General features: G+C 69.8%; 41 protein-coding genes and 1 tRNA gene. 10 read left to right on the top strand and 32 right to left on the bottom strand.

The features are described 5' to 3' along the window. Positions 1–132 precede the first annotated feature (132 nt). Positions 133–831 carry a DUF1223 domain-containing protein gene (locus A7B20_RS18320; protein WP_102110036.1) on the bottom strand — a complete coding sequence of 233 codons (699 nt, stop codon included), beginning with the start codon at positions 829–831 and terminating at the stop codon, positions 133–135. Positions 832–1,065: 234 nt separating this feature from the next. On the opposite strand from A7B20_RS18320, the gene acnA reads away from it, so the two are divergent. Beyond that, positions 1,066–3,843 carry an aconitate hydratase AcnA gene (gene acnA / locus A7B20_RS18315; RefSeq protein ID WP_102110035.1) on the top strand — a complete coding sequence of 926 codons (2,778 nt, stop codon included), beginning with the start codon at positions 1,066–1,068 and terminating at the stop codon, positions 3,841–3,843. Positions 3,844–4,223: 380 nt separating this feature from the next. Here acnA and A7B20_RS18310 read toward each other — a convergent pair whose 3' ends face one another. The 12 genes from A7B20_RS18310 to A7B20_RS18255 form a co-directional block, all read right to left on the bottom strand. Beyond that, a complete protein-coding gene (locus A7B20_RS18310) occupies positions 4,224–4,751 on the bottom strand; it encodes a DsbE family thiol:disulfide interchange protein (RefSeq protein ID WP_102110034.1) in 528 nt (175 codons plus the stop codon). A gap of 13 nt (positions 4,752–4,764) precedes the next feature. Next, positions 4,765–4,926 carry a heme exporter protein CcmD gene (ccmD, locus tag A7B20_RS18305; protein WP_102110033.1) on the bottom strand — a complete coding sequence of 54 codons (162 nt, stop codon included), beginning with the start codon at positions 4,924–4,926 and terminating at the stop codon, positions 4,765–4,767. Further along, the gene (locus A7B20_RS18300; RefSeq protein WP_102110032.1) at positions 4,926–5,654 is read right to left on the bottom strand and encodes a heme ABC transporter permease; all 729 of its coding nucleotides are present in this window, start codon (positions 5,652–5,654) and stop codon (positions 4,926–4,928) included. Before A7B20_RS18300 ends, ccmD begins: the two co-directional genes overlap by 1 nt. 176 nt (positions 5,655–5,830) lie before the next feature. Further along, positions 5,831–6,487: a heme exporter protein CcmB gene (gene ccmB, locus A7B20_RS18295; protein ID WP_102110031.1), complete on the bottom strand. Its 657-nt coding sequence runs from the start codon at positions 6,485–6,487 to the stop codon at positions 5,831–5,833. Further along, positions 6,484–7,101, bottom strand: coding sequence for a heme ABC exporter ATP-binding protein CcmA (gene ccmA, locus A7B20_RS18290; RefSeq protein WP_102110030.1), 618 nt, complete (start codon positions 7,099–7,101; stop codon positions 6,484–6,486). Before ccmA ends, ccmB begins: the two co-directional genes overlap by 4 nt. A 12-nt stretch (positions 7,102–7,113) precedes the next feature. Continuing rightward, positions 7,114–7,467: an Mth938-like domain-containing protein gene (locus A7B20_RS18285; protein WP_102110029.1), complete on the bottom strand. Its 354-nt coding sequence runs from the start codon at positions 7,465–7,467 to the stop codon at positions 7,114–7,116. Positions 7,468–7,531: 64 nt separating this feature from the next. Then, positions 7,532–8,272: a TSUP family transporter gene (locus tag A7B20_RS18280; RefSeq protein WP_245867095.1), complete on the bottom strand. Its 741-nt coding sequence runs from the start codon at positions 8,270–8,272 to the stop codon at positions 7,532–7,534. Between the two features lie 36 nt (positions 8,273–8,308). After that, positions 8,309–9,271: a protein translocase subunit SecF gene (gene secF, locus A7B20_RS18275; RefSeq protein WP_102110027.1), complete on the bottom strand. Its 963-nt coding sequence runs from the start codon at positions 9,269–9,271 to the stop codon at positions 8,309–8,311. 1 nt (position 9,272) lies between these two features. Continuing rightward, the gene (secD, locus tag A7B20_RS18270) at positions 9,273–10,934 is read right to left on the bottom strand and encodes a protein translocase subunit SecD (RefSeq protein WP_102110026.1); all 1,662 of its coding nucleotides are present in this window, start codon (positions 10,932–10,934) and stop codon (positions 9,273–9,275) included. A gap of 37 nt (positions 10,935–10,971) precedes the next feature. Then, positions 10,972–11,298 (bottom strand): preprotein translocase subunit YajC, encoded by a 327-nt coding sequence (gene yajC / locus A7B20_RS18265; RefSeq protein ID WP_102110025.1) that lies wholly within the window; start codon positions 11,296–11,298, stop codon positions 10,972–10,974. Between the two features lie 143 nt (positions 11,299–11,441). Beyond that, positions 11,442–11,909, bottom strand: a complete 468-nt coding sequence (locus tag A7B20_RS18260; RefSeq protein ID WP_102110024.1) for an MmcB family DNA repair protein — start codon at positions 11,907–11,909, stop codon at positions 11,442–11,444. 367 nt (positions 11,910–12,276) lie between these two features. Then, on the bottom strand, positions 12,277–12,510 hold the full coding sequence (locus A7B20_RS18255) for a hypothetical protein (RefSeq protein ID WP_102110023.1): 234 nt from the start codon (positions 12,508–12,510) through the stop codon (positions 12,277–12,279). 176 nt (positions 12,511–12,686) lie between these two features. On the opposite strand from A7B20_RS18255, the gene A7B20_RS18250 reads away from it, so the two are divergent. Further along, positions 12,687–14,027: a hypothetical protein gene (locus tag A7B20_RS18250; RefSeq protein ID WP_102110022.1), complete on the top strand. Its 1,341-nt coding sequence runs from the start codon at positions 12,687–12,689 to the stop codon at positions 14,025–14,027. Between the two features lie 88 nt (positions 14,028–14,115). After that, positions 14,116–14,898 (top strand): COG3904 family protein, encoded by a 783-nt coding sequence (locus tag A7B20_RS18245; RefSeq protein ID WP_102110021.1) that lies wholly within the window; start codon positions 14,116–14,118, stop codon positions 14,896–14,898. A 168-nt stretch (positions 14,899–15,066) separates the two neighbouring features. On the opposite strand, the gene nusB is transcribed toward A7B20_RS18245, so the two are convergent. The 6 genes from nusB to A7B20_RS18215 form a co-directional block, all read right to left on the bottom strand. After that, the gene (gene nusB / locus A7B20_RS18240; protein ID WP_102110020.1) at positions 15,067–15,531 is read right to left on the bottom strand and encodes a transcription antitermination factor NusB; all 465 of its coding nucleotides are present in this window, start codon (positions 15,529–15,531) and stop codon (positions 15,067–15,069) included. Continuing rightward, on the bottom strand, positions 15,528–16,076 hold the full coding sequence (locus tag A7B20_RS18235; RefSeq protein WP_172961059.1) for a 6,7-dimethyl-8-ribityllumazine synthase: 549 nt from the start codon (positions 16,074–16,076) through the stop codon (positions 15,528–15,530). Before A7B20_RS18235 ends, nusB begins: the two co-directional genes overlap by 4 nt. Continuing rightward, complete coding sequence (ribB, locus tag A7B20_RS18230; RefSeq protein WP_102110018.1) at positions 16,073–17,185, bottom strand: 3,4-dihydroxy-2-butanone-4-phosphate synthase; 1,113 nt, start codon at positions 17,183–17,185, stop codon at positions 16,073–16,075. The genes A7B20_RS18235 and ribB overlap by 4 nt, the downstream gene beginning before the upstream one ends. A gap of 75 nt (positions 17,186–17,260) precedes the next feature. Continuing rightward, positions 17,261–17,842 (bottom strand): hypothetical protein, encoded by a 582-nt coding sequence (locus A7B20_RS18225; RefSeq protein ID WP_102110017.1) that lies wholly within the window; start codon positions 17,840–17,842, stop codon positions 17,261–17,263. Further along, positions 17,839–18,054, bottom strand: a complete 216-nt coding sequence (locus A7B20_RS18220; RefSeq protein ID WP_102110016.1) for a hypothetical protein — start codon at positions 18,052–18,054, stop codon at positions 17,839–17,841. Before A7B20_RS18220 ends, A7B20_RS18225 begins: the two co-directional genes overlap by 4 nt. Then, complete coding sequence (locus A7B20_RS18215; protein ID WP_102110015.1) at positions 18,051–18,653, bottom strand: riboflavin synthase; 603 nt, start codon at positions 18,651–18,653, stop codon at positions 18,051–18,053. The genes A7B20_RS18220 and A7B20_RS18215 overlap by 4 nt, the downstream gene beginning before the upstream one ends. Before the next feature lie 160 nt (positions 18,654–18,813). On the opposite strand from A7B20_RS18215, the gene A7B20_RS18210 reads away from it, so the two are divergent. From A7B20_RS18210 to A7B20_RS18200, 3 genes are all read left to right on the top strand, one after another. After that, positions 18,814–20,130, top strand: a complete 1,317-nt coding sequence (locus A7B20_RS18210; RefSeq protein ID WP_102110014.1) for a capsule biosynthesis protein — start codon at positions 18,814–18,816, stop codon at positions 20,128–20,130. A gap of 96 nt (positions 20,131–20,226) precedes the next feature. After that, positions 20,227–21,366, top strand: coding sequence for a polysaccharide biosynthesis/export family protein (locus tag A7B20_RS18205; RefSeq protein WP_172961057.1), 1,140 nt, complete (start codon positions 20,227–20,229; stop codon positions 21,364–21,366). A gap of 10 nt (positions 21,367–21,376) precedes the next feature. After that, complete coding sequence (locus tag A7B20_RS18200; protein ID WP_102110013.1) at positions 21,377–23,413, top strand: capsular polysaccharide biosynthesis protein; 2,037 nt, start codon at positions 21,377–21,379, stop codon at positions 23,411–23,413. Here the strand turns inward: A7B20_RS18200 and ribD are convergent. The 4 genes from ribD to A7B20_RS18180 form a co-directional block, all read right to left on the bottom strand. Then, complete coding sequence (gene ribD / locus A7B20_RS18195) at positions 23,402–24,502, bottom strand: bifunctional diaminohydroxyphosphoribosylaminopyrimidine deaminase/5-amino-6-(5-phosphoribosylamino)uracil reductase RibD (protein ID WP_245867092.1); 1,101 nt, start codon at positions 24,500–24,502, stop codon at positions 23,402–23,404. The two genes, A7B20_RS18200 and ribD, sit on opposite strands and share 12 nt — an antisense overlap. A gap of 2 nt (positions 24,503–24,504) precedes the next feature. Then, a complete protein-coding gene (gene nrdR / locus A7B20_RS18190) occupies positions 24,505–24,966 on the bottom strand; it encodes a transcriptional regulator NrdR (RefSeq protein WP_102110012.1) in 462 nt (153 codons plus the stop codon). A gap of 160 nt (positions 24,967–25,126) precedes the next feature. Then, positions 25,127–25,534 (bottom strand): hypothetical protein, encoded by a 408-nt coding sequence (locus tag A7B20_RS18185; protein WP_102110011.1) that lies wholly within the window; start codon positions 25,532–25,534, stop codon positions 25,127–25,129. Between the two features lie 95 nt (positions 25,535–25,629). After that, positions 25,630–26,046 carry a secondary thiamine-phosphate synthase enzyme YjbQ gene (locus tag A7B20_RS18180; protein WP_102110010.1) on the bottom strand — a complete coding sequence of 139 codons (417 nt, stop codon included), beginning with the start codon at positions 26,044–26,046 and terminating at the stop codon, positions 25,630–25,632. 79 nt (positions 26,047–26,125) lie between these two features. Between A7B20_RS18180 and A7B20_RS18175 the strand changes: the two genes are divergently transcribed. Beyond that, positions 26,126–26,800, top strand: a complete 675-nt coding sequence (locus A7B20_RS18175; RefSeq protein ID WP_102110009.1) for an SDR family oxidoreductase — start codon at positions 26,126–26,128, stop codon at positions 26,798–26,800. Positions 26,801–26,816: 16 nt separating this feature from the next. Here A7B20_RS18175 and A7B20_RS18170 read toward each other — a convergent pair whose 3' ends face one another. The 6 genes from A7B20_RS18170 to A7B20_RS18145 all read right to left on the bottom strand — a co-directional run bounded on the left by A7B20_RS18170 (position 26,817) and on the right by A7B20_RS18145 (position 34,827). Continuing rightward, the gene (locus A7B20_RS18170; RefSeq protein ID WP_102110008.1) at positions 26,817–27,101 is read right to left on the bottom strand and encodes an HlyU family transcriptional regulator; all 285 of its coding nucleotides are present in this window, start codon (positions 27,099–27,101) and stop codon (positions 26,817–26,819) included. An 80-nt stretch (positions 27,102–27,181) separates the two neighbouring features. After that, the gene (locus A7B20_RS18165) at positions 27,182–27,838 is read right to left on the bottom strand and encodes a hypothetical protein (protein ID WP_102110007.1); all 657 of its coding nucleotides are present in this window, start codon (positions 27,836–27,838) and stop codon (positions 27,182–27,184) included. Further along, complete coding sequence (rpoD, locus tag A7B20_RS18160) at positions 27,835–29,838, bottom strand: RNA polymerase sigma factor RpoD (protein ID WP_102110006.1); 2,004 nt, start codon at positions 29,836–29,838, stop codon at positions 27,835–27,837. The genes A7B20_RS18165 and rpoD overlap by 4 nt, the downstream gene beginning before the upstream one ends. Before the next feature lie 120 nt (positions 29,839–29,958). Continuing rightward, a complete protein-coding gene (gene dnaG, locus A7B20_RS18155) occupies positions 29,959–31,899 on the bottom strand; it encodes a DNA primase (RefSeq protein ID WP_102110005.1) in 1,941 nt (646 codons plus the stop codon). 93 nt (positions 31,900–31,992) lie between these two features. Next, a complete protein-coding gene (locus A7B20_RS18150) occupies positions 31,993–32,928 on the bottom strand; it encodes a YihY/virulence factor BrkB family protein (protein WP_102110004.1) in 936 nt (311 codons plus the stop codon). A gap of 216 nt (positions 32,929–33,144) precedes the next feature. Continuing rightward, positions 33,145–34,827 carry a chloride channel protein gene (locus A7B20_RS18145; protein ID WP_102110003.1) on the bottom strand — a complete coding sequence of 561 codons (1,683 nt, stop codon included), beginning with the start codon at positions 34,825–34,827 and terminating at the stop codon, positions 33,145–33,147. Positions 34,828–34,918: 91 nt separating this feature from the next. On the opposite strand from A7B20_RS18145, the gene A7B20_RS18140 reads away from it, so the two are divergent. Beyond that, the gene (locus A7B20_RS18140; RefSeq protein WP_102110002.1) at positions 34,919–36,289 is read left to right on the top strand and encodes an FAD-binding oxidoreductase; all 1,371 of its coding nucleotides are present in this window, start codon (positions 34,919–34,921) and stop codon (positions 36,287–36,289) included. A 295-nt stretch (positions 36,290–36,584) separates the two neighbouring features. Further along, positions 36,585–37,826, top strand: coding sequence for an Hsp70 family protein (locus A7B20_RS18135; RefSeq protein WP_102110001.1), 1,242 nt, complete (start codon positions 36,585–36,587; stop codon positions 37,824–37,826). A gap of 39 nt (positions 37,827–37,865) precedes the next feature. Here the strand turns inward: A7B20_RS18135 and A7B20_RS18130 are convergent, their stop codons facing one another. Together A7B20_RS18130 and A7B20_RS18120 are read right to left on the bottom strand one after the other, a co-directional pair. Then, positions 37,866–38,987, bottom strand: a complete 1,122-nt coding sequence (locus A7B20_RS18130; RefSeq protein ID WP_172961056.1) for a calcium-binding protein — start codon at positions 38,985–38,987, stop codon at positions 37,866–37,868. 810 nt (positions 38,988–39,797) lie between these two features. Beyond that, positions 39,798–39,873 (bottom strand) — tRNA-Val (locus A7B20_RS18120). 251 nt (positions 39,874–40,124) lie between these two features. Between A7B20_RS18120 and A7B20_RS18115 the strand changes: the two genes are divergently transcribed. Beyond that, on the top strand, positions 40,125–41,027 hold the full coding sequence (locus tag A7B20_RS18115) for a 5'-methylthioadenosine/S-adenosylhomocysteine nucleosidase (protein ID WP_102109998.1): 903 nt from the start codon (positions 40,125–40,127) through the stop codon (positions 41,025–41,027). Positions 41,028–41,030: 3 nt separating this feature from the next. Here the strand turns inward: A7B20_RS18115 and A7B20_RS18110 are convergent. Beyond that, positions 41,031–42,016: FAD-dependent monooxygenase (locus A7B20_RS18110; RefSeq protein WP_102109997.1), on the bottom strand; the 986-nt coding region annotated here is incomplete at its 5' end.

Genomic DNA, 42,016 nt, shown 5'->3' with positions numbered 1-42,016 from the left:
CCCCGCACCCCTCTCCCGTCAGCCCATCCGGCCGACCGACGCTCGGCAATTCGCCCGCGCCCTGCCGCCCGCTGCACAGCAAAAGGCCCGACGCTTCCGCCGGGCCATGGCACGCGCGGCGGAAAACCGCCTCTACTCGATCCGCGCCGCCGCCACCACGGGGCCGTAATCGGCCTCCTGGATGATCACCGCCGCGGGGTTGTCCGTCACCGGCTTCACCGCCATCGACAGCGGCGCCGCGCCGTCCCACTCGCCCACCGTCCGCCAGGAGCGCACGATGTTGGAATAGGCGATGGTCTTCCCGGCATTCTCGCCCCGCTTGATCTCGACCGTCTCCTGCGGCGTGAACTCGGCCAGCTGCACCCGCATCCGGTTGCCGACCTGCCCCACCACCTTCGCCTTGATCAGGATCACGCCACCGTCGCGGGTGGCGATCAGCTGTACCGCGTCCGGGTTGTCGCGGTGCTTCTGGATCAGGTCCATGACCTCCATCGGGCGGTAGCCGACGACGTGGTCCTTGCCCTCGACGATCAGCTGCGGCGTGTAGACCGTGTTCGAATGGGCCGCCCGCGCGTAGCCGCGCTGCCGCTTGGTGTGGACCGGATCGCCGAACACGTCCTTCCAGCCGATGTAGTCCCAGTAATCGACATGCAGCGCCAGCGCGATCACGTCGTCGCGCCCGGCCAGCTTGGTCAGCAGGTCGTCGGCGGGCGGACAGGAGGAACAGCCCTGCGAGGTGAAGAGCTCGATCACCACCGGCTGATCCTCGGCCTGGGCCATCGCCTGGGTCCCCGCCAGGGCCACCAGGGCCGCCGCCATCCATTTCAGCATCCACCATCCCCCTTGTTGCGCTCTCCGGCGTACCCAAGCGACCCTGTAATGACCAATCAAGGTTTTGCGAGAGCGCGTGACGGGACAAACGTCCACTCCCGGCGCGAAAGATGCATATTCGACACTGGCGCCGGATTGTGTACCGATGTATGCAACCGGCGACTCCCTTGAATGCTGCGCTGCAATGGGCGACACCAAGGGAAAGGCCGCACCCCATTTCCGAAGGGAGACCCCATGACCATCCAGGTTGGCAACGACACCTCGAAGACCCGCAAGGAGCTCTCCGCCGCCGGCAAGACCTTCGCCTACTACTCGATCCCTGCTGCCGAGGAGGCCGGGCTCGGCGACTTCTCGAAGCTGCCGATCGCGCTCAAGGTCGTGCTCGAGAACATGCTGCGGTTCGAGGACGGCAACACCGTCACCACCGACGACATCAAGGCCTTCTCGGACTGGGCGAGGGACGGCGGCAAGTCCACGCGCGAAATCGCCTATCGCCCGGCCCGCGTCCTGATGCAGGACTTCACCGGCGTTCCGGCCGTGGTCGACCTGGCCGCGATGCGCGACGGGATCGTGGCGCTGGGCGGCGACGCGCAGAAGATCAACCCGCTGAACCCCGTGGACCTCGTCATCGACCACTCGGTGATGATCGACGAGTTCGGCAACCCCCGCGCCTTCCAGATGAACGTCGACCGCGAATACGAGCGCAACATGGAGCGCTACGTCTTCCTCAAGTGGGGCCAGAAGGCGTTCAACAACTTCCGGGTGGTCCCGCCGGGCACCGGCATCTGCCACCAGGTGAACCTCGAATACCTCGCCCGCACCGTCTGGAGCGACAAGGACCAGAACGGCACCGAGGTCGCCTATCCCGACACCCTGGTCGGCACCGACAGCCACACCACCATGGTGAACGGCGCCGCGGTGCTCGGCTGGGGCGTCGGCGGGATCGAGGCCGAGGCGGCGATGCTGGGCCAGCCGATTTCCATGCTGATCCCCGAATGCGTCGGCTTCAAGCTGACCGGCGCCATGCCCGAGGGCACCACGGCGACCGATCTCGTGCTGAAGGTGGTCGAGATGCTGCGCCAGCACGGCGTGGTGAACAAGTTCGTCGAGTTCTACGGCGACGGGCTGGATAACGTGCCGCTGGCCGATCGTGCCACCATCGGCAACATGGCACCTGAATACGGCGCCACCTGCGGCTTCTTCCCGATCGACGCCGAAACCGTGCGCTACCTCACCCAGACGGGCCGCAGCGAAGAGACCATCGCGCTGGTCGAAGCCTATGCCAAGGCCAACGGCATGTGGCGCGAACCGGGGTACGAGCCGGTCTACACCTCGACGCTCGAGCTGGACATGACCACCATCGTTCCGGCCATCTCGGGGCCGAAGCGGCCGCAGGACTTCATCGCGCTCGACAGCGCGGCAAGCGAGTTCGGCAAGTACGTCAAGGGCATCCGCGACGGCAAGCAGCCCAGCGAGAACGCCGAGGTCCGCTGGGAAGGCGAAGGCGGCCAGCCCGAGCCGCGGAAGATCCCCGGCGACGAGGGGCACCACAAGCGCGGCTTCGTCAACGCCGACGCGGGCCCCTACCAGCTGCACGACGGCTCGATCGTGATCGCCTCGATCACCTCCTGCACCAACACCTCGAACCCCTACGTGATGATCGGCGCGGGGCTGGTGGCGCGGAAGGCCCGCGAACTGGGGCTGAACCGCAAGCCCTGGGTCAAGACCTCGCTCGCGCCCGGATCGCAGGTCGTCTCGGCCTATCTCGAGGCGGCGGGGCTCCAGGAGGATCTCGACGCCATCGGCTTCAACCTCGTCGGCTACGGCTGCACCACCTGCATCGGCAACTCCGGGCCGCTCGACCCGAAGATCAGCAAGGCGATCAACGACTACGACCTGATCGGCGTCTCGGTGCTCTCGGGCAACCGCAACTTCGAGGGCCGGATCTCGCCCGACGTGCGCGCCAACTACCTGGCCTCCCCGCCCCTCGTGGTGGCCTATGCGCTGGTCGGCGACATGAACGTCGACATCACCACCGCGTCCTTCGGCACGGACAAGGACGGCAACGAGGTCTACCTGAAGGACCTTTGGCCCTCGCAGAAGGAGATCGCCGAGCTGGTCGAGGCCACGGTGACGCGCGAGGCGTTCCAGCAGAAATACGCCGACGTGTTCAAGGGTGACGAGAAGTGGCGCGGGGTGGAAACCACCGACAGCCAGACCTACGACTGGCCGACCTCCTCGACCTACGTGCAGAATCCGCCCTACTTCAAGGACATGGCGAAGGAGCCGGGCAAGATCAGCAACGTGAAGGACGCCCGCGTCCTCGCCATCCTCGGCGACATGATCACCACCGACCACATCTCGCCCGCGGGCTCGTTCAAGGACACCACTCCGGCCGGGCAGTACCTGACCGAGCGGCAGGTGCCCTCGCGCGAGTTCAACTCCTACGGCTCGCGCCGCGGGAACCACGAGGTGATGATGCGCGGCACCTTCGCCAACATCCGCATCCGCAACGAGATGCTGGACGGGGTCGAGGGCGGCTATACCAAGGGCCCCGACGGCAAGCAGGCGTCGATCTACGACGCCGCCATGGCTTACCAGGAGCAGGGCACGCCGCTGGTGATCTTTGCGGGCGAACAGTACGGCGCGGGCTCGTCGCGCGACTGGGCGGCCAAGGGCACGGCGCTGCTCGGCGTCAAGGCGGTGATCGCCGAAAGCTTCGAGCGCATCCACCGCTCGAACCTCGTCGGCATGGGCGTCATCCCGTTCGAGTTCACGAACGGAGACACCCGCAAGTCGCTGAACCTGAAGGGCGACGAGACGGTAAGCATCGAGGGGCTGGAAGGCGACATCAAGCCCTCGGCCATCGTCCCCTGCACCATCACCTATGCCGACGGCACCGAGAAGAAGATCGAGCTTAAGAGCCGGATCGATACCGGGATCGAGATCGAGTACATCGAGAACGGCGGCGTCCTGCACTACGTCCTCAGGAGCCTCGCCAAGGCCGCCTGAGCCCTCCGACCCGCATCACGACGAAGAGCCACCCCGCGGGGTGGCTCTTTTCGCATGGGGGCACGGGACCTGGCGTAGGTGTGAAATGCGCGGCACGTTACGTGAACAATGGCCGCGCGAAGCACGGCGCGACAGTCCGCCCTGCACGGACGATCCATCGCCATGCAGCAAATTGTGTTAAGATTCAGATAAAATGCGGCGCTGATGTGCCGGGAAACAATCTGTTCGCTCGCCTTTCTTTCAGGCGGGGTTAAGGTGTCCTGCATACGCTTGGGGGCGATGAAAATGGCACACCGGATCCGTGCGGCGGCACGCCGACTTCGCTACCCGTTACCGCTCATGGAAACGGGACTGTTCATCGCGATCCTGCTGCTGGCGGCCTATCCGGGCTGATCCGCCGACGCTTCCTCGATGGCCGGGCGCAGGGTCTCGCGGATCACCCGCTGGGTGATCGGGCCAGGAAAGCGCAGCACCACCCTGCCCTCGCCGTCGATCACGAAGGTCTCGGGCACGCCGTAAAGCCCCCAGTCGATCCCCGTCCGCCCCTTGGCGTCCGCGCCGATGGCCGCGTAGGGATTGCCGAGCTCCTCGAGAAAGCCGAGCGCCTTCTCCGGCGCGTCCTTGTAGTTCACGCCGTAGATCGTGATCCCCTCGTCGGCCAGCGCCTCGAGGTTCGGATGCTCCACCCGGCAGGGCGCGCACCAGCTGGCGAAGAAGTTCACCAGCTTCACCCCCGGCGCCCGCAGCGCCGCCTCGTCGAGGGGCGGCAGGTCGCCCAGCGGTTCCACCGTCAGCGCGGGCGTCAGCTGCCCGACGCGGGACGAGGGCAGCGCATCGGGATCCTCGCGCATCATGCCGACGAGGAACATCGCCGCAAGCCCGGCGAAGATCAGCGGCGGCGCGACCATCAACGGTGAAATCCTAGCCACGGCGCATCTCCTTCGCTTCGGCTTCGGCCTCTTCCAGCCTGCGGCGCACCGCCCGGCCCCGGGCCCAGGTCAGCAGGACCAGCACGGCCAGCAGCAGCAGCGTCGCGGCGTAGGCCCCCAGCACGGTGCCCGCGTACTTCCCGAGGTCCGGCATCATGCCATCCGCGCCCGCATCTGGAGCGCATGGAGCCGCCGCGCCCGGATCTCGGTCCGGGTCCGCACAAGCACCAGCGTCACGAACAGCAGCACGAAGCCGGCGATGGCCAGGAGCAGCGGATAGTAGAACACGTCGGCCACATGCTCCTCCCGGTCCATCGACAGCGAGGCGCCTTGGTGCAGCCCCTGGTTCCAGAAGTTCACCGCATAGCGCGAGAGCATGGCGAAGACCGAGCCGACGATGCAGAGCACCGAGGTCAGGTCGGCGGCGATATCGGGATCCTCGATCGCGGACCAGAGGGCGACGTAGCCGAGGTAGAACAGGAACAGGATCAGGAACGAGGTCAGCCGCGGATCCCAGGCCCACCAGGTGCCCCACATTGGCTGCCCCCAGATCGCCCCGGTGATCAGCGCGATCAGCGTCATCACCGCGCCCACGGGCGCGGCCGCCCGCGCGGCCAGCGCGCTGACGTGGTGACGGCGGACGAGCCAGATCAGCGAGGCCACCAGCATCATCGCCCAGGCGTTGATCGCCATCATGGCCGAGGGGACGTGGATGTAGATGATCTTGACCGTGGAGCCCTGGCGATAGTCGTCGGGCGTGAAGAAGAACCCCCAGACCAGCCCGACCGCAAGGCACAGGGCCGAGAGCACCGCCACGACCGGCACGATGCGCCGGGTCGTCGCCATGAAGCGGGTCGGATTTGCGTATTCCCACAGTGACATGGCCGTCCTCTACTCTGCCCGCCCCGCCGACTCAAGGCGGCTTTTGGGCGCGCCCCGGCCGCACCCGCCGCCGCCTTCGCAAGCCCCGACAACCACTTGACCGCCCCGTTCCGCTCCGCTCACCCGCCCGTCACCACGAAGTGATCCCCGGGGCGACGCCCGCCTCTGCCTGCGCCTCACCGCAGGTTGATGCGCAGCGCCCCGGCACTGGCGAAGGGCAGGAGCGCCACCACCGCCCCCGTCACTCCGGCCAGCAGGGCCAGCGGCACGCCCAGGTCCAGGCGCTCGGCCCCGCGCCGCGCCACCTCGGCGCCGAAGATCAGCGTCGGGACATAGAGCGGCAGCACCAGCAGCGACAGGAGCAGCCCGCCACGCCGGATCCCCACCGTCAGCGCCGCACCGAAGGCCCCGATCATGCTGAGCGCGGGCGTGCCGAGCGCGAGCGACACGACAAGCCACCAGAACCCCGGCACCGGCAGGTTCAGGAGCACCCCCAGCACCGGCGCGGCCAGCGTCAGCGGCAACCCGGTGGTCAGCCAGTGCGCGCAGGCCTTGGCGATCACCACGCCCTCCAGCGGGATCGGCGCGCAGGCCAGTAGGTCCAGCGTGCCGTCCTCGTAGTCCAGCGCGAAGATCCGGTCGAGCGACAGCAGGCAGGACAGCAGCGCCCCCAGCCACAGCACCCCCGGCGCGATCCCCGACAGCACCGAGGTGTCGGGGCCAAGGGCGAAGGGCACCAGCACGACGACGATCAGGAAGAACGACAGGCCCAGCCCGAAACCGCCCCCGGCCCGGACCGCCAGCGCGAGGTCGCGCAGGATCAGCCGCCTCACGCGAAGGCCCCGTCGAGGCCGTCCACCGGCGCGGCCACGGCGCGGAAGCGCGACACGTCCAGCACCTCCGCCGGGAAGCCGAGGTCGATGTGCGTGGCGATCAGCGCCGCGCCGCCGCCCTCCAGGTGGCGGCCGAGCGCGCTTGCGAACAGCGCGACGCTCGCCGCATCGAGGGACACCGTGGGTTCGTCCAGCGCCCAGACGGGGCGTCCCGTCAGCAGCATCCGCGCCAGCCCCAGCCGCCGCTTCTGGCCGGCCGACAAGTTCTGCGCCGCGCGGCCGCGCAGGCGTTTCAGGTCGAAGGCCTCCAGCGCCCCCGCAATGGAGCCGGTGCCGAACACGCCCGCCCAGAAGGTCAGGTTCTCCTCGACCGACAGCGCCCCCTTCACGCCGTCGGCGTGGCCGCCATAGGCCAGAACCTCCGGCCCAGGCAGGATCCGCCCGGTCAACGGAGGCTGCAACCCGGCAAGCGTCCTCAGCAGCGTCGTCTTGCCTGCCCCGTTCGGCCCCCGCAGCACCAGCACCTGCCCCGGCGCAAGCGCGAAGCCCACCCCTTCCAGCACCGGCACCCCGCCCCGCGCGCAGGACAGGTCCTCGACCTCGAACAGCGCCATGTCAGGAACCCGTCAAACCGGCAGCAGGGCCACGCCCACGCGCCGCCCCTCGCTCAGGAGCACGTTGAAGGTGCGGCAGGCGGCGGGCGAGGCCATGCTCTCGACCCCGAACCCCGCTTCCTCCAGCGCGCGGCGGAAGGCGGCGGGCACATGGGCGATCTCCGCGCCGGTGCCCACGAACAGCACGTCCAGCGACTCCTTGGCCGCCAGCAGTGTCGCCAGGTCGTCGTAGCCGCCCCAGGACTTCACGCCGTCGGGCAGCACCAGCACCGCGCCCTGCACCACCTCTCCGCCGACCCGGAAGAAGCCGGGACCATAGCCGTCGATCGGCCGCGCATCGGTGAAGGCAATCTCGTTCAGACGCATGGCGTCCCTCCGTCTCTGGGTTGCCCCGACCATAGTGCCCGGGGCGGCAAGGTCCAAGACCCCCTCATCCCCAGAGCGGCAGGCCGGAGAGGGCAGACCCCGCGATGATGGTATAGGCCGCGCCGCGGTAGAGGCCCGCCCGCTCGGGCCGGAACGCCCGCGCCCCCGCCACGTTCGCCAGCAGATAGGGCGCCGCCAGCAGCGCCCCGAGCCCGAGCGCGCCGAAGACCAGCCGCCCGGCCCCGGCGAACATGCCAAGCATCGTGACATCGACCAGCACGAGGAAGACGAGGATCGTCGCCCGGATCGCCGCCACGGGCCGCGCCGAGGCCATGTAGACCAGGATCACCGGCGGCCCCGGCACCCCGGCCGCGCCGCCCAGAAGCCCGCTCGCGAAGCCGGTGCCGAAGGTCATGCCCCGTCCCATCGCCCCGCGATAGCGCCAGCCGAAGCCCAGCAGCACCAGCATCAGGAGGGAAACGCCCGAGACCGCCCAGCGGAACAACTCGGGGGCGCCCGCCGCAAGCACGGCGATCCCCGCGGGCAGCCCCACCAGCAGACCCAGCCCCAGCCACAGAAGATCCGCCCGCGTCGCCTGCCGCCAGGCGGCGGGCAGGTTCGGCAGCGGGCCGATCAGGTCCATCAAGATCAGGACGGTGATGGCCGAGAACGGGTCGAGGAAGCGCGCCGCCACCGGAAGGAAGACCAGCGCCGTGCCGAAGCCCGAGAAGCCGCGCACGATCCCCGCCAGGACGGCGGCGAGGAGCAGCCAGGCCAGCCCCTCCGTCATCATCAAAGATTCCATGCCCGTCGCCGGAAGGGCCGGAAGCCCGGTCACGGATCAGGCGTCGATGTTGGCGAACTGGTTGCCCTTGTCCGTCGGCTTCTCCTCGCGGTCGAGGCCGATGAACAGCACGATGTTCTTGGCGACGTAGACCGAGGAGTAGGTGCCGACGATGATGCCCCAGGTGATCGCGAAGACGAAGCCGCGGATCACGTCGCCGCCGAGGATCAGCAGCGCGATCAGCGCGATCAGCGTGGTGCCGGAGGTCATCAGGGTCCGGCTCAGCGTCTCGTTCACCGAGAGGTTCATCACCTCCCTGAGGTCGCGCTTGCGGTACTTGATCAGGTTCTCGCGCAGGCGGTCGAAGATCACCACCGTGTCGTTGATCGAATAGCCGATGATCGTCAGGATCGCCGCGATGGTCGCCAGGTCGAAGCGGATCTGGAGCACCGAGAAGATGCCGATGGTCAGGATCACGTCGTGGAACAGCGCCGCCACGGCGCCGACCGAGAACTGCCATTCGAACCTGAGCCAGATGTAGAACAGGATCGCCAGCAGCGACGCGCCGACGGCGATGAAGGCGGTCTGGATCAGCTCGCCCGACACCTTCGGCCCCACGGATTCGACGGACGGAAAGGTGATCGACGGGTCGACCGCCTTCAGCGCCTCCTCGACCGCGCCGATGGTCTCGGGCGTCACCGACTGTTCTCCGTCCTGCGCCTGGATGCGGATGCTGGCCACGTTGCGGTCCGGCCCGAAGGTCGGATCGAAGATCTGGGTGATGTTTACGTCGCCGAGGTTCAGCGGCTGGATCGCCGCTCGATAGGCCCCCACGTCGACGGCCTGCGTCGATTCTGAGCGGATCGTGGTGCCGCCTTGGAAGTCGATCCCGAAGTTCAGGCCGAAGAAGGCCCAGGCCACCAGCGACAGCACCATCGCCACGCAGGACGCGCCGAAGGTGACGGGCGCGAACTTGAAGAAGTCGATGTTGGTGACCTCGGGAACCAGTCTCAGACGCATGTCAGACCTCGATTGTCTTGGGGCGGCGGCGCTCGAACCAGGTCACGATCATCACCCGCGTGACGTAGATCGCGGTGAAGACCGAGGTGATGATCCCGAGCCCGAGGGTGATCGAGAAGCCCCGGACGGGCCCCGAGCCGAGCACGAACAGGATCACGGCGATGATGAAGGTGGTGATGTTGGCATCGACGATGGCCGACAGGGCGCGCTCGTAGCCCAGCTCGATCGCCCGCGCCGGACCCTTCGCCGTCTTCAGCTCCTCGCGGATGCGCTCGAAGATCAGCACGTTGGCGTCCACGGCCATGCCGATGGTCAGCACGATCCCGGCGATCCCCGGCAGCGTCAGCGTGCCGCCGATGATCGAGAGCAGCCCGAACATCAGCCCCACGTTGATCAGCAGGGCGAGGTTGGCGAAGAAGCCGAACAGGCCATAGGCCAGCTGCATGAAGGCCAGCACCGCGACGAAGGCGACGATGCAGGCGATCCGCCCGGCGTCGATGCTGTCCTGCCCGAGCTGCGGGCCGATGGTCCGCTCTTCCAGGAAGGTCATCTTCGCCGGCAGGGCCCCCGCGCGCAGCAGCACGGCGAGGTTCGTCGATTCCTCCACCGTGAAGCGGCCGGTGATGATGCCCGAGCCGCCGGGAATGTGGCTCTGGATCACCGGGGCCGAGATCACCTCGTTGTCGAGCACGATGGCGAAGGGGCTGCCGATATGCGCGGCGGTATAGTCGCCGAACTTCCGCGCGCCCGAGGGATTGAAGCGGAAGTTGACCGCGGGCCGCCCGTTCTGGTCGAAGGAGGGCTGCGCGTCGGTCAGCTCCTCGCCGCTGACGACGGGCGTGGTGTCGATCAGGTAGAAGGTGCCGGGCTCGTCCGCCGCGGGCAGCAGCGCCTCGCCGGGACCGGGCCGGGTGTTCGCATCCGTGGTGCGCCCCTCGACCGTGTTGAAGGTCAGCTGCGCCGTGGTGCCGATCAGCGCCTTCAGCTCGGCGGCCGAGCCGAGGCCGGGCACCTCGATCAGGATCCGGTCCTCGCCCTGGCGCTGGATCGTCGGCTCGCGCGTGCCCACCTCGTCGACCCGGCGGCGGATGATCTCGACCGACTGCTGCATGGTGCGGCTGTCCGTCGCGGTCCGCTCGGCCTCGGACAGGCCGACGGTGATCGTGTCGCCGTTGCCCGAGACGACCAGGTCCTCCGACCCCGCCCCGGTGAGGCTGACGACGGGCGAGGCCAGGCCGCGCACCAGTTCCAGCGCCCGCTGCATCCCCTCGGGCTTCGAGATCCGCACGGCAAGCGTGCCGGGCGCCGACTCGGTACGCCGGACGGTGCCCACCTGGTCGCGCACGTCCCGAAGGGCGTCGCGCACCTCGGGCCAGAGCGCGTCCATCCGGCTCTGGTACACGTCGGCGACCTGCACCTCGGCCAGGAGGTGCGCGCCGCCGCGCAGGTCCAGCCCGAGGTTCACCAGCGTGTTCGGCGCCCAGTCCGGCCAAGCGCCTTCCGCGGCGATCAGCTCGGGCGTGGCCCCGCTCTTCGCGATCTGCGCGACCGCGTCGTTGTGGGTCTCGACCCGCGAATAGAAGGCGTTCGGCATCGCGAACAGAAGCCCGCACGCGACGAGCCCCCAGATCAGGATCCGCTTCCAGAGTGCAATGTGCAGCATCAGCCTGCCCGATTACTAGAAAACCCCGCGACGGGGGTCAGGAGGCCGCAGCCGGCTCGGTCTTGTTCAGCACCTGCGCGATGGTCGAGCGCACGACGCGCACCTTCACGCCCTCGGCCAGCTCGACCTCGACCTCGCCGTCGTCCTTGACTTTGGAGACCTTGCCGATCAGGCCGCCCGCCGTCACCACCTGGTCGCCCCGCCGCAGCGCCGCCACCATCTTCTGATGCTCCTTCACCTTCTTCTGCTGGGGCCGGATCAGCAGGAAGTACATGATGGCGAAGATCAGGATCAGCGGGACAAAGCTGGTGAACGCCCCCGCGGCGCCTCCAGCCGCTTGCGCATAGGCAGGCGTGACAAACATGGATGTGGTCCTTCGGTTCTGGGTCGCACGACGCGCCAAGACGGGCCTCGGCCCGGTTCGGCGCGCACCCTATCTGTGGGTCGGTCGTTTTACAAGCAAGGGCAATGGGGCGAAATCGCCGCCGCTGCAACCCCGATCTGGCGTCAGAGCGGCCCCGCCGCGGCAAGCCCGGGATCGCGCGCCATCTGCCAGCGCAGCGCCGCGTGGCGCGCGAACTTCTGCACCATCGCCTTGCGCCGCGCCCCGGCAAGCCTGGTCTCGGGCCCCATCCTCAGGATCTCGGCGTCGTAGGCGTCGGCGATCATCAGTCCGGTATCGTCGGGCAGAAGCTCGGTCGGGAAGGCCTCGTCCACCGCCCAGAAATAGCGGTCGCACCATTCGAGATAGCCCTGCCACTTCCGGTCCGAGGTGAAATCCACCCGGCTCGACTTGCACTCGACGATCCAGACCTCGCCCTTCGGCCCGAGCGCCATGACGTCGACCCTCAGCCCCGCGACCGGCGTCAGCTCCTCAACGGTGACGAAATCGTGCGAGAGCAGATGCCGACAGACCCCCCGCGCCAGAAGCTGGCCGGGCCGGGGCGTCAGGGAAGGCTGAAGATCGTCGGGCATGGGGGAAGTGTGAACAAACCGTAAACGAAAATCAAGCCCCGTGGCCGGATCGACGATCCGCCGCCGGGAATTTCGCCCCGCACCCCCCTCTCTTTCCTGCCGGAAATGCTCCTGCGCGGCCAATGCCCGACATGGCGTCGCGGCGCGGCGCGAAGCCCCCTTGCCGTGGACCCGCCGCGCGCCTATCTCTCGGCGTGCGGCGGGTTCTGCGCTTCTCGTGCCGGGGTACTATTCCAGTGGCCTTAATCAATTCCGAGGGGGCTGGCTCTGTCCGGATCCTGGTCCGGTTACCTGGCGCCCACCTGTGTATACAGGCTCTCGGGAATGAAAACCCTGACGGTTGACCAGCGGTCCCGCCGCACCTTCCTCACCTGATCGACGTCACCGGCCCGGAATTGCCGTGCCAGGCGACATCGGCCGCGCCGGTCGCCGCCCAGTCGGACCCCGGTTCGCGGGCCAGCAGCGCCAGCCCGAGGGTCGCGTTCAGGAAGATCATCAGCAGCAGCGCCAGTCGCGTCAGATCGCCGCGGGCACCGGACCGGGCGCGCGGGATCGGGGAAAAGGCGGGGGTTGCAGTCGCGGTGTGCATCGTCGTCTCCATGGGAAAGTCTGTCTGCGCCTCACATAGGGAAGCGCCGCACAACAATGAAACGAATGTTTGCGCGCGCCTCCATCACGGAAATTGATGGGTCCGCTCCGCCGTCGTCACGATTGCATCAGGCACCTTCCCGCCCGCCCCGCGCCGCGTCATAGTCCGGCGAACGCAGGGGGGCGCCGATGACCGAGCGACGACATCTCAGCCGCAGCGAGGCGCAGGGCGTGCGCCACGCACAGGAGCTGGAAAACCATCTCGGCTGGCTCGACACCTTCTCGGGCAGCGCGCTCGGCGTCCTGGCCGTCGCCTCCGGCATCTACACCTATCTCGGCGTCTCGACGCTGCTCGACGACGAGGGGGCGCTGTCGGTCTTCGCCGCGCTCGCCTACTCCATCGCCGTCTCGGTCGGGATCTTCGTCTTCTGGTCCTACCTGATGCGCCTCCTGCCCGCCATGCGCAGCGCCCGCGCCCGGTTCGGGCTGTTCGGGGCCATGGCGCTCGGCTCCTGCGCGATCATCGCCATGTCGTCCTGGCTGAACGCCGCAGCACTGGCCGGGGCCGCCGCGGTGGAACAGCACCTCGCGCGCACCGTGCAGGACTATCAGGCGGCGCTGGAGCGGGCGAACACCATCGCCGTCTCCGCCCAGGGGCTGGAGCGCGACGTCGCCCGCGTGCGCCAGAGCTTCGAGGACCTGTCGCAGCAGGAGGCCACCGGCGATCTCTCGGGCACCGCGGGGCGCGGCGCCGTCTTCCGCGTGCTGCGCCAGAAGGCGGAAGAGCTTGCCGCCCTCGAGACCCAGATCGCCGCGCAGGAGGCGCAGGTCGCCCAGGCCTTCACCACCGGCAACGAGATCCTGAGCCGGATGCGCGCCCTCACGGTAGAGCCGGGGCCGGTCGAGGCGCGGTCCGTCGAGTTCTCCGAAGAGGCGGTGAACCTCGCCGGGATCATCACCCGCCTGCGCCAGCTTTCCGTCGCGCCGCTGGTGGCGCGCGCCGCCCAGGATCTCTCGGCCTCGGTCGTGCTGCCCCGGCTCGACGGCTCGACCCCGGACATCCAGGCCGGGCAGCAGGCCACCATCGATTCGGTTCTGACCGTTCTCGGCCAGCGCGCCGACACCCTGCGCGCGGCGGCCGAGGCGGTGGCGGCGATGGACCCGCCGCCCGACACGACCTACACCCCGATCTCGAGCGCCGATGCCGTGATCCGCTATGCCGGCAACTTCATCCCCTCCTGGGCCGGCGCCATCGCCATCGACCTGCTGCCGGCCGTGCTGGTGCTGATCCTCATGATCACCCAGGGCGCGATCCGCGCCGGGCGCGACGGCGTCGGCATGGAGGACACCCTGACGCTGGCCGAACTGCGCGCCGCCGTCGCCGCGCTGCGGGACATGGAGGGCGCCCTCGACCACGGGGCCGATCGCGGGGACTATCAGGGGGACTATCGCGGGGCCGATCAGGGGTCCGAGCGTTCCGTCCACCGGGCCGCCCCGGCCCCGACGCCGCTGCGCGGACCCGCCGAATGAGCCGGGGCACGGTCCCCGTCAAGCACACACCGCTCGGCGCGCGCTCCGGCAGTGCCGCGTGCCCTCGACTGGCGCGGGTGAAGCGCCCATGAGGCTCGCCCCGACCCCCGGCCCGATGATCAAGGGCATCCTCGGCCTGCAGCTTGGCCTTGCCGCGCTGATGTTCGGCGGCGACATCTCGCGCGGCCTCTCGACCCTCACCTTCGCCCCCGCCGCCCCCGGCCTCGACACCCCGACGAAGCCCGGCGACCAGACCCGCCGCTATCGCCCGGGCGACGTGCCGCAGGGCCCGCCGAACCGCCCCTTCCCGGCGCCCACGGAGATGCCCGAAAGGCTCATGTTCCAAGACGTCGAGCGGGAGGGCACGCGCGTCCTCCGCCTGACCGGCGAGATCGCCGAGGGCGACGCCGAGCGCTTCGCGGCGCACCTCGAAGCGTCCACCGACACGCCCGCGACGGTGATCCTGAACAGCTCCGGCGGCTCGGTCTCCGACGCGCTCGCCATCGGGCGGACGCTGCGCGAAGCGGGGCTGTCCACCGAGATGACCGCCGGCGACGTCTGCCTCTCGGCCTGCCCCTACATCCTGGCCTCCGGCGTGGAACGGCGGGTGGATAAGGAAGCCTATGTCGGCGTCCACCAGCACTATTTCGGCGAGAACACGGCCCTGCCCGCCTTCCTCGCCGTCGCCGACATCCAGGCCGGACAAGGGGAGGTCATGGCCTATCTCGACGAGATGGGCATCGACCCGATGGTGATGCGGCATGCCCTCGTCACGCCCCCCGACCGGATCTACATCCTGACGGAGGAGGAGCTTCGCACATACCGCCTGGTCCGGGTGGAGGGTGAGGGAGCCTCCGGCGGGGATATTTAGAAAGCAAAGATGACAGGAGGTTGCGCGCCAGTCCTCATGCAGCGCATGAAGCAGATGCGGCAGCCGCGCGTGAGTCTTGCCGCCCGGGCCCGAAGGCGCGGACAGCGAGATGAATAACGAGGAACCTGGCCGTCGAGACAATGACTTGCGGGACGGTCCTCACCTGTTTCAGGCGAAGGCGTCGGGTCTCGCCTCGCGCGCCATGTGGTCGAGGACGCCGTTGACGAAGCGCGGCTCCTTGCCGTCCGGGAAGAAGGCCTTGGCGACATCGACGTATTCGGTGATGACCACCTTCGGCGGCGCGTCCTTGCCGATCAGCTCGGCCCCCGCCGCGCGGAACAGCGCCCTGAGGGTCGGATCGATGCGGGCGATCGGCCATTTCGCCACCAGCGCGCGGTCGGTCATCTGGTCGATCCGCGCCTGGTTGTTTACCGCGTCGTCGAGCAGGCGGCGGAAGTGGTCGACGTCGCCTTCGATCATCTCTTCGCCGTCGTAGACGGCGCCGAAGCGGTGATCCTCGAACTCCGCGCGTACCTTGTCGATGGAGAGCGAGGAATGCTCCATCTGGAACAGGGCCTGCACCGCGTAGAGCCGCGAGGCCGATTTCATCTGGCGTTTCGTGGGGGATTTCATGCGCTTGCGGGCCCCTCGCCGTCCTCGGCCACGCGGTAGCTGCCGCCGGGCCGGAAGCCGAACCCCCCGGTTTCCTTCCGCCATTTCCGCGTCAGCGCGACGAGGTGCAGCGCCGCCGCCGCCGCGCCGCCGCCCTTGTCCTGCCGGTCGGGGTCGGCCCGAACCGCGGCCTGGTCGTGGTTCTCGACGGTCAGGATGCCGTTGCCGATGCAGCAGCCGTCGAGCCCCAGCAGGGTCAGCGCGTGGGAGCTGTCGTTGCAGACGGTGTCGTAATGCGTCGTCTCGCCCCGGATCACGCAGCCGAGCGCGACGTAGCCGTCGAAGTTGCTCTGCCGGTGGGCGATGCGGATGGCCGTCGGGATCTCGAGCGCGCCGGGCACCTCGACGATCTCGACCGTGGCGCCGACGCTGTCGAGCGTGGCGCGGGCGCCCGTGACGAGGTGGTCGGCGATGTCCCTGTAATAGGGCGCGACGACGATCAGGATCTTCACCGGATCCGTGAACTGCGGCATCGGCGGGGTGTAGTGGGAAACGCTGGCCATCAGCCGATCTCCGATATCTTGCGGGTGCCCATGATCTCGAGGCCGTAGGCTTCGAGCCCGACGACCTTGGGCCGGGGCGAATTGGTGAGCAGCACCAGCTTCGAGATCCCGAGGGTGCTGAGGATCTGCGCGCCGAGTCCGTAGTTCCTGAGCGTCTGGGGCGATGCCTCGTTCTCGGCGCTGATCTTCATGTGGAGGTCACGGAGCAGCACCAGCGCGCCGCGCCCCTCCTCGGCGATCAGCTTCATCGCGTCGCCGAACTCGGCCGCGCGGCCGCGGCCGCCGGTGCCGACGATGTCGAGCAGCGGGTCGAGGGCGTGCATCCGGACCAGCACCGGCTCGTCGCCCGAGATGTCGCCCTTGATCAGCGCGATGTGTTCGGAGCCCTGCGTCTCGTCGGCGAAGATCCGCATCGTCCACTCGCCTCCGAACTCGGAGGTGATGACCTGCTCGGTCCGCTGGCGCACCAGGTTGTCGTTGCGGCGGCGGTAGGCGATCAGGTCCGAGATGGTGCCGATCTTCAGGTTGTGCTTCTGGGCGAAGCTGACGAGATCGGGCAGCCGGGCCATGTGGCCATCGTCGTTCATGATCTCGCAGATGACGCCCGCGGGCTTCAGCCCGGCGAGCCGCGCGATGTCTGTCGCGGCCTCGGTATGGCCCGCCCGCACCAGCACGCCGCCGTCGCGGGCGCGCAGCGGGAAGACGTGGCCCGGCGTGGCGATGTCGGCGGCGGTGGTGGCGTCGTCGATGGCGACCTTCACCGTCAGCGCCCGGTCGTGGGCCGAGATGCCGGTGGTCACGCCCTCGCGCGCCTCGATGGAAATGGTGAACGCCGTCTCGTGGCGCGAGGAGTTCTGCGAGGCCATGAGCGGCAGGCCGAGGGCGTCGATCCGTTCGCCCGGCAGGGTCAGGCAGATCAGCCCGCGGCCGTGGGTGGCCATGAAGTTGATCGCCTCGGCGTTTGCCATCTCGGCCGGGATCACGAGGTCGCCCTCGTTCTCGCGGTCCTCGTGGTCGACGAGGATGAACATGCGGCCCTGGCGGGCGTCCTCGATGATCTCCTCGATCGACGACACGGCGTCGGAATAGTGGTCGTGCGGCGCGTCGGTCATGGAGGCTCCCCTTTCGGCAGGCAGCAGATAGCGCAGCCGCCGAAGAATGGCCAGAGGCCCGGACGGCGCGTCACGTCAGAGCGGCTGTGCGCCCCCTGCAGGGCTGAAAACCCGGTCGGCGGGCAGGTAGGCGGCCAGGCGGCCCGCGGCGACCCATTCCTTCTCGAACGGGGCGTCGCCGACCAGCACCATGCGGTCCGAGGGGATCTTGCCGGGCGCCAGCGCCGCCAGCACCGCCGCGCGCTGGTCGCGGAACAGGGCCATCGGTGCGGGGGCGGCGTGGGCGTCGTCCAGCGGCTCGCCCTCCAGCACGGCGCAGGCGTGGGGCGGCAGCATCAGCGCGATGCGGCTGCAGCGTTCCAGCGCCGCGAGGTGCCCGGCGCGGTCCCGCGGCAGCCGGTGTCCGGCGCGGGCGAGGCGGAGGGCGTTCGACGAGAAGAGGAAGCCGATGATGTCCTGCCCCGTGCTGGCGCGCACCGTGGCGTAGGTGCGGTAGTCGAGGCCAAGCGCCCTGGCCCGCGCCACCCGCCGCCTGATGACGTTCAGCGGCAGCTGCGGCAGCAGCGCGCTGCGCGCCTCGGCCCAGCAGTGCTTGCGCCAGCGGGCGCCGGGTTCCAGCGTGGGGCCGTTGTTGTGGCCGATGGGGGGCGGGGTCATGGCGTGCTCCATCCGGTGTGATCTGCGGCGGCGATGCGGGCGGCCTCGGGCGAGGCGAAGCCGCCCAGGGGCTCGGACAGCCTGCGCCAGCCGTGGCCGTCCTCGGGGTCGCGGCGGCATTCGACGAAGCCGAAGCCGCCCCCGAACTCCAGGATGTCGACGCAGCGCATGCCGGTGTCGTCGTTCAGCGAGGCGACGACGCGGGGCTTCATTCCCATTCCCTCAGCCGGGCGACATAGCGGGCCATGGTGTCGATCTCGATGTTCACGGGATCGCCCACCTGCGCCGCGCCCCAGGTCGTCGCCGCCTTGGTGTGGGGGATGAAGTTGATGCCGAAGCTCGCGCCCTCGACCTCGTTCACCGTCAGCGAGGTGCCGTTCAGCGCGACCGACCCCTTGGGCGCGATGAACTTCGCCAGCGCCTCGGGGGCCTTGAGGGTCACGCGGGTGCTGTCGCCCTCGTCGCGCATCGCCGTGATCTCGGCCACGCCGTCGACATGGCCCGAGACGATGTGCCCGCCCAGCTCGTCCCCGACCTTCAGCGCCCGTTCGAGGTTCAGCCGCCGCCCCGGATGCCAGCCGTTCCGCCCGATGTTCGTGGCCGAGACGGTTTCGGCCGAGATCTCGACGTCGAACCAGCCGCGCGGCGCGGTGCCGGTGGCGATCACGGTCAGGCACACGCCGTCGCAGGCGATCGAGGCGCCGATGTCGATGCCGTCGATGTCGTAGGCGGTGGCGATGCGCGCGCGCAGGTCGCCGCGCTGCTCGACCTCCAGCACCTCGCCGATATCGGTGATGATTCCGGTGAACATTGACCGCTCCCTGCACGCCTTCGCTCCGGAGGTACGCCGCCCGGCCCGCTCTGGCAAGGGTCGCGGCGAAAACCCCGCGCCTGCCGCGGTGCCGACATTCGGTTGCCAGATTTTCAACCAAACCTGATAGATGCAGGCAACCGAAGGCTTCGGAGCAGGAATGAAGGACGCCATACGCCAGGACGACCGGCGCGACGCCGTCGCGCCCCGGCGCTTCCTGTTCCTCCAGGGCCCCCACGGGCCGTTCTTCAGCCGCCTTGCCGCGATGCTGCGCGCCGCGGGGGCCGAGACCTGGCGCGTGGGCTTCAACCGCGGCGACGCCTTCTTCTGGAACGCCCACGCCCGCTACATCGCCTTCGACGACGCGCCCGAGGCCTGGCCGGACCGGCTGGCCGCGATCCTGTCCGACAAGGGCATCACCGACATCGTGCTTTACGGCGACACCCGGCCCATCCACGCCGCCGCCGTGGAACAGGCGCGGGCCCGCGGCCTTGGCATCCACGTGTTCGAGGAGGGCTACCTGCGTCCCTACTGGGTGACCTACGAACGCGGCGGGTCGAACGGCAACTCGCGGCTGATGCAGACCAGCATCGCCGACATGCAGCGGGCCCTCGCCAAGGCCGAGCTGGAGATGCCCGAGGCACCGGCGCGGTGGGGCGACATGCGCCAGCACATCTTCTACGGCGCGCTCTACCACGCCTTCGTGCTGCTGGCGAACCGCGCCTACAGCCGTTTCCGGCCGCACCGCAGCCTGACCGTGGCGCAGGAGTTCCGCCTCTATCTCAAGCGGCTGATGCTGATGCCCTGGCACTGGGCCGACCGGGTGCAGTCGACCTGGCGGATCACCCACGGCGGCTTTCCCTATCACCTGGTGCTGCTGCAACTCGAGCACGACTCGAACTTCCAGATGCACTCGCCCTTCTCGGCCACCGCCGACTTCCTGGCCCTGGTGATCGGGGGCTTCGCCACCGGCGCGCCGGGCCATCACCACCTGGTGCTGAAGGCCCATCCGCTGGAGGACGGGCGCACCCCCCAGCGGCGCGAGGTGCGCCGCCTCGCGCGCAAGTTCGGGGTGGCGGACCGGGTGCACTACGTGCGCGGCGGCAAGCTTGCGCATCTGCTCGACCATGCCCGCAGCGCGGTGACGGTCAATTCCACCGCCGCCCAGCAGGTCCTGTGGCGTGGCCTGCCGCTGAAGGTCTTCGGCAACGCGGTCTATGCCAAGCCCGAGTTCGTCAGCACCCAGAGCATCGAGGACTTCTTCACCCGGGCGAGCCGCCCCGACAGCCGCGCCTATCGCGACTATCGCCATTTCCTGCTGGAGACGAGCCAGGTTGCCGGGGGCTTCTACTCGTCCACCGGGCGGAGGCAGCTGCTGCGCCAGGTGGTCGACATGATGCTGGCCGAGGACGATCCCTACGAGGCGCTGATGCGCGGCACAGCGGCACCAAGGCAACAGTTGCGCGTCGTAAAATGATGCAGCGACGACACGGGAATGGCTTTTTCCGCGTCCTGCCCGTAGCTTGATCGAAAAAGTCCGAGGCAGAAACAAAAAGGTCGAGGAGACCGAGCAGTGAAACACCAGAGATCGCGCTGGGCGAAGTCCGTCGCCCTTGTCGCACTTGTGGCGATCGTCGCAGGCTGCGCCTTGCCCCGGTCCGGGCCCAACAAGCGGGAAATCTTCGAGGGTTCGGTCCAGAGATCGGGCGACGCCTTCGTCGTTTCCGTCAACAGCCGCGTGACGCGCGCCACCTCGGTCATCCCGGCGCTCGGGTTTTCCAGCACCCTGCTGAACGCGGGCGTCGTCGGCTCCGACACGATCAGCCCGGGCGACACCCTGGGACTCACGATCTACGAGAACGTCGACGACGGGCTGCTCGCCAACCAGGGCCTGAACTCCACAGTCCTCGACGAGGTGCAGGTGGACGGCGCGGGCTTCATCTTCGTTCCCTACGCCGGGCGGATCCGGGCGGCCGGCAACTCGCCCGAGGCGATCCGGCGGCTGATCACCGACAAGCTGGCCAGCCAGACCCCCGATCCGCAGGTGCAGGTGCGCCGCCTCGCGGGCGATGGCGCGACGGTGTCGGTCGTCGGCGGTGTCGGCGCCCAGGGCGTCTATCCGATCGAGCGGCCGACGCGGACGCTCGCGGCCATGCTGGCGCGCGCGGGCGGCATCGCGATCCCGACCGAGGTCGCCCAGGTCAAGCTGATCCGCGGCGGCCAGTCCGGCTCGATCTGGTTCGAGGATCTCTACAAGGATCCGAGCCTCGACATCGCGCTGCGGGGCGGCGACCGGGTGCTGGTCGAGCAGGACACCCGCGCCTTCACCGCCCTCGGTGCCACCGGCACGCAAAGCCGTGTGCCTTTCGAGACGCGCAGCATCTCGGCGATCGAGGCCATCGCACAGGTCGGCGGCCTCTCGACCTCGCTGGCCGATCCCACCGGCGTCTTCGTGTTCCGCAACGAGCCGGCCGAGATCGCCAACCAGGTGCTGGGCCGCAACGACCTCGTGGGGACGCAGCGCATGGTCTACGTGCTGGACCTGACCGCGCCGACCGGCATGTTCGAGGCGCGGGACTTCGTGATCCGCGACCAGGACACGGTCTATGTCACCGAGGCGCCCTATGTGCAGTGGACCAAGACGCTCGCCGCGCTGACCGGCGCGGTCAGCACCGTCGACTCGCTGAACAACATCGCGAACAACAACAACTGAGGAGCGGGCCATGGCGCCCGACGCAGATGACGCCGCCGGTGGGTCCGCCCCCCGGCGGCTTTTCGTCTACAACGGCGGCTTCCTGACCCAGCGGCGGCTGCGCCGTGCGCTGGCGCTGTCGGGCTGGCAGGTCCGCCTCGGCCGCCCCGGCCCCGCCGACACCGTCGCCGTCTGGGGCCGCAGCCCCACCGCCCACCGGGGCGAGCGGGTGGCGGCGAAGACCGGCGCGGGGCTGATGCGCGTCGAGGATGCCTTCCTGCGCGCGGTCCTGACGGGGCGCGACGGCGCGCCGCCCCTCGGCTTCCTGCTCGACCGGCGGGGCGTGCACTTCGACAGCGCGCAGCCTTCCCACCTCGAACACCTGCTCGCCACCCATCCGCTCGACGATGCCGCGCTGCTCGGGCGGGCGCGGGACGGGATCGCGCGGCTCAGGCGCGCGCAGCTGTCGAAGTACAACGCCTTCGATCCCGACGCGCCCCTGCCCGCCCCCGGCTACGTGCTGGTGATCGACCAGACCCGCGGCGATGCCTCCGTCACCCATGGCGGTGGCTCGCAGGCGCTGTTCGACGAGATGCTGGCCTTCGCGCAGATCGAGCATCCGGGCGCCGAGATCCTGGTCAAGGTCCACCCCGAAACCCGCGCCGGGCATCGTCCGGGGCATTTCGGTTCCGCCCACGAGGACGCGCGCACCCGGCTCTTCGCCGACCCCGTGTCACCCTGGGGGCTGCTGGAGGGGGCCGTCGCCGTCTATACCGTCAGCTCGCAGATGGGGTTCGAGGCGATCCTCGCGGGCCCCCGCCCCCGCGTCTTCGGCCAGCCCTTCTACGGCGGCTGGGGCCTGACGGCCGACGAGAACCCGGTGCCCCGCCGCGAACGCCGCCTGACGCGCGCGCAGCTCTTCGCCGCGGCGATGATCCTGGCGCCGACCTGGTACGATCCGTTCTGCGACCGGCTGTGCAGCTTCGAGGACGCGGTGGCGATCCTGGAGGCCGAGGTCTTCGCGTGGCGGAGCGACCGGCACGGCCATGTCGCCTCGGGCATGCGGCTCTGGAAGCGGCGGCCGTTGCAGCGGTTCTTCGGGCGCTGGAAGCCGCTCCGGTTCGAGGAGGATCCGCGGCGCGCCAGCGCGAAGGCCGCTGCGCTCGGCTGTCCCCTGCTGGTCTGGGCGGGGCGGGTCACGCCGGAGCACCGGGCCAAGCGGCTGCTGAGGATCGAGGACGGCTTCCTGCGCTCCCGCGGCCTGGGGGCCGAGCTGATCCCGCCGCTGTCGCTGGTGACGGACGACCTCGGGATCTACTACGATCCCACCCGGCCCTCGCGCCTCGAGCATCTGATCGCCGCCTCGCCGGAGCTGACGCCTTCGGATATCGAACGTTCCCGCCGGTTGATCCGCCTGATCCACGACCGCCGCCTGTCGAAATACAACATCGGCCGCGCCGACCTGCCCGATCTGCCCGATGGCCGCCGGATCCTCGTGCCCGGACAGGTGGAGGACGACGCCTCGATCCGCCTCGGCACCGGCGATGTCGCCACGAACCGCGACCTGCTGGCGCGCACGCGGGCGGAAAACCCCGGCGCCGTGATCCTCTACAAGCCGCATCCCGACGTCGAGGCCGGTCTGCGCACCGGCCGGATCGAGGATGCAAGCGCCCTGGCCGACGTGATCGTCGAGCGCACGGATCCCGCCGCGCTCCTGGCGCAGGTGGACGAGGTGTGGACGATGACGTCGCTCATGGGCTTCGAGGCGCTGCTGAGGGGCAAGCCCGTGACCTGCCTCGGCGCGCCGTTCTACGCGGGCTGGGGGCTGACGCGCGACCTGGGCCCCGTGCCCGACCGGCGCCGCGCCCGGCCGACGCTGGAGCAGCTCGCCCACGCGGTGCTGATCGGCTATCCCCGCTACCACGACCCGGTGAGGAACGCCCCCTCCCCGCCCGAGATCGCGGCGCTGCGGCTCGCCGAGGGGCGGCTGCCGCATCCCGGGCTGGGCAACCGGCTGCTGGCCAAGGCGCAGGGGCTGCTGGCCAGCCGCGCGCATCTATGGCGCTGAGACGGCCCAGACCTGCATCGTGTCGCCCCCGACCGGCGCCACCCGCTCCAGCGTGAAGCGCGGCGCATCGGCGAGACGGTCGAAGCTCAGCGCCCCGAGCGACGGACGCCCCTCCGCGCCGAGCGCGAGGCCCGCGCCGAACACCACAAGCCGGTCGACAAGTCCCGCCTGCAGAAGCGACGCCGCCAGCGCCCCGCCGCCTTCGCAAAGCACCCGCGTGAGCCCCGCCTCGCCGAGGGCGCGGAGCGCCGCGGACGGGTCCATCTCGCCGGCGCGCCCGACCGGCACGCCGATCGTCCGCGCCCCGAGCGCGTGCCACGCGCGCATCCGTTCGGGCGGCACCTGCGTCGTGCCGTGGAGCAGCCACAGCGGCTGCCACCGGGCCGAGAGCGCCAGCCGCCCGTCCCGCGGGATCGAGGCACGGCGCGACAGGACCACGCGCACCGGCTGCTCCACCTCTCCCATCCCGCGCACGTCGAGCATCGGGTCGTCCGCCCGCGCGGTGCCGCCGCCCACCAGAACCGCGTCGTGGGTCATCCGCATGGCATGGACCGCGCGCCGCGCCTCGGGCCCGGTGATCCAGCGGCTTTCGCCGCTGGCCGTGGCGATGCGCCCGTCGACGCTGGTGGCCAGCTTCAGCGTCACCATCGGCCGCCCGCGCGTCACCCGCGACAGGAACCCGGCGTGGTCGCGCGCCGCCTCGTCCCGCAGCACGCCCTCGGTCACCTCGACCCCCGCCGCCCTCAGCATGGCGAAGCCGCCGCCCGACACCCGCGGATCGGGATCGCCGAGCGCGGCGACGACACGGGCCACGCCCGCCTCGATCAGCGCCGAGGCGCAGGGCGGGGTGACGCCGACGTGGGCGCAGGGTTCCAGCGTGACGAAGGCGGTGGCGCCGCGCGCGGCGGCCCCGGCCTGGGCCAGCGCCATCGTCTCGCCATGGGGCCGCCCGCCCGCCTGGGTCCAGCCCCGGCCGACGATGCGTCCGTCCTTCACGATCACGCAGCCGACGGCGGGATTGGGCCAGCAGCGCCCCAGCCCGCGGCGCCCCAGCGTCAGGGCATGGGCCATGGGCCCGGCAAGGTTCATGGTCACTCGGGGACGGCGGGGCGAAGCTCGCTCACGAACTTATCGAAATCGTCGGCGGCCTGGAAGTTCTTGTAGACGCTGGCAAAGCGGACGTAGGCCACGGTGTCGATCCGCGCGAGGCTTTCCATCACGATCTCGCCGATCGCCTTCGAGGGGATGTCGGTCTCGCCCAGCGATTCCAGCCGCCGGACGATGCCGCTGATCATCTGGTCCATGCGCTCGGGCTCCACCGGGCGCTTCTGGAGCGCGATGCGGATCGAGCGTTCCAGCTTGTCGCGGTCGAACTCCTCGCGCCGGCCGCTGCTCTTGATGACGACGAGGTCGCGCAGCTGCACCCGTTCGTAGGTGGTGAACCGGCCGCCGCAGGCCGGGCAGAAGCGCCGCCGCCGAATCGCAACGTGATCCTCTGCCGGACGCGAATCCTTCACCTGGGTGTCGACGTTACCGCAAAACGGGCAGCGCATCGGCCTTGTCCCCCTCTTCTCGCTTCATCCTGTCCCAGACCGGGGGTTAACACACTATGTCACCCCCGAGTATAGAGGCTCGGGCAAAGTTTCGAGTAGCGCAATCTTGCCGCCACAGCATCTGGGGGACGGACTGTGGCGGCGACGACTCAGGCCCGGTCTACGGAAAGCCGAAGATCGGGTCCTGGTGGCAGAAGGACGACCGCGCCTGCCCGGCCGAGATCGTGCCGTCGGGGCTGCCGAAGACGGTGAGCCCGCTGTTCTTCGCCGCCCGTGCGGGATCGGTGGTGAAGACGATGCCCTGACCCCGCTTCCTTGGCGGTTCGCTGGCCCGGAACAGGCGCGTCCGGCCCGACCGGCCCTGCCGGATCACGACGTAATCGCCCGCCGCGCACCAGTAGGCGTTGTCGAGCGCGCGCGGCGCATAGGGCACGAAGATGTCCACGCCGTTGTCCGACTGGACGAGAAGCGAGTTCGAGGCCCGGAAGACATCGGCCTCTGCGGCCGGCGCGGCCAGCCCGAGGGCCAGCGCGGCAAGGGTGGCAAGGGCGGTGAAACGCGGTTTCATTGCGATCTCCTTGGATGCTTTGACCACAAGCTAGCACCCGCGCGCCGCCCTGCCCGCCCCCCTGGCTTCAAGATTGCGTCACCGTGTCGCGGCCCTCAGCCGAGATGGAGCGCGACCTGCCGGGTGTGCGGGGCCAGGCGATGCTCGAACAGGTAGATCCCCTGCCAGGTGCCAAGCTGCACCTTGCCGCCGATCACCGGGATCGACAGCGACACCGGGAGCAACGCCGCCTTGATGTGGCCCGGCATGTCGTCCGGCCCCTCGTAGGTATGGGTCAGGTAGGCCATCGAGGGATCGTCCGTGGGCGGCACGAGGCGGTGGAAGAAGGCGGCAAGGTCGGTCTGCACCTCGGGATCCGCGTTCTCCTGGATCAGCAGCGAACAGGAGGTGTGCTTCACGAACAGCGTCAGCAGGCCACTGTCGATGCCCTGCCGTTCGACCCACCGCAGCACCCGGTCGGTGAAGGCGTACAGTCCCTGGCCGCGGGTCTGGATCTCGAAGATGTCGGTCATGGCATTACCTTTCCTGCCGGGACCGGACCCGTCACGGGGTCCGGCGCATTGGTTTCGGACGAAAATGGAAGGACAGGCCATGAGCGGCAAGACGATATTCATCACCGGCGCCTCGTCGGGCATCGGCGCGGCGACGGCGCGGGCGGCGGCGCAGGCGGGCTGGAACGTCGGGCTGTTCGCGAGGAGCGCCGACAAGGTGGCCGCGCTGGCCGACGAGATCGGGGACAAGGCGCTGGCCCTGCCCGGCGATGCGACCGACCTTGCCTCGCAGACCGAGGCGCTGGCAAAGCTGGCCGACCGCTTCGGCGGCATCGACGCGGCCTATGCCAACGCGGGCACCGGCATCAGCAAGGCGGGGACCGAGAACGGCGATCCCGACGAATGGCAGGGCCTCGTCGCGCTGAACGTCATGGGGGTGCTGCTGACCGCGAAGGCGGCGATCCCGCACCTGAAGAGGACGAAGGGGCACATGGTGATGACCGGCTCGGCGGCCGGGCGCACCCACATCAAGGGCTCGATCTACGGTGCGACGAAGTGGTTCGTCCACGGCTATGCGGGCAACCTGGCCGAGGAGATGCGCGAATGGGGCGGGCGCTGCACCGTGGTCGCGCCGGGCATGGTAAACACCGCTTTCTTTAACGAGGGCAAGCCCGACAAGCTGCAGCCCGAGGACGTGGCCGACGCGGTGATGCTGGCCCTCGCCGCCGATCCGCGCTGCGCGGTGCGCGAAGTGTTCCTGATGCCGCAGAACTGAGCCTGCCGCGGGCGGCTCAGTCGAACAGCCGCTCGCCCCGCTCGTCGATCAGCTGCTTCGCCTTGCGGATCGAGGCAGCGACAGCCTCCTCCCGGCCCGGCAGGGTGTCGGAGCGGATCAGGGTATGGGACTTCGTCTCGCCGCCCACCTCCTTCTCGATCCGGGCGCAGACCCGGTAGGTGGCGCCTTCGTCCATCGGGGTGGGGACGATGCGGAACCCCTCGTAGGTCTCCGCGGCAGCCTCCTCGGCCGCTTTCGGCTTGCCACTGTTGCCCCCGAACAGGCGCGACAGGATCGACATGGGCTGGCTCCTTCGCTGGATAGCGATGTCGCGACCAATATAGGGTGGCGCGGCGGAATGCCCAATCCCCCGGGCGGCGCTCAGACGGGCGTGGTCAGCTGGGCGACGGGGGGAAAGACATGGTGGATGCGCGCGCTCAGAGCGTGCTCTTCCGTCAGGCCCAGTGCCGCCTCGGCCCGCGCATAGGCCGCGTTCCAGGCGACGGAGTCGTCCGGTCCGCCCATCTCGGCGTCGCCGGTGAAGCCGATCAGGACGAGGTGCGCGTCGAGCCCGAAGTTCCGCAGGAACCACAGGTGCGCGATCCGGTTGGCCAGCTGGTAATACCGCCCCGTCCAGGACACGTCCGGCCCGACCCCGAGCGCCGCCTTCACCTGCGCGAAGGCTGCCTCGATCTGCGCGAGAGAGGCTTCCGACGCCTGGGTCGCCGAGGACTCCAGTTCGCCCAGGTGCGCCTTCGCCTCGGCCAGCACGAAGCCGCCCTGGTACGTGCCGAGGGCGTCCCACTGCGGCCCGCCCCGGGGCCAGAACTGCTGGAGCATCGGCGCGAGGGAGGCGAGCCCCAGCTTCCAGACGAAATCGCTGTCGCGGTACTCGGCGAAGTCGTCGTCGGCCTTCGGCGACACCCAGTCGATCGGCGGCAGCGCCTCGGGTTGCAGCAGGTCCGGGCGATGCGCCACCGCCCGCTGCACCCATTTCAGGCTGCCCTTCTCGCCCTTCGGCTGCCTGACCCGGCTCACTGGTCGAGGAAGCTGCGCAGCTTGCGCGACCGGCTGGGATGCTTCAGCTTTCGCAGCGCCTTGGCCTCGATCTGGCGGATGCGCTCGCGAGTCACGCTGAACTGCTGGCCAACTTCTTCGAGCGTGTGGTCGGTGTTCATCCCGATCCCGAAGCGCATCCGCAGCACCCGCTCTTCCCGCGGGGTGAGCGAGGCCAGGACCCGCGTCGTGGTCTCCTTCAGGTTCTCCTGGATGGCGCTGTCGAGCGGCAGGATCGCGTTCTTGTCCTCGATGAAGTCGCCGAGCTGCGAATCCTCCTCGTCGCCGATGGGCGTCTCGAGGCTGATCGGCTCCTTGGCGATCTTCATCACCTTGCGGACCTTCTCGAGCGGCATCTGCAGCTTCTCGGCCAGTTCCTCGGGCGTCGGCTCGCGGCCGATCTCGTGCAGCATCTGGCGGCCGGTGCGGACCAGCTTGTTGATCGTCTCGATCATGTGGACCGGGATCCGGATGGTACGCGCCTGGTCGGCGATGGAGCGGGTGATCGCCTGCCGGATCCACCACGTCGCGTAGGTCGAGAACTTGTAGCCGCGGCGATACTCGAACTTGTCCACGGCCTTCATCAGGCCGATGTTGCCTTCCTGAATGAGATCAAGGAATTGCAGGCCGCGGTTCGTGTACTTCTTGGCGATGGAGATGACGAGGCGCAGGTTCGCCTCGACCATTTCCTTCTTCGCCTGCCGCGCTTCCTTCTCGCCCTTCTGGACCTGGGCGACGATGCGGCGGAACTCGGTGATGTCGACGCCGACGTACTGGCCGACCTGCGCCATCTCGCCGCGAAGCTCCTCGACCTTGTCGGCCGAGCGCTCGATGAACGCCTGCCAGCCGCGGCCGGGTTTCTCGGCCATCTTCTCCATCCAGGTCGGGTCCAGCTCGTAGCCGCGATAGGCGTCGATGAACTCGCGCCGGTTGATGCGGGCCTGGTCGGCCAGCTTCACCAGAGAAGAATCGATCGACATGATCTTGCGGTTGATCCCGTAGAGCTGGTCGATCAGCGCCTCGATCCGGTTGTTGTGCAGGTGCAGCTCGTTCACCAGCAGCACGATCTCGGACCGCAGCTTCTGGTACTTCGCCTCGGCCGCCTCGTTGAACGAGTCGTCCTCGTTCAGCGTGGCCGACATGCGCAGGTCCTGCATCTCGGACAGGGTGACGTAATCGCGGGCGATCACGTCGAGCATCTCCAGCACCTTGGGCTTCAGCGCGGCTTCCATGGCGGCCAGCGACATGTTCGCCTGCTCGTCCTCGTCCTCGTCGTCGTCGCCCTTGGCCAGCGGGTTGCCGTCGGCGTCGAGCTCGGGCTGGTCGTTGCCGCCGCTGTCGCGCGACGACGGAGTCGCCGAATCGACGTCGACGCCGGGCACCACCGGTTCGTCCTCGCCCTCCTCGCCCATGGACCGGCCGAAGGTGGTTTCAAGGTCGATCACGTCGCGCAGCAGGATGTCCTCGTTCAGGAGTTCCTCGCGCCAGATGGTGATGGCCTGGAAGGTCAGCGGGCTTTCGCAGAGGCCCGCGATCATCGTGTTGCGCCCGGCCTCGATCCGCTTGGCGATGGCGATCTCGCCCTCGCGGCTCAGCAGCTCGACCGAACCCATCTCGCGCAGGTACATGCGCACGGGGTCGTCGGTGCGGTCCAGCTTCTCGGACTCCGACGACGAGACGACGACGTCGCGCGCGCCGCCCGTGGTGACGAGGTCGGTGGAGCCCTTGTTGTCCTCCTCCTCGGCCTCCTCGTCCTCGATGACGTTGATGCCCATTTCCGAGAGCATCGACATCACGTCCTCGATCTGTTCGGAGGACACCTGTTCCGGCGGCAGGACCTGGTTCAGCTGGTCGTATGTGATGTAGCCCTTTTCACGCGCCTCGGCGATCATCTTCTTGACCGCGGCCTGGCTCATGTCGAGCATGCCGTCATTGTCCTGATCGTCCTGCTTGCGGTCGTCGGCGGTGTCTTTGGCGGCCATACGGCACTTCCTCCACAGCTTGGTCGGTTCGCCATCGTCAAACGAACCATGTATCGCGAATCGGTGATTCGAACAGAGGTAATCCTATTTGTTTACCGTTCTCTCACCAAGAGTCACAGCCTAGCCGCGCGTTTTCCCGCGGCTGATCTCGTCGAGAAGCGAATCGAGCCGCAGCCGTTCGTCCCGGTTGATTCGGGCCCCGTTGGCGCCGACCTCGAACTCGGTCCGGTCCTCGGTCTGGGCGCGCTCGGCGCGGTTCCTGGCCTCGGCGGCCTGTCCGAGCCGCCAGGTCATGCCCTCGTCGCCCAGGGCCTCGGCCTGGCGCACGGCTTCCTCGATCTCCTGCCGCGCGCCCCGGCGGGCATGCAGCTTGCTCAGTTCCTCGGCCACGCAGAGGGCCGCCATGTCCGGATCGCCCGGAGTCCTGACCGCCGGGCAGAGCGTCACATGGCGCGGTGCAAAGAGCTTTTCAAGGGGCCCGTCGCCCAGCTCGGCCGCGACGGCCTGCCGCGGATCCTCGGCTTCGACGTGACGCAGCAGCGCGGCGGCGATGCGGTCGTGATCCTCCTCGAGGAATTCCAGCCGCTCCAAAGCGTCCTCGAACTGGTGCAGGATCGCCGGGTTGCTGATCAGCGCGGCAAGGATCACCTGCTCGCGCAGGATCTCGTCCATCGTCGAATTGCCCTGCGCCAGCAGCGAGGCGCGGGTGGGCGCGCTGGCCGTGACCGGGGCGCGGGCGCCCTTCGGCTGCCACGCCCGCTGGGTCGCCGGACGGCGCGGGTTGAACAGGGTCCAGCGCTTCTGCTTGATCGCCTCGCCGTAATGGGCGCGGATGAACGGATCCTGGATCCGCGCGATGGCGGCCCTCAGCGACTTGTCGAGCGCGGCGCGCCGCTCGGGACTGTCGAAGGTGCCGCCTTCGGTCTCGCGCTCCCACAGGAGATCGACCATGGGCCGCGCCTGGGTCAGCAGCGCCTGCATCGCCTCGGCGCCCCGGGCCTTCAGGAAATCGTCGGGGTCCTGGCCCTCGGGCATCAGGCAGAAACGCAGGGATTTCCCCGCCTCCAGCAGCGGCAGCGCCACGTCGATCACCCGCATCGCGGCCTTCATGCCCGCCGAGTCACCGTCGAGCGCGATCACCGGCTCGTCCGCGATCCGCCACATCAGGCGCAGCTGGTCCGCGGTGACGGCGGTGCCAAGCGGGGCGACCGCGGCGGAGAAGCCGTGTTCGGACAGCGCTATGACATCCATGTAGCCTTCCGCGACGACAAGGGTCTTGCCCTTCCCCGCCGCCTCGCGCGCCGGCGCGAAGTTGTAGAGGCTGCGGCCCTTGTCGAAAAGCGGGGTCTCGGGCGAGTTCAGGTACTTGGCCTTGTCGTCCGGGTCCATCGCGCGGCCGCCGAAGGCGATGGCGGCGCCCCGGGAATCGCGGATCGGGAACAGGATGCGGTTGCGGAAGGTGTCGTAGGGCGGCTTGTCCCGGTTCGACCGCTTGGCCAGCCCCAGCTCGATCAGCAGGTCGTCGGAGATGCCCTTGCCGCTCAGGTGATCCCGCAGCGCCTGCCAGCCCGGGGGCGCGAAGCCCAGCTGCCAGCGCGCCTGCGCCTCGGCCGGGAGGCCCCGGCGGGCGAGATAGTCGCGCGCGGCCGTGGCGGCGGTGGTCTTCAGCTGAAGGCGGTAGAAGCTGACCGCCTGCTCCATCACCTCGACCAGCTGCGTGCGGCGGTCGGCCTTCTGCTTCGCCTGCGGATCGCGCTCGGGAATCGGCATCCCGGCTTCGCCTGCGAGGATCTCGATCGCCTCCATGAACGAGACGTTCTCGGTCTCCTGCACGAACTTGATCGCGTCGCCCGAGGCATGGCAGCCGAAGCAGTGGTAGAAGCCCTTGCGGTCGTCGACGTGGAACGACGGGCTCTTTTCCTGGTGGAAGGGGCACGGCGCCCACATGTCGCCCCGGCCCTGGTTCGATTTCCGGGTGTCCCAGATGACCTTGCGGCCCACCACCTGCACCAGCGAGATGCGGGTCTTCAGCTCGTCGAGGAATCCGGGGGGCAGGCTCATGACAGACGATATTGGCGCAATCGCCCCAACTGTCGAGTCACCTTCGGCCTGAATCCCGCGGCACGCCCCGCGCCTTGCGGCCGGGCCGCGGCGTCAGGCGGTCGCGGTGCGCCCTTCCGCCTGCCGCTCCTCCTCCTCGCGCGCACGCTCGGCCTTCGCGCGGGCATCGGCACGCACCTCGGCGTTCACCTCGGCGCCCAGCAGCACGACATAGGCCGAGAGCCAGAGCCACAGCAGCAGCACGATCACCCCGGCAAGGCTGCCGAAGCTTTCGTTGTAGGAGGCGAAGTTGCCGACGTAGAAGGCGAAGGCGCCGGAGGCGACGAGCCACAGCAGCGTCGCGGCCGGGGCGCCGGGCAGCTTCCAGTCGAAGTTGTGCGGATGCGAATGGTCGGGGCCGTAGCGGTAGATCAGCGACAGGCCCAGCCAGGTGGCGAACAGGAGCGTCCCCCAGACCGCGGCGAAGGTCACGATGTTGCCGAGAGGCCCGAGCGGGAACACGGTCAGCACCACCGGCACCGCCATGGTCGCCATCATCCCGAAGATCAGGCCCAGGATCCCGAGCACGGTCATCAGCAGGGTGAACAGCCTCAGCTTGACGATGCCGCGCGTCTCCTTCTCGTCATAGGCGACGTTCATGCCCTCGATCAGGCTGCCCATCCCCTTGGAGGCCGACCAGATCGAGAAGCTGATGCCGACGAGCGCCGCCAGCCCCAGCCCCCCTTCCCGGCTGCCCGCGATCGAGGTCGCCTGGCCGACGATGATGTCCATCACGTCCTTCGGCACGATATGCGAGAAGCGTTCGATCTGGTCCACGATCTCGGACGGGGCGACGAGCAGCCCGCCGATCGCCATCAGCGCGGTGATCGCGGGAAACAGCGCGAGAATGTTGTAGAAGGCGACGCCCGCGGCGATCAGGCCGATATGGTCCTCGTTGATCTGGCTCCAGAGCCGCATCCCGAATCCCATCGCTCTCTTGCGCTTGGAACGGCGCAGCGGCGTGTCGGGAGAGTCGGAGGCGATGGGCATGGGGCGGTCCGTCGGATCGGTGGCATTGCAGGGCCAACGCGGGGCGTCGCCCGGAGTTCCCGGGTGCGGTCCGGGGTCTGCGCCGACCGGTCGCGGCTCACTTCACCGCCGCTTCCGTCCCCGTGACCAGGTCCCGGTACTTCTTCAGCCGCGCCTGGCCGGCCTGGTCGGTCAGCTTGCAGTTGGTCCGTCGAGCGTGAACACCCGCCTTCCGCCTCAGGAATGCTCCTCTGCCGCCGTCGCGGCCAATGCGCGGTTGTAGGCCCTGAGCGCGTCGACGTGGAACAGCGCGCCCAGGATCTCGGGCGGCTCGCCCTTCTCGCCGAGTCGCACGACCGGAAGGAACATGCGCGAGGTCTCCTCGAACATCGGCAGCGCGGTCTTCAGCGTCGCGTTCCCCTCGATCATGTGGCCGGCCTCGATCGCCTCCCAGACCGCGTCGTCGGGGGCGGCGCGGGGATCGTCTGGCTTCCTCATCACGTTGGCGACGCGGAACATCGACAGGAGATAGGCCTGCGGGCCCTTGGCCAGCGCGATCGAGCGCTTCTCGAGCTGGGTCAGGAAGAACGAGCGGTGGACGAGCTTGGAGGCGAGCGCGGTGGACATCGACACCGCGACCATCACCGCGATCCCGGTCTGCCAGTCCCCCGTCAGCTCGAACACGATCAGCGTGGTCGAGATCGGCGCGCCGAGCACCGCCGCCGCCACCGCCCCCATGCCCGCCAGCGCGTAGAGCGTCTCGGAGCCCGAGACGTTCGGGAAGATCGGCGTCGCGATCAGCCCGAAGGCAAGCCCCGTGAGCGCGCCGAGCATCAGCGAGGGCGAGAAGACGCCGCCGCCCATCCGCCCCCCCATGGTGATCGCCACCGCCGCCGTCTTGGCGACCGCGATGGCGATGGCGGCGCCAAGGGACATGTGCCCGGTCAGCGCCTTGGTCGTCGTCTCGTAGCCGACGCCGATGATCTGCGGAAACACGATGGCAAGCCCGCCCAGCAGCGCCCCCGCGCAGGCCGGGCGCAGCGCGTTGTGGATCTTCAGCCGCCGCTGGAGCTTGGTGCCCACGCGGTCGGCGATGAAGATCGCGCGCATCAGGATCGTGGCGACAAGGCCGCAGACGAGGCCGAGGATCAGGTAGGCGGGCAGCTCGACGTAGAATTCGAGGATGCCGTCGGTGCCGAGCGTGAACTCGGTGATGTCGCCGAAGGCGAGCCGGGTGATCACGGTGCCCGCGACCGAGGCGATGACGATGGGCGCGAAGGCGTGGAGCGCGAAGTGGCGCAGCACCACCTCCATGGCGAAGAGCGCCCCGGCGATGGGCGCGTTGAAGGAGGCCGAGACGGCGGCGGCCACGGCGCAGCCCAGAAGGTCGCGTGCGGTGATCCCGTCGGCCTTGATCAGGTTCGACGTCCAGGCCGAGATGACGGCGGCAAGGTGCACCACCGGCCCCTCCCGTCCCGTGGAGCCGCCCGAGGACAGCGTGATGAGCGAGGCGGCGGCCGAGGCGAGGCCCGCCCGCTTCTCGACCCGGCCATCGCGCAGTGCCGCCCCCTCGATCACGTCGGCGACCGAACGGACGCGGGCGTCGGGAGTGAAGCGGTTCAGGATCAGCCCCGTCAGGAGGCCGCCGCCGATGGGGATGGCCAGGATCCAGTACCATTCCAGATGCGCCGCGAAGGTGTGCAGGTGGGTCAGGTCGTCGGTGCCGTAGAGCAGTTCCTGCAACCCGTTGATCGCCTTGCGGAACAGGAGCGCCGTCAGCCCCGCCGCGATCCCGACCGCCAGCGCGATGAACCAGAACTGCACCTGGGAGGGGCCGCGGTGGCGCAGGATGTCCCAGCCGGTGCGCGCGGCATCGGTCAGGGCGGCGAGGCGGCGGGGATAGGGATCGGGGCGGTCCATGGCGCTGTGGCGGCTGTCCTTTCGGCGGCGCGGGCTTCCGGCGCGGGTCGGCCCGGGCTAGTGTGGCGCCGCACGCGATGGGGGGTCCGGGATGACGGTCGAGAACGCGCTGGCGGGTTTGCACGCCTTGTTAGGGGATCGGCTGAGCCGTGTGAAGGCGGAGCGCGAGGCCCATGGCCGCTCCGAAACCCATTTCCCCCTGACGCCCCCCGATGCCGTCGCCTATCCCGAGAGCACCGCCGAGGTGCAGGCGCTGGTGCGGATCTGCGCCGGGGAACGCTGCCCGGTCGTGGCCTGGGGCGCGGGCACCTCGCTCGAGGGTCACGGGCTGGCGGTGCAGGGCGGCGTCGTCGTCGATTTTTCCCGCATGGCGGCGGTGCTGGAGGTCAACGCCGAGGACATGGACTGCCGCGTGCAGCCCGGCATCACCCGCGAGGCGCTGAACACCGAGCTGCGCGCGACGGGGCTGTTCTTCCCCGTCGATCCCGGCGCGAACGCCACGCTGGGCGGCATGGCGGCGACGCGGGCCAGCGGAACGACGGCGGTGCGTTACGGCACGATGCGCCAGAACGTGCTGGGACTCGAGGCGGTGCTGGCCTCGGGCGAGGCGATCCGCACCGGCAGCCGGGCGCGCAAGTCCTCGGCCGGCTACGACCTGACGGGGCTGATGGTGGGCTCGGAAGGCACGCTCGGGCTCATCACCGAGCTGACGCTGCGCGTGCAGGGCATCCCCGAGGCGGTCTCGGCCGCGCTCTGCGCCTTTCCCTCCATCGGCGCCGCGGTCGACGCGGTGATCGCCACGGTGCAGACGGGCGTGCCGATGGCGCGGATCGAGTTCGTCGACATCGACACCGTCGCCGCCTTCAACGCGAAGAGCGGTGCGGGCATGCCGCCCCTGCCCCACCTGATGGTCGAGTTCCACGGCACCGAGGAGGCCGTCGCCGCGGACGCCGCCCGCTTCGGCGAGATCGCGTCGGAATTCGGCGCGCAGGACGTGCGCCGTGCGGTGCTGGCGGAGGAGCGCAACGCGCTCTGGAAGATGCGCCACGAGGCCTACTGGTCGATCCTGCAGATGCGCCCCGGCGCGCGCGCCATCGTCACCGACCTCTGCGTGCCGGTGTCGCGCCTCGCCGAGGCGGTGGAGGAGACCCGCGCCGACATCGCCGCCTCGGGCGTCCCGGGCCCCATCCTCGGCCATGTCGGCGACGGCAACCTGCACGCGATCCTGCTGGTGAAGGACGCGGGCGAGATGGCGATCGCGAAGGCCCTGTCGGACCGGATGGCCGCCCGCGCGCTGCGCCTTGGCGGCACCATCACGGGCGAGCATGGCGTCGGTATGGGCAAGCTGCCCCACATGGCGGCCGAGCACGGGGCGGCCTGGGGCGTCATGGGAACGCTGAAGCGGGCGCTCGATCCGCTGGGGATCCTCAACCCCGGGAAGATGGTATCGCAGGAGGGCTGAGCAGGGGTCGCCGCGCCGGAAATGCGCCGGGCACGGGCGGTGGGCGGGGATCGGATTTCCCTGCGGGAAATCCGGCCTCCGGCGGGGATATTTGGAAAGCAAAGATGGGCAGGATCCGCACCGCTGCGGAGGGCGCCGCGCTGTGCGAAGTGGGCGCCCCCTTCGCTGCCGGGCGCGGTGCGGGTTTGATGGCGCCTCGTGCGGGACCGGGGGCGGCGCAGCGGAGGGCGGGCTTGCCGGAGGCGGCGGGGTGGCGTAGAGGGCGCGGCTCGGGAATTGCGGCGGGAGATATCGGATGGCGACGCTCGGGATTGACTTCGGCACCTCCAACTCGGCCTGCGGGGTGCTGGTAAACGGACGGCCGCACCTGATCGAGATCGAACCCGGCGAGAAGACCCTGCCGACGGCGGTGTTCTTCGACTACGACAGCCGGGCCACGCTGTTCGGCAATGCCGCGAACCGGGCGCTGATCGCGGGCACCGAGGGACGCTACATGCGGGCGCTGAAGCGGGTGCTCGGCACCGCGCTGATGCGCGAGCCGCGGCAGGTGCTGAACGAGCGGCTGGATTTCGTCGACATCATCGCCCGGTTCCTCGCCCGCCTGAAGGCAGGCGCCGAGGCCGCAACCGGGCAGGTCTTCGACCGGGCCCTGTCGGGGCGGCCCGTGCATTTCCACTCGGCGGACGCGGCGGCAGATGCGCGGGCGCTGGAGGATCTGACCGAGTGCTACCAGCGCGCCGGGTTCCGCGAGGTCGCCTTCCTGTTCGAGCCCGAGGCGGCGGCGCTGGCGAACGGCGCGCTCGCGCCCGGCGAGACGGGCCTGATCGTGGACATCGGCGGCGGCACCTCGGACTTCACCCTGTTCCGCGGCGCCGAGGGCGGCAGCGGGATCGAGGTGCTGGGATCGGGGGGCGTGCGGATCGGCGGAACGAACTTCGACCGCGCCCTGTCGCTCGACCACGTGATGCCCCATCTCGGGCGCGACGGGCTGATCCGCGACGCCTTCGGCACCGGCGCCCTGCCCGCGCCGAACGCGCTGTTCCTCGACCTCGCGAGCTGGGAGAAGATCCCGTTCGTCTATGCGCCCCAGACCCTGCGCGAGGTGCGCCAGTGGGCCCGCCTCGCCGTGGAGCCCCGCCCCTTCGAGCGGCTGGCCGAGGTGATCGAGCTGGAACTCGGCCACGACATCGCCTTCGCGGTGGAGCGCGGCAAGATCGCGGCCAACGGCGGCGGGCCGGGGCGCATCGGGCTCGGCATGGTCGAGCGGGGGCTTTCGGTGGCGCTGGAGCGGGCAGCGCTGGAGGCGTCGCTGGCGACCCTCGCGGGCGGGATCGGCGCCTGCGCCGCGGCGACCTGCGCCGCGGCCGGGGTGACGCCCGGCGAGGTCGGCCGCGTCGTCTTCGTCGGCGGCTCGTCCCTGATGGGGGTCGTCGAGGCCGAGATGGAGCGGCTGTTCCCCGCGGCCACGACATTGCGCCGCGATCCGTTCACCGGGGTGGTGGACGGGCTTGCTCTGGCCTCGGGCCGCGTGCCCTAGGCGCCGCGCCGGGGTGCGGAGCCGCGGGCCGCGCCGGTCTCAGAACTCGTAGAAGTCGAACCAGACCTCGTGCAGCACCTGCTCGGCGCTGAGTCCCATGAACCGGATCCGGTGGCCGTTGGAGACGAGATCGGTCCAGAGCGGCGCCAGGTCGTTGCCCTCCTGCTCGACGTAGGCGCCCGCGAACTCGGCGTCGGAGAAGTTGCCGAAGGCGACGACGTCGCCGGCGCTGCCGAGCGTGCAGTCGAGGATGACGTCGACCTCGCCCGGGCGCCGTTCGGGGAAGACGAAGGCATCGATGCCCGCGCCGCCCTGCAGGATGTCGTCGCCGGTGTCGCCATAAAGGATATCGCTCCCGTCGCCGCCGCGAAGCGTGTCGGCGCCGCTTCCGCCGATCAGGGTGTCGCGCCCGTTCTCGCCGCTCAGCACGTCGTTGCCGGCGCCGCCGAAGAGGATGTCCTGCATCGCGCCGCCGCGGAGCGTGTCGGCGCCGCCGCCGCCGTCGAGACTGTCGCCGCCGCCGCCACCCGACAGGACGTCGGTGCCGGGTCCGCCGAGCAGGAGATCGTTGCCGAAATCGCCGAACAGCCTGTCGTTGCCGTCGTCGCCGCGAAGGGCGTCGTCGTCGCCGCCGCCGCGCAGCAGGTCGTCGCCCGGCCCACCGGCAAGGCTGTCGTTGCCCGTCTCACCGTCGATGGTATCGTTGCCGTCCCCGCCCAGAACCACGTCGTCCCCGGACAGGCCGTTCATCACGTCGCCGCCGAAGCCGCCCAGGATCGTATCGCCGTCGCTGCCGCCGCGGATCGTGTCGTCGCCGGCCTGGCCCAGCAGCAGGTTGGCGCCGGACGTTGCCGACAGAACGTCGTCGCCGGTGCCGCCCACCAGCGTATCCGTTCCGTCGCCGCCGCGCAGCGTGTCGCCGCCGTCCTGGCCGCGCAGCAGGTCGTCGCCCGCGCCACCGACCAGCAGATCCTGGCCATCGCCGCCGTTCAGTGTGTCGTCGTCGGCGCCGCCCAGCAACGTATCGTCCCCGGCCTGCCCGAACAGCGTGTCGCGTCCCGCGAGGCCGATCAGCAGATCCTGGCCGTCGCCGCCGACAAGCCGGTCGTCCCCGATGGTGCCACGGACGGTCTGATCGACAGCCAGTCCGACGACGTCCACCGAGAAACCGGGACGGGTCTGCACCGGCGCCGACTAGGCGCTCTCGTGTTGGCTTTCGCCGGCCGGCCACCAGCGCGTCGGGGTCCACTGACTCGGGTCCGGAAGGTCGGAGCTGACGAAGGGCGGGTCGTTCCGGAGATCGGCACCGTCGCCAGGTGGGATGGCGTCCTGCCTGGAGAGAGCGAGGATCCACGGGGTTCCAGATGGCTCCCCCATTCCTTCAGGTGCCGCCGAGATCTGCGCAGTGTCCGGCGCGCCCGTCCAACCGTCCCCGAGGGTCGTGACCTGCCCCGCGTAACCGAGCAGACCGCGCACCTCGCCGCGGAAACCGGCGTCCTCTGGCTGTTGCTCCCACCTGTCGGTGATCCAGGACCAGAGCGGCCCCAGGACAAGGTCGGGAGCGGCAATCGCGCCCTCCGTGACCGACAGCGCGCTCTGCGCCCCGATGCTTTTAGCGAAGACCGGCATGAAATGTCCCTTTCCAGGAGAAGACGTATCAAGCCGGTGGATGAATGATGTGCCCGCTTCGGGAAACGGTCAAGCCCCGCGGCGATGACCCATACCAACGTACCGGGTCGCGCGGGGGCACCCGGACGAGCGCGCGCCGGAACACCGGAGCGCGGAGCCGGTTGCGCTCGAGCCGCCGACAACCTCGGTGTGAACGCCGTTCGGATGGAGGCTTCGTTCTCGACCCTGCCGAGGATGCCTCCGGGTCTCGGGCCAACCGAAGCCGGACACATCGCGCAGTCGAAGGACGACGACCCGGGCTCTTCGCACCGGTCGACTGTCTGCAAGTCCCGATCTCGGGCATGGTGGGTCGTGACGGGCTCGAACCGCCGACATTTTCGGTGTAAACGAAACGCTCTACCAACTGAGCTAACGACCCGCTGGCGCGGGGTTTAACCGACGCCGGGGGAGGCCCGCAAGTCCCTTGGCCGCCTTTCGCGGAGTCGGATCCCGGCGCGGGGCCGGGACCGGCGGGGTGCCGTGCGGCATGCGGGGGGCGGCGCGGCGGCGGGCGGCACGGAGCGGAATGCCCGAAGATCGCGCAGGCGCGGCGGGTTCGGGGGGCGCGGCATTGACAGGGCCCGGGCCTGCTTCCACCGTGGCCGCGACAGAACCGGAAGGTCCGCCTCGATGACCCGCCCCGCCCGTCTTGCCACCGCCCTTGCCCTGCTTCCCGCCGTCGCGCTGGCGCAGACGCTCGACGATCAGCCGCGCACCGCGCTGATGTCGGCCTTCCCGCCGGAATGGCAGGCGCTCCAGGAAGGACTGGAGAAGCCCGAGGCGCACAAGCTGAACGGCGCGACCTTCATCACCGGCGAGATGGCGGGCAAGCCGGTGGTTCTGTTCCTCTCCGGCGTCTCGATGGTCAACGCCGCGATGACGGCGCAGCTGGCGCTCGACCACTTCAACATCGAGCGGATCGTCTTCTCGGGCATCGCGGGCGGGGTCGATCCCGGCCTCAGCATCGGCGACGTGGTGGTGCCCGCGCAGTGGGGCAAGTACCTCGAAGGCGTCATGGCGCGCGAGACCGACGGCGCCTTCGCCATCCCGCCGTGGATGAGCACGGACTGGCCCAACTACGGCATGATCTTCACCAAGCCCTTCGGCGTCACCTCGGCCCGCGCGGCAGAGGTGGACGAACGCTTCTGGTTCCCCGCCGATCCCGACCTGCTGGCGCTGGCCGAGAAGGTCGCGGGCAGCATCACCCTGCCCGACTGCACGCCCGACAACGCCTGCCTCTCGCAGGCGCCGAAGATCGTCACCGGTGGCAACGGCGTCTCGGGGTCGTTCTTCGTCGACAACGCCGCGTTCCGGAAACACGTCTTCGCCACCTTCGAGGCCGAGGTGCTGGACATGGAAAGCGCCGCCGTCGCCCACGTTGCCTTCGCCAACGAGGTGCCGTTCATCGCCTTCCGCTCGCTCTCGGACCTCGCGGGCGGCGGCGAGGGCGCGAACGAGATGGGCACCTTCATGGCGCTGGCGGCGACCAACTCGGCCACGGTGATGCGGGCCTTCGTGGCGGCGCTGGACTGAGGCTCAGGGCGTGACCGCCGTCACGTCCTCCCCGTAGAGCCAGCGGAACCGCCCCAGCATCAGCCCCGGCGCGAGGGCATTGAGGCCGCGCAGGCCGGTGTGTGCCACGCCGCGCACCAGCGGATTGGCCAGGTGGTAGTTCCGGGCGTTGGCCGCGGCGGCGGCGATGGCGCGCTGCACCCGCGGCCGGCGCAGCGCCTGGTAGCGCGCCAGCGCCTGCTCGCGCGGCAGGGCGGCCAGGCAGGCGGCCAGCACGAAGGCATCCTCCAGCGCCAGGTTCGCCCCCTGCGCCAGGAACGGCAGCGTCGGATGGGCGGCGTCCCCCGCCAGCACCATGCGGCGGCTGTGCCAGACCGGGGCCACCGGATGCAGGAACAGCCCCCAGCGATGGACCTCGGAGACCCGCGCCAGGTCCGACCGCAGACCGGGGGTGAAGCCTGCGAAGGCGGCGCGGAAGACCTCGGGCGCCACCGCCTCGTGCCAGCCTTCGGAAGCCCAGTCCGCCTGCTCGACCACGCCGACGAGGTTCACCAGGCTGCCGCCCCTCAGCGGATAGCGTACGAGGTGCCGCTTCGGCCCCATGAAGACCACCGCCTGCGCCGGACCCGGCCGCTCGGCCCGCACCAGCGCGCGGAAGGCCACCTGCCCCGAGAAGGCGGCGGGACCGCTGCCCGGGTTCAGCAGCGGGCGCACCTGCGAACGCACGCCGTCCGCCGCCACCAGGAGCGGCGTCGCCCCCGTGCCGCCCAGCGCCACGCCGCCCGCCGTCTCGCGCAGATCGTCGACCCCAGCGCCAAGGCGCAGCTCGACCCCGGCCGCTTCGGCCCCCGCGCGCAGCAGCCCGATCAGGTCGGCGCGGTGCAGCAGGAAGAAGTCGCCCCCCTTAAGGTCCATCTTCAGCACCGCGCGCCCGGTCGGCCCGTCGCGCAGCACCACCGCGCCGCTGCGCAGCCCCGCCGCCTCCAGCCCCGCGCCGAGGCCCAGCGCCC

This window comes from Oceaniglobus roseus, from assembly GCF_002869745.1.
Lineage (GTDB): Bacteria > Pseudomonadota > Alphaproteobacteria > Rhodobacterales > Rhodobacteraceae > Oceaniglobus > Oceaniglobus roseus.
This window is presented reverse-complemented; position numbering and strand designations above follow the sequence as displayed.

Excerpts from the sequence above, each read along its gene's own strand:
- A7B20_RS18285 (WP_102110029.1), bottom strand. The coding sequence starts at position 7,467 with ATGCGTCTGAACGAGATTGCCTTCACCGATGCGCGGCCGATCGACGGC.
- A7B20_RS18185 (WP_102110011.1), bottom strand. The coding sequence starts at position 25,534 with ATGAAACCGCGTTTCACCGCCCTTGCCACCCTTGCCGCGCTGGCCCTC.
- nusB (WP_102110020.1), bottom strand. The coding sequence starts at position 15,531 with ATGAAATCCCCCACGAAACGCCAGATGAAATCGGCCTCGCGGCTCTAC.
- A7B20_RS18250 (WP_102110022.1), top strand. The coding sequence starts at position 12,687 with ATGACCGAGCGACGACATCTCAGCCGCAGCGAGGCGCAGGGCGTGCGC.
- rpoD (WP_102110006.1), bottom strand. The coding sequence starts at position 29,838 with ATGGCCGCCAAAGACACCGCCGACGACCGCAAGCAGGACGATCAGGAC.
- yajC (WP_102110025.1), bottom strand. The coding sequence starts at position 11,298 with ATGTTTGTCACGCCTGCCTATGCGCAAGCGGCTGGAGGCGCCGCGGGG.
- ccmD (WP_102110033.1), bottom strand. The coding sequence starts at position 4,926 with ATGCCGGACCTCGGGAAGTACGCGGGCACCGTGCTGGGGGCCTACGCC.
- ribD (WP_245867092.1), bottom strand. The coding sequence starts at position 24,502 with ATGAACCTTGCCGGGCCCATGGCCCATGCCCTGACGCTGGGGCGCCGC.
- A7B20_RS18170 (WP_102110008.1), bottom strand. The coding sequence starts at position 27,101 with ATGTCGATCCTGTCGCGCCTGTTCGGGGGCAACAGTGGCAAGCCGAAA.
- A7B20_RS18210 (WP_102110014.1), top strand. The coding sequence starts at position 18,814 with ATGAAGGACGCCATACGCCAGGACGACCGGCGCGACGCCGTCGCGCCC.
- secD (WP_102110026.1), bottom strand. The coding sequence starts at position 10,934 with ATGCTGCACATTGCACTCTGGAAGCGGATCCTGATCTGGGGGCTCGTC.
- secF (WP_102110027.1), bottom strand. The coding sequence starts at position 9,271 with ATGCGTCTGAGACTGGTTCCCGAGGTCACCAACATCGACTTCTTCAAG.
- dnaG (WP_102110005.1), bottom strand. The coding sequence starts at position 31,899 with ATGAGCCTGCCCCCCGGATTCCTCGACGAGCTGAAGACCCGCATCTCG.
- A7B20_RS18220 (WP_102110016.1), bottom strand. The coding sequence starts at position 18,054 with ATGAAGCCCCGCGTCGTCGCCTCGCTGAACGACGACACCGGCATGCGC.
- A7B20_RS18300 (WP_102110032.1), bottom strand. The coding sequence starts at position 5,654 with ATGTCACTGTGGGAATACGCAAATCCGACCCGCTTCATGGCGACGACC.
- A7B20_RS18115 (WP_102109998.1), top strand. The coding sequence starts at position 40,125 with ATGACCCGCCCCGCCCGTCTTGCCACCGCCCTTGCCCTGCTTCCCGCC.
- A7B20_RS18145 (WP_102110003.1), bottom strand. The coding sequence starts at position 34,827 with ATGGACCGCCCCGATCCCTATCCCCGCCGCCTCGCCGCCCTGACCGAT.
- A7B20_RS18135 (WP_102110001.1), top strand. The coding sequence starts at position 36,585 with ATGGCGACGCTCGGGATTGACTTCGGCACCTCCAACTCGGCCTGCGGG.
- A7B20_RS18245 (WP_102110021.1), top strand. The coding sequence starts at position 14,116 with ATGAGGCTCGCCCCGACCCCCGGCCCGATGATCAAGGGCATCCTCGGC.
- A7B20_RS18255 (WP_102110023.1), bottom strand. The coding sequence starts at position 12,510 with ATGGAGACGACGATGCACACCGCGACTGCAACCCCCGCCTTTTCCCCG.
- A7B20_RS18310 (WP_102110034.1), bottom strand. The coding sequence starts at position 4,751 with ATGGTCGCGCCGCCGCTGATCTTCGCCGGGCTTGCGGCGATGTTCCTC.
- nrdR (WP_102110012.1), bottom strand. The coding sequence starts at position 24,966 with ATGCGCTGCCCGTTTTGCGGTAACGTCGACACCCAGGTGAAGGATTCG.
- A7B20_RS18140 (WP_102110002.1), top strand. The coding sequence starts at position 34,919 with ATGACGGTCGAGAACGCGCTGGCGGGTTTGCACGCCTTGTTAGGGGAT.
- A7B20_RS18280 (WP_245867095.1), bottom strand. The coding sequence starts at position 8,272 with ATGGAATCTTTGATGATGACGGAGGGGCTGGCCTGGCTGCTCCTCGCC.
- ccmA (WP_102110030.1), bottom strand. The coding sequence starts at position 7,101 with ATGGCGCTGTTCGAGGTCGAGGACCTGTCCTGCGCGCGGGGCGGGGTG.
- A7B20_RS18260 (WP_102110024.1), bottom strand. The coding sequence starts at position 11,909 with ATGCCCGACGATCTTCAGCCTTCCCTGACGCCCCGGCCCGGCCAGCTT.
- A7B20_RS18175 (WP_102110009.1), top strand. The coding sequence starts at position 26,126 with ATGAGCGGCAAGACGATATTCATCACCGGCGCCTCGTCGGGCATCGGC.
- A7B20_RS18215 (WP_102110015.1), bottom strand. The coding sequence starts at position 18,653 with ATGTTCACCGGAATCATCACCGATATCGGCGAGGTGCTGGAGGTCGAG.
- A7B20_RS18180 (WP_102110010.1), bottom strand. The coding sequence starts at position 26,046 with ATGACCGACATCTTCGAGATCCAGACCCGCGGCCAGGGACTGTACGCC.
- A7B20_RS18150 (WP_102110004.1), bottom strand. The coding sequence starts at position 32,928 with ATGCCCATCGCCTCCGACTCTCCCGACACGCCGCTGCGCCGTTCCAAG.
- ribB (WP_102110018.1), bottom strand. The coding sequence starts at position 17,185 with ATGACCGACGCGCCGCACGACCACTATTCCGACGCCGTGTCGTCGATC.
- A7B20_RS18225 (WP_102110017.1), bottom strand. The coding sequence starts at position 17,842 with ATGACCCCGCCCCCCATCGGCCACAACAACGGCCCCACGCTGGAACCC.
- A7B20_RS18200 (WP_102110013.1), top strand. The coding sequence starts at position 21,377 with ATGGCGCCCGACGCAGATGACGCCGCCGGTGGGTCCGCCCCCCGGCGG.
- acnA (WP_102110035.1), top strand. The coding sequence starts at position 1,066 with ATGACCATCCAGGTTGGCAACGACACCTCGAAGACCCGCAAGGAGCTC.
- A7B20_RS18320 (WP_102110036.1), bottom strand. The coding sequence starts at position 831 with ATGCTGAAATGGATGGCGGCGGCCCTGGTGGCCCTGGCGGGGACCCAG.